Raw genomic sequence first — 57,671 nt, forward strand, 5'->3', positions numbered from 1 at the left:
AAGGGGAAACGCCGATAATAGGTAAAGCATTATTCACCACGCCAATAAATAAGGCTCCAATGACGCAACCAACAACCGTCCCTACACCACCCACAATGCTGATCCCACCGATAACACAAGCGGCAACAACTTGAAGTTCAAAACCATTGGCGACATCCACATAAGCCACAGCAAACCGTGAAACCCATAAATAGCCACATAAACCAGCTAGTGTACCGGACACTAAAAAAGCGTAGAACTGTACTTTTCCGACGTTTACACCAGAATAAAATGCTGCCATCGGATTACCACCAGCGGAATAAAAGTTACGTCCCCAGACACTGAATTTCATCGCCCAAAAGACAATAATGATAGCGGCAATCGCCATCCAACCAAGCACAGGCATAGACAGTATTTCAAACCGAGGAAGCGCAATAAAAGAGGCACTCATTTGATGAGAATTCACCCAAGCACCGTCAGACAGTAAAAATGTCGAACCGCGATAAATACTCATAGTGCCAAGCGTAATGACAATGGAAGGTACTTTTAACAACCAAACAAACAAGCCATTGATTGCACCTAAAAACGCGCCAATCAATAACGACAGTAGAATCAAAAATGCCATATTAATATCAGGAAAATATCGATTCACCATCGCTACCACCATGCCGGTGAAAGCTACGTTGGCAGCAACTGAAAGGTCAATACAACGGGTTAAAATAACCATCATCTGACCCAACGCCAGCATAATCAAGATAGAGGTATCATTGAAAATACTGATGCTGTTAGACAAGCTAATAAAATCAGGGTTAATCGCTCCTACACCAAAAAACATTACTAACACAATCAGGCTTAACACACCTTCACGGGAATAAATAAAATGTCTTAGCATACAACTATTCCTCCAGTAGCCAGAGAAACAACCTTTTCTGGTGTCGCGTCAGCACGTGACAACTCTCCAACAATTAAACCTTCATTCATTACTAAAATACGATCAGACATACCAAGAATCTCTGGTAATTCAGAAGACACCATAATCACCGACAAACCAGAGTCCACCAATTCAGACATAAATGCATGCACCGCAGATTTAGAACCAATATCGATACCTTTTGTTGGTTCATCCAAAATAATAACTTTAGGATTGGTCGCCAACCATTTTGCAATAACCACTTTTTGTTGATTACCACCTGATAGGTTCATTACTTTTTCATTCCAACTAGAGGCTTTCACTTGCAAACGTTCGCAATATTGACGTGCTAGTGTCATTTCACCTTCTTGGTCAACTTGTCCATTTTTCGTCAAACGCTCTATTTGTGGCAAACTGACATTTTGGTAAATCGGTAACTCCAATACGATACCTTGTTTTTGTCGCTCTTCTGGCACATACACAATACCGTTATCAATCGCCTCTTTAGGAGAGTGAATAGTGACTTCTTTACCCTCCATTTTTACAGTTCCAGTGACCTGCTCTGAAGTACCAAACAAGGCTTGCATGACTTCGGTTCTTCCCGAACCGACCAAACCATAGATGCCTAAAATTTCGCCTTTCTTCAAACTAAAACTGATATTGGCAAATTCAGTGGTATGACATAAGTTCACCACTTCCAATAAAGTCTCACCAATATTAACGTCCTTCTTCGGATAGGTTTCATCAATGCTACGCGCCACCATCATTTCCACCAGTTGCGCTTCATTTACATCTTTAACAAAACCTTCACCAACATAACGACCATCACGGAACACGGTATAACGATCTGCCAAAGCGAAAATCTCATCAAATTTATGAGTAATAAACAGAATGGCTTTGCCTTGTTTTTTTAATGTATTGACCAGTTCATATAATTCATGAATTTCATGATGGGATAAGGCGGCCGTTGGTTCATCCAAAATAACTACTTTTGCGTCAACCGATAAAGCACGAGCAATACCAACCATGTGTTTTTGGCCAATGCTTAACTCGCGCAAAATTTGATTTGGGTTCATAGGTGCATTAATTGACGACAATATTTCTTGTGACCGCGTCACCATTGTCGACCAATCAATTGAAAAATATTTAGTCATAGGGTAATTACCCAAAAAAATATTCTCAGCGACTGTCAGATCATCAAATAAAACCGTTTCCTGATGAATTGCGGTAATACCTAAGGCATGAGAATCATGCGGGGAATGAAACTGTACAGGTTTACCATTAAAAATAATTTCCCCACCATCCGGCTGATAAATGCCAGTCATGGTTTTTACCAAAGTCGATTTACCTGCGCCATTCTCTCCAATCAAAGCCGTCACTTGTCCGGGATACAAATGCAAATCGACAGCATCAAGAGCCTTCACGCCAGGAAAGACCTTACTTACTTTTTTTAAGCTAAAAATCGCATTATTTTTCATAACGTTGCTCTTATTTTTATTCATTATGAGTCTTTTTTACACTCTAAAAAGGGCGTAGATGGGCCCAAGCTAAATAACTTGAGCCCTTTTATCACTAGATTTACAAGATTTTTTTAGAAAATAGAAGAAAATTCATCTACGTTAGACGCATCATAGATAAACGGTTTTGCCATAGCGCCGTCACCGTCTTTATCTAGCTGAAGTGTGCCCATACGACCCATTGGAACCTCAGTTTTCGTACCTTTTCCTTTAACAAGATTGTACGCCAACATAGTTGCAGAGTAACCAAGGTCTATCGGATTCCAAATTGCAAAGCTGTGAATAGCACCGCTGTGTACATGGCCAGCTAATTCAGAAGGCAAACCCAAGCCAGTCACATAAACTTTCCCTGTTAAACCAAGGTCACTCACCGCTTGTGCCGCCGCTAAAATACCGACTGTAGTTGGCGCTACGATAACATCCAAATCTGGATGATTTTTAATTAATGCCATAGCCTCACGGAAGCTCTTATCAGCTAAGTCATCACCGTAAACGGTATCAACCAGTTTCAAATTTGAAAATTTACTAAGGGATTTTTTCATTTCACCAATCCAAATATTTTGGTTGGTCGAGGTTGGTGTGGCGCTTAAAATCGCAAAAGTACCGGATTTTTTGCCTTTAGCTTTAATCGCATCAGCAGCAAGCTGAACGTTCATCTCACCAATTAAGCTATTACTAGACGGGTTTAAATGGATTTGACGACCTGCTTTACCTACGCCGGAATCCCAAGAAATAACTTTAATACCACGCTGCTGCGCTTTTTTCAAAGATGGTACAAGTGCGTCTGCATCATTAGCAGATACAGCAATCGCATCGACACGCTGAGCGATTAGGGAATTGATTATTTCAATCTGACCTTCCGCTGTGGTTGATGTCGGCCCTGTATAAATAATTTCTACATCACCCAACTCTTTCCTAGCCTCTTCTGCACCACGATATGCCGCTTCAAAAAAACCAATACCTAACGCTTTAACCAGTAAAGCAACTCTAACTTCATCCGCTGCGTAAGCACCAGAAGCAAATAAAGTCGTAGAAGCCAACACACATGCTGTGATGAATTTATTCTTCATAATTATCTCCAAGAGCGCGCTCATCATCACACAACAAAGAGTTGTCATATCAGAGACGCGGTTTATTGTTTTTGTTTTTCTACAATGATTAAACGACACCCTGCCGACTCAATCACTTCTTTACTCTTGTTATCTATTCCGTCATCAGTGATGACAATATCTATCTGTGATAAAGGACAGATGATCATACTTTATCGGTTTTGAAACTTTGTACTATCAACCAAAAGCACCCGCTGATCGGCTCGATTTATTAATTTCATTACCGCTTGTACAATCTGTGGATCTGTCTCCATCACACCATGAGAACTCACACCATAAGCACCAATAAAAAGAATATCAGCATAAGTATGATTGGATATATCATTCGGAAACGGACTCAAAATAATATTCTGCTCCCGATGAATTTTCCCACTCGGTACTGTTACACTGCATTTACTCTTTTTAATCAATTGATCCGCAATAGAGAAGGAGTTAGTTAATACTTGTAGCTTTAAACTACGCATATATTCCGACATAGCCGATGTTGTTGTGCCGCCGCTGATCATAATCGACATATTGTCTAATAATAGATCCACCGCCGCTTTCGCAATATTCCGCTTCACGTCCGTATTAATCGTTTGATTAACCGAATAAGGTCGTCCCAACAAACTCACGTCTGACGGAGGATTGATCGCTTCTGCGCCCCCTCTTACTCGACGAAGTTTCTCCTGCTTATCTAAAAAGCTAATATCTCGTCGTACTGTTGCTTCTGAAGCACCTAACACATCTGCTAGATGCGCTACAGTAGCAATAGGGCGAGCATCCACTTCCGATAAGATCACTCTATGCCGTTCAATTTCGTGCATATGATTCATCCTCGATAATCAATATAAGTACTTTTCAATCATTATCAAGCACTATCGATCAAAATATACCAAAAAAGATAAATAATGCTTGAATATGATTGATTTTGTTTTAACATGAAATCTATCGATCATTCTAACCCGCTGATTGCGCATAACAAAAATAAAATTGAAGTCTTTAATTCTCGGCTTACGCTTTGTTAAAGACGGACCTTGAGGTTAAACAATGTCTAAGAACAACTCACTACCCAATCTTTGGAACGACACAGAAGCGTCGCGTCTAAGTGCTCCAGAATTATTACAATACCGATCAAACCTACTAGGTTCTGATATGCGTGTTACCAATTACGGTGGTGGGAACACCTCTGCAAAACTCGAAATGGACGACCCTCTTACAGGCAAAAAAACATCCGTTCTGTGGGTAAAAGGTTCCGGTGGCGATATTGGTTCAATGGGGCTAGATGGTTTTTCGACTCTTTACATGGATAAGCTTAATCAACTCCCTGATTTATATCGTGGCTTAGAACACGAAGATGAAATGGTCGCTTACCTTCCTCACTGTACGTTCAATTTAAACTCTCGCGCAGCCAGTATTGATACGCCATTACACTCCTACCTTCCTTACATGCATGTTGATCACTTACACCCTGATGCTGTTATTGCCATTGCTGCTAGTAAAAATAGTCAGCAACTTACTCAAGATATCTTCGGTGGCGATATAGGCTGGTTAGCTTGGCGTCGACCAGGCTTTCAACTTGGTATGGATCTACATAAAATCGCCACTGAAAACCCACATTTAAAAGGTGTCATATTAGAAAGTCATGGTTTGTTTACCTGGGCTAATGACAACAAAGAATGCTATTTGAATTCGATAAACATCATCAATAAAGCTCAAACATGGTTAGAAGAAAAGAGTAAAAACAAAGCTATTTTCGGTGGCGAACGTTTTAACTCATTACCTGGAGACAAACGCCAATCAGTAGCTTCTCGCCTTATGCCTTTAGTACGAGGTAAATCCAGCGAAAAACAACGCCAAATTGGCCATTTCAATCAATCTAATGAAGTATTGCAGTTCGTTAACTCGAATGATCTTGATCGTCTTGCCAAACTCGGCACGTCTTGCCCAGACCATTTCTTACGCACTAAAATTCGTCCGTTTGTGGTTGCTTATAACCCTGAAAAAGATAATCTAGATGAAGTTATTACTTCTTTAGACAAAGACATCGCTGATTATCGCGAAGACTATGCTGGTTATTATAACCGCTGTAAGCGCCATAACAGCCCCGCGTTGAGAGACCCTAACCCTGTTATTTATTTGATTCCTGGTGTTGGTATGTTGTCATTTGCCAAAGATAAAGCAACAGCACGTATCGCTGGCGAATTCTACGTAAACGCCATCAATGTAATGCGTGGTGCAGACAGCGTCAGCGAATACGTTGGGTTGCCAGAACAAGAAGCGTTCGACATTGAATACTGGCTTCTAGAGGAAGCTAAACTGCAACGTATGCCAAAACCTAAGTCCTTAGCCGGTCATATCGCTTTGGTCACTGGTGCAGCGGGCGGTATTGGACTTGCCACCGCAAAGCGTCTTGCGAAAGAAGGCGCAAACATTGTACTGATGGATATAGATGAAGAAGCTTTGGCGACTGCTCAAACAAATCTAACGAATGAGTTTGGTAAAGATGCTGTGTCCAGCATTAAAATGGATGTCACCAATGAAGACGATGTTATTCGTGCCGTTAACCATTGCTCAGTAGCTTTTGGTGGTTTGGATATTGTCGTCTCTAATGCTGGTATTGCTTCTTCCGCCCCACTTGAAGAGACCACTCTTGCTTTGTGGAATAAGAACCAAAGCATTTTATCAACTGGCTACTTCCTTGTTGCGCGCGAAGCGTTCGCCTTGCTCAAACAGCAAAACATGGGTGGCAACATGGTATTTATCGCCAGTAAAAATGGTCTCGTAGCATCAGCTAATGCTAGCGCTTATTGCGTTGCCAAAGCCGCTGAAATTCAGCTTGCTCGATGTGTGGCATTAGAAGGAGCGCCGCTTGGAATTCGTTCTAACGTAGTCAACCCAGATGCCGTTCTTCGCGGTTCTAAAATCTGGACAGGTAAATGGAAAGAAGAAAGAGCCAGTGCCTACAAACTTTCAACTGATGATTTGGAAGAACATTATCGTCAACGTAGCATGCTGAAATTAAATGTTTTTCCTGAAGATATCGCTGAAGCAATTTACTTCTTTGCTTCAGATGCGTCATCTAAATCAACAGGCAACATTTTAAATGTTGATGCTGGACATGCTCCATCATTTACCCGTTAATGAGATGATAAAGATCATATACAAAAATAATAAAGGATTCGGTCATGACACAATTAATTGATCAAAATTTTCTGCAAGAACACAATACAAAACAAGAATCAGCACTGACTAGTGATTACAATGCCCTAGCCGAGAAACTTGATCGTTCCGGTTTTAACATTGACTCTATTTTAGCGCAGGCGAAACAATTTGCAGTAGCTGTCCCTTCTTGGGGTGTTGGTACAGGCGGGACTCGCTTTGCTCGTTTTCCGGGAAAAGGCGAACCTCGCAACATTTTCGAGAAACTCGATGATTGCTCTGTGATTCAGCAATTATCCCAAGCAACACCTACCGTGTCACTTCACATTCCTTGGGACAAACCAAAAGATCCAAACGAGTTACGTCAATATGCAGAACAATACGATCTTCGTTTTGATGCAATGAACTCAAATACCTTTCAAGACCAAATAGGTCAGGAAGAATCGTATAAATTTGGTAGCCTTGCTCACAGCTCAAAAGCAGCACGTGATCAAGCTATTGCTCACAATATTGAAGTTGTAGAACTGGGTGAAAAACTTGGATCTAAAGCACTTACGGTTTGGGTTGGTGATGGTTCAAATTTCCCCGGCCAACAACATTTTAAAAACAGCTTTACCCATTACTTAGAAAGCATCAAAGAGATATACAACAGTCTACCAGACGACTGGAATATGCTGCTAGAACACAAAATCTTTGAACCAGCCTTCTATTCTACTGTGATTCAAGATTGGGGCAGCAGCTACCTTGCAGCAAAAGAAACGGGCGAGCGTTGTTTATCCCTTGTGGATTTAGGACACCATGCACCGAACGTCAATATTGAGATGATAGTCAGTCGTCTTGCGCAATTTGGCAAACTCGGTGGATTCCATTTCAACGATAGTAAATACGGTGATGACGATCTCGACAGCGGCTCTATTAATCCTTATCAATTATTCTTAATCTTTAATGAATTAACGGATATTCGTAGCCAAGATACGACGTACAACCCATTCTACATGTTGGATCAATCCCATAATGTTACCGATCCAATTGAGAGTTTGATGTACAGCGCAGCAGAAGTACAAAGGGCCTTCGTAAAGAGTTTATTAGTGGATCGTGAAGCCTTGACAAATCATCAAAATACAAACGATGCAATGATGGCTCAAGCGACGTTAAAACAGGCTTATAACTTAGATATAGAACCTATTTTGCAAATGGCTCGTTTACAAGAAGGTGGCGCAATTTCACCAGTCGCTTGTTACCGTGCCAGTCAATATCGTCAAACATGTGACAAAAACAGACCAGCCGATCCTAACAAGACTGGCTCAGGTATTGTTTAACGCTATAATTTTCAACTATTTTTGAGATTTATAGCACTTGACTCTTTCATGAAGGAATTAGCCTTATAATAGGCTAATTCCTTCTTTTTGATAAAAAGGTAATAAACTAAAAGTGCAAAGTTAACCTCGCACTTTGAAAAGTTATTTATCAAAAATGATTGTCTAAATTGTATCAAACCATAGCATTGCTGTTGCAAGGTCTTCAATGGATGAGCCAACCGCTTTAAAGACTGAAATATCATTTTCAGGATCGTTGAATTGCTGGCGCCCTGCATGATGACCACGACTCAAACTAAAAAAGTCGCCGATGATATGATCTTCTGTTATTGCGCCACTTTTGATTGGCGAAATAAAATCACCCGTTTCCGTTAATGCCGCTTCTTTGAAGTCAGAAAATACTTGGGCTTTTTGCATTAATGCATCATCGGCTTCACGCATATTAGGAGTGAAACTGCCAATCAAATCCACATGAGTACCCGGTGTCACCCATTCGCCAAGCACCAAAGGCTCTTCGCTCAACGTCGCACAACTGACAATATCAGCCCAAGCTACAGTGCTAGGCAAATCATCTTTACTCACAACGCTGGCTTTAATGTTCATTTCTGTTTGGATTTTCTCAACTAAACGAGCCGCTGACGCTTCATAAATATCATAGACTTTGATTTCTTCTATATCTCGTACCGCAGACATTGCTTCCACGACTTGACTTGCTACTTTACCAGCGCCAATCATTAATAAGCTTTTAGAATCTGGTCGAGATAAATACCTTGCTCCTAACGCTGCGGCTGACGCTGTTCGTCTTGCTGTAATGATGTTTCCATCAAATTGCGCAAGAGGCTGGCCAGTTTTGGCGCAACTAAGAATGTAAATGCTATTTAAGCCGGGTAAACCAACTTCACTGTTACTAGGGAAAACACTCACTTGCTTTACCCCCAAATACTGGCCTTCTAACCAAGCAGGCATTAAAAGCAATGTGGCATCTTTTTTACCCGGCACACTCAAATGATGGTGATGTCTAATTGGGCAATGAATATCTAATTTAAAAGCATCATCAAGTGCTGATATGACTTTTCCGTAAGGTAGGCAACCTTCTTTGTATTGTACGAAAATATTTTTCACTTTAATTTCCTAGAATTGTTTTTCACTCGTCAATTTTTCTTTAAGACATTCTTAGCTCTCAATAACAATCGACACGCTTGGTATAGATAAGGGAATCAGCTACCGATAGGCTTCAAGTTATTACGATCCTCACCAACCTTCCCTCAGTCCCTACAAAGTAAACAAAAATAGAAAAGTTTCTTACACTTTTTTTGCAAAAACCGTGTTTCTCACAAAAAGATCAAGCTTTTCGACAAGTTGATTCACTAGAACTCCCCTACAATCGATATGGTTCGAGTTGAGAAGAAGATTCATTTGTGATGATGACAACACACTCGATGTAATTAGAAGCCTAGATTTAATGTCGTTAGCGAGTGCAAAACCCTAACCTAGGTTCCTGAAAGTATTAGGGCAATATCGACAGAAACAGACTCATTAAGATTTTACAGCCACAATTAAATGTTAAAGATATTAATCATCATGGCTTAAATAATGCAGACTTGAATTAACAAAACACGCTATAGAAAGACAAGAAGAATTCGGCACATAAGCCAATGTATTAAAACAATAATATGCTCAAGGACGATATCAATTATTAGCACGGACTTTTCTCTAACTTCAGTGATCCACTGAAATAACAAGAAACAAAGGAACGAACATGAACTCACTTAAAAAAATATTATCCACTACTCTAATAGCTACTGCAGTTATCACTGCTAGTGCAAATATCACTGCAGCTGAACAAGAATGGCGTATGGCAACGCCATGGTCAGGCGGCCCTTGGCTAGAGCGTGATGCCCAAAACTTTGCTGATCACGTTAAAACAATGAGCAACGGTGATTTTGATATCAAAGTATTTCCAGGTGGAACCCTAGGCAGTGCGTTAAAAGTTACTGAAACGGTCAAATCTGGCGTAGCGCAAATAAGCCACAACTATATCAACTACGACTATGGCGTAGACCCTACTGCAGCATTGCTTGCTGGACACTCAAGCGGATTAACTCCAGAAGAGTTTATGCTGTGGATATACCAAGGCGGTGGTCTTGAACTATACGAACAATTCCGTCTAGAAAAATCCAAAGTTGTTGCCCTACCGTGTTCTGTTTTAGGCACTGAAATTTTCCTTCACTCAAGCAAAAAAGTACAAACCTTTGAAGACTTCCAAGGCTTACGTCTTAGAACATCAGGCGCATGGGCTGAAATCGCTTCTCGTCTAGGTGCATCAACGGTTGTTATGGCTGGCAGTGAAATCTACAGTGCTCTTGAGCGTGGCGTAATTGACGCAGCAGAATGGGGTAGCCCTGAAATGAACAAGCCAACTGGTTTCCATGAAGTAGCCAAGTACGTAATGGTTCCTGGTGTACATCAATCTGGTGGTGTTCTTGAATGTCAGGTGAATAAGCGTGTATGGGATAAATTAACCGACCAAGAACAAAATATGTTGCGTACTGCTGCTAAACTGTCTGTGTTCGATTCATGGCTTGCCTCTTCCTATGCCGATCTAGCGGCTTATGAAGAATTAAAAAGTGGTAAAAACGAAATCGTTAATTTAGATCCGAGCTTTATCACGAAAGTTCTTGAAGAAACGACAGCATGGGAAGATGAAAACGCAACGAAAAATCCTTGGTTTTCAAAAGTACTGACTTCTCAACGTCAATTCAAAGCAGAAATGACAAACTGGTCAGAATACCGCCTAACAATTGGTGAATCTGAACTTTAATAAATGAGAAAAGAGGCGAGAAAATCGCCTCTTTTTCTTCCGTTTTCCTCCTATTCAGATCTGTCTTATCAGGAACACAATGATTCTTATTAAATTATTAGAAATGCCAACACGTTTCTTCGGTGGCATTGCCGCACTATTGATAATACCGCTTATCGGGGCATTGATTGTCGAAGTATTTAGCCGTCATATTTTAGGTACGCCAACCGTTTGGGCATTTGAAATCAGCTATATGGTTATGGGAACACTTTTCGTGCTTGGAATGGCAAATGCTTTGCGCCTTAAGCAGCATGTGAGCGTAGATTTGCTCACTATGAAAATGTCGCCTAGAGTAGCCTCAAGCATCCGAGTCGTTTTTTACATCATGTTATTACCAATCATTATTTGGCTAACGTGGGAGCTGGCTCATTATTTTTATGAAGCCTATGAAAGTGGTGAACGCTCTGGACGCTCCGCATGGAACCCTATTGTTTGGCCTATTTACTTTACTTGGTTCTTAGGTTTTCTATTGCTCGTGATGCAACTTGTTGCTGAGCTCCTTAAAGCCATCCTTACGATGATCAGTGGAAAAGAGGATGACTTTGCATGAGTGATTTCCTGTCTATTTTTATGTTTCCTGTACTCATCCTATTTATTTTCCTAGGAGTGCAGATTGCCTTTGCCATGATACTGACAGCCACGATCTTTGGCTTAATGATGTTCGGTGACGTAACGGCGTATCAACTGTTAACAAAAATTGAAGAAACGGCCTCTAATTCCATATTAGCGGCGGTTCCCCTGTTTATCTTTATGGGGGCTATGTTGGAGAAATCTGGTATAGCAGAACGACTCTTCCATGCCATTCACCTATGGACAAAGCGCCTTCCAGGCGGAATCGGTGTCGGTACTATTTTGCTTGGCGCGATATTCGCAGCATCAAGTGGTGTTGTTGGCGCAACCGAAGCCGTTATTGGCTTGCTTACTATTCCTATCATGCTCAAACACCAGTATGACAAACGCTTACTGTCAGGTGTTATTTGCGCAAGTGGCTCACTGGGTACGGCGATTCCGCCTTCTATTACCGTTATTGTATTAGGACCCGTTGCAGGGATATCGGTTGGCCAACTATTTAATGGCTTGCTTATCCCAGGTCTATTAATGGCTGCTTTGTTTATTATTTATGTGATTGCTTTGGCGTATTTTAAACCAAGCATGGCACCACGCGAGGAAGGTGAAGTCGGCGTACCGCTGGCTGAAAGATTAAAAATTACAGCGACGGCTATTTTACCAGCGGCGGCTCTGATCTTTACCGTATTAGGTACCATTTTATTAGGTCTGGCGACACCAACAGAAGCTTCTGCTTGCGGTGCCTTAGGCGCGGTTATTTTGTCTATCTGCTACAAAAGCTGCAAATTGACAGTATTGTGGGAATCCATGTTACGTACCGTCAACATCACTGCAATGATTTTGTTGATCGTGATGGCGGGTAATATGTTCGCGGGAATATTCTTTGCGACTGGTGGCATGCAAACAGTTCAATCATTACTTACTGGGTCTGGTTTCAGTCCGCATACAGTACTTGGTTTGATCTTGTTTATCGCTTTCATCGCAGGCTTCTTATTAGATATGATGTCGGTTGTGTTGATCATTATTCCAGTTGCCATTCCTATTGTGCGCTTACTGGGTTTTGATGACATTTGGTTCTGTGTGGCGTTCTTGGTTGTCTTGCAAACCAGTTACCTAACACCACCATTGGCACCGTCAATCTTTTATTTAAGAGCAATTTCACCACCAAGTATCACCTTAAAACATATGTACGCCGGTGTAATACCTTTCATCGCCATACAATTACTTGTTTTGTTTGTCATACTTATTTACCCAGAAACAGCGACCTGGCTACCAGAAGTACTGGGCGCTCCAAACTGGTAATTTATTGAGCGAAGCAAAATCCCTCGTACCTTCCCAAGACATAACCCAGTAGAATCCTTTCTCTGGGTTATGCAGTGAAGACAAGAAATGGTCTCAAAAGAGGTTAATTCCAATCCAGTAAGTGGTAAATTTTATTGACTTACCTAAAGAAAATGTAACACTGTTATTATATTGACGAAATATTAGGTATGAAATGCATATTCGAAACATTATTTTGCCGAACGCATGCGATCAACATAATCACAATCACCATCAACTCATTCTCGCTGTAAAAGGGCATGCATTATTTGAAATTGACGGAAAAGGAGGTGTCGTAAATAGTCACACTGGATGTCTAGCTCCAGCCAGCGAAACTCATTTTTTTGAAGGTATTGGTGACAATAGCCACATCATTATCGACATTCCGAACATACAATTAAACAGCCGCTTAGAAAACCTATTTGAACAACCTCGTTACTTCTCTATTGATGACAACCTAAAGCTGCTTATTTCTTATTTAGATAAAGAATCCAACAATTTCGACTTTTTCCCTGAAGCTCTAGACGGCTGCACACTTGGTTTTATGGCTTCATTGCACCATCGAATTCTTGGAGACAAACCTGAGAACAAGATCCGTTCAAAACTTAATATTAACTCAATCACACGTTTTATTGATGAGAACCTTGATCAAAAACTGTCCGTAACACAACTAGCAGAAATGCATCATGTCAGCTCTGGTCATTTCAGTGAACTTTTCACCAACGAAACCGCTATCACCCCTTATCAATTTATTTTGAAAAAACGCTTAGAAAAAGCTTATGACTTAATTATCACAACCAATAAACCACTCTCTATTATTGCTGAAGAAACAGGATTTAGTAACCAAAGTGCGATGACACACTCATTCCAGCGCAATTATGGCCACTCTCCTAAACACCTTCGAAAATATTAGAATATTCACTTCTATAATGATCATAAAACAGCTCTTTCTCTCCTTCTTTCCAAAGTAACGACCACCCCCTATTAGAATTTATGTAATTTTATGACATAATCACGCCATCAGATAAACAAATGCACTAACACTCAAGTGCTGAAAAAAATAATGCAGCCTTTCTTTTAGCGCTAAGCCACCAGAAACATCTAATTTCGATTATAAAAGACTAAATTAATGACAGACGAAAAAGTCATAGAAAACAGTTCAAAGCCTTTAAACACAAGCAACACACTTGATCGACGCTTTTCTATCGCACCCATGATGGAATGGACTACATCCGATTATAGAGTCTTTGCGAGAACATTAACCAAGCAAACCCTGCTTTACACTGAGATGGTAACGTCCAGTGCCTTGTTACTCGGCAATCACCCAGAACGTTTTTTACGCTACGATGAATGTGAGCACCCTCTTGCTTTGCAGCTTGGTGGTTCTGATGCAAAAGATTTAGGTAAGTGTGCGAAGATGGCGGAACAAAATGATTTCGATGAAGTTAATCTAAACGTCGGCTGCCCAAGTGATCGCGTTCAAAACAGTTTGATTGGTGCCTGCTTGATGGCGCACCCTGAAAAAGTCAAAGATGCGATGAAAGCCATGCAGGATTCATGTGCTCTTCCTGTCACCATTAAGCATCGCATTGGTTTGGACGATGAAGAATCTTATGACTTTGTCCGCGATTTTGTTGGCGAAATAGCAACCACTGGTGTAACAACTTTTATCGTTCATGCGCGTAATGCGATTTTACAAGGCCTAAGTCCGAAGGAAAACCGTGAGGTGCCTCCGCTTAAATACCATTATGTGCATCAATTAAAACAAGACTTTCCTGACCTTGAAATCATTATTAATGGTGGCATTAAAACCATAGCAGAGAGTCAAGAGCAGTTAACCAAAGTAGACGGTGTCATGATGGGCCGCGAGGCGTATCACAACCCTTGGTTATTGAGTCAAGTAGACGAACAAATATTTGGGGGGCAAACCCTTGTTACCGATCGCTATGCGGCGTTGGAAGCGTTCGTTCCTTATGTGGAACGTAAATTAGAGGAAGGTGAGCGACTTATGCATCTAACTCGACATATTTTGGGTATTTTCCAAGGAGAAGCCGGCGGAAAACAGTTTCGTCGTTACCTTTCTGAAAATGGTCATAAAGCCGACGCAAAAATACATGTATTATTAGAGGCCATTGATTTGGTCAAACATCATCAACACAAAGGATAAGAGCAATGAGCAATAAGTTATCTCAATTAAAAGAGTTCACAACCATTGTGGCCGATACCGGTGATATCACGGCGATTAAAGACTTTTTACCAGAAGATGCAACAACGAACCCGTCTTTGATGCTAAAAGCAGCACAAATCCCTGAATACGCTCCTTTCCTAGAACAAGCGGTTGCTTGGGCGAAAACCCAAAGCAATGACAAGGAACAACAAATCCTAGACGCTGGTGACAAGCTAGCGGTGATTGTTGGCACTGAAATTCTTAAATACGTTCCAGGCCGTATTTCTACAGAAGTGGATGCGCGTTTGTCTTTTGATAAAGAAGCAACCCTAGCGAAAGCTCGTAAACTGATTGCACTTTATGAAGAAGCTGGCGTCACTCGTGATCGTGTATTGATCAAGGCAGCTTCTACTTGGGAAGGCATCAAAGCAGCAGAAGAGCTAGAGAAAGAAGGCATCAACTGCAACCTAACTTTGTTGTTCTCTTTTGCTCAAGCGCAAGCCTGTGCTGAAGCCGGTGTTTACCTGATCTCACCTTTTGTTGGTCGTATCCTTGATTGGTACAAAAAATCCACTGGCCAAGAATACACAGCAGAAACAGACCCAGGTGTGGTTTCTGTGACTGAAATCTACAACTACTATAAAGAGCACGGTTACAAAACAGTGGTTATGGGCGCGAGTTTCCGTAACCTTGGCGAAATCGAGCAGCTTGCTGGTTGTGATCGTCTAACGATTAGCCCGAACTTGCTTGAAGAATTGAAGAAAGACGAAGGCAAACTTGAGCGTAAATTGATTCCAACAACGAACGTAAAAGCCGCACCAGCTTCAATTACTGAAGCTGGTTTCCGTTGGGCAATGAATGAAGACGCTATGGCGACTGAGAAATTGTCTGAAGGCATCCGTAACTTTGCTGTTGATCAGCGTAAGTTAGAAGTGACTTTGGCTTCTATGCTGTAAGCTTAGCTTTCATTAAGAAGTGCTATTGATATAAAAACGCGGCTCACCTGTAGAAATATAGGAAAGATGCCGCGTTTTTTATTTGAGCTTTTTATTTGAGCCTCTTATTAAAATAATAGGAACTGACATGACTGAATTCGAAAAGATGATCCGTGGTGAATCTTTTAATGGCATCGACACCGACCTACGCTTACGTAGAGAAGCGGCTCGCCTTGCTTGTGCGAAGTTTAATGCGCATCCGAGTAAGGGAAACTTGCGCCATATTACTCGACTTTTTGCCGAATTTGGTAGTCTGGTGATTGAACCGGGTTTTCAGTGCGATTATGGATCACAAATCCACATTGGCGAAAACGTATACATTAATTTCCATTGCGTTTTTTTAGACAGCGCTACGATTCATATTGGTGACAATGTTCTGATTGGCCCAGGGGCTCATTTGTATACGGTAGATCACCCAAGAGAAGCCAACTTACGCGCCGCTGGTGAATGCTTCTCTCGTCCCATCACAGTTGGCAATAATGTTTGGATCGGAGGTGGCGCTAAAATTTTACCCGGCATCACAATTGACGATAACGCCATTATTGCAGCTAACACAGTTGTGACCCGAAATGTACAAGAAAACGAGCGTTATTTCGGATAACTTTGATCGTATTTATTGTCCTCTTTTCATCCGTTTTCCATTTCATCTCATTTGTTATTTCCCTGTCATTTCTCTTATAGTTTTTTTTGCAAGATAGAGGTAGAACCACGTCTTTTTATTCCTTAATGAACATTTATTTGAATACTTCATTCAACTAGGTAAGTAATCAGTAATTGCAAAGGAAGTCCTGCTCCACACCCTATTTTCTCTGTGTTTTTCGCTATACTAGATGCATAAACATTCGCGGGAGAGGTCGCCTTATGAAAAATTGGATACTATTTTTAGCCAGTCTCATGGTGCTAAACGCTAACGCCTCAAATGCTGTCATTGTTGACGATTCACTGAATATTAAACAAGTAACGCAATTTGATGGCACGCCATGGGGTATTGCGTTACTTAATGATCAAGAAGCCATTGTCACCATTCAAAAAGGTGACGCTTATCGGGTTAATTTAACCAGTGGAGAAAAACAGCCTCTTACTGGATTACCAAATATCGACAGTAAAGGCCAAGGTGGTTTATTGGATGTGGCAAAATCACCAGAATTTGATAAACAGGCTTGGTTGTATTTCACCTATGTAAAACCATCTGCTGAAGGTTCACGTACAACATTAGCAAGAGCTCTTTTAGTCAATAACGATTTGACCCAATGGGAAGACTTGTTAGTGACAGAATCAGCATCGCCCTACACAAAGCATTATGGTGGTCGTATTGTTTTTGATGATAAAGGGCATGTGTTTTTCTCTATCGGTGATAGAGGTGTTCGGGAAAATGCTCAGGACTTAACCAATCATGCTGGTTCTATTATTCGTTTAAGTTTAAACGGCCAAGTGCCTGCTGATAACCCGTTTGTTTCTCATGCCAATATCAAAAATGAAATATGGAGTTATGGACACAGAAACCCTCAAGGCTTGTTTTATGATCAAAATACTCAAACACTTTGGTCAAATGAGCATGGCCCAAAAGGCGGTGATGAGATAAACCTAATACGCCCTGCTGCTAACTATGGCTGGCCGATCGTTTCTTACGGTAAAGAATATTCAGGCGCAGCGAGCATTGGTGAAGGTACAACAAAAGACGGCATAGACAACCCAGCTAAGGTGTTTATTCCTTCTATCGCACCAAGCAGCCTACTACGTTACCAAGGCATGTTGTTTTCCAATTGGAATGGCGATTTTCTATCAACCGCATTGGCGTTAAGACATTTGAACAAGGTGAAAATTGCCACAGACGGTAAAACCACTGAAACTCGTTATTTAGAGAATCTGGCTGAACGTCTTCGTTCTATTGCACAAGACTCTAAAGGCGCGCTTTATATTGGCACAGATTCTGGAAAGCTTCTCAAAATAACATTAGCTGTACAAACATCTCTTCAATAAATAATTAGACGAAATACAGATTGAGAAAAACAATAAAGGCTCATTTCAGCTATAAAATGAGTCTTTTTTTCGATCAATTTTGATATCCAATTTTATGCTCGTTTTAGTGATGAATTAAGAAAAAACTTATTCCTCCCAACTATCGGTGGAATCATCGCCCCAAGAATCCTCAAACTCTGATTCGTCACCCCAAGAATCCTCTTCTTCACCCCAGCTGTCATCACCAAAACTGTCATCCTCAAAGCCTTCACCCTCTGATTGATTTTGGTTGTCAGGAACATTGCCGTCGTACACTTCAAAAGCTCGGGTCTGTAAATACACATCTCGAATAAAAGTGTATCGATCACCAAAAATTAACGACTCAGCGCTCAATAGTCGAGCACGAGTTTCCACAACGTCTAATGCAAGTGTGGCAAGGTATTCTTCATATGTTAAGTCCAACAGCAAGTCTTCGCCACTATCATAGGCGGTATAATCCACCACCAATCCAGCACCGTCACGTAAAGTAGAAGGACCAAAGAAAGGCAACATCAAATAAGGCCCAGATGATACACCCCAATATCCTAAGGTTTGTCCAAAGTCTTCGTCGTATTCTTTTAAACCAAGTTCACTTGCCACATCAAAAATACCCAACCAGCCAGCGGTACTATTAATAATAAAGCGCCAAGTTGAAGACGCAGTGCCATCCCACTTGCCCTGCAACAGATTATTAGTGATATTGCCAATTTCACCAAGGTTAGAGAAAAAATTACTCACGCCTTTTTGCACGGGTGTTGGTGTTACCGCTTTATAGCCTTTTGCGACCGGTTTCAAAATAGCGCCATCTAACGTGTCATTAAACGTCAACATGGAACGGTTAAATCCTTCCCATGGATCTTCTTTGGTTTCTACCGGCACATGCGCACAAGATTGCACAAGCAATAACATAGAGCCAAAAAGTAAAGTGCCTATTACTTTAAACATTTTCACTACCCTTAACTTGTAAAACTTCACACACAGAGTTTGGCTAGAAAGCCAAACCCTTATCTATAAATTAAACCAATTTTTTAACGTCTTGCCACTGCTTAGAAAGACGTTTATCCGAAATAGGCTCTAATGTACCAACGGATTGAGCAAACAAAGAAATACGATATTCTTCTAACATCCAACGGTACTTCACTAGCTCTGGGTCGTATAGTGTTTTCTCGTCGTGGGCTTTCTTCTGTCTGGTATAGGTTTGCCACAAACCTTCCAATTCAGACACATAAGCATTTTCTTTGTTCAAATGATTTTGAAAACGCTCTAAACGCACTTCAATGCCTTTGAAATAACGAGGCAATTGCCCCAGCCAATACAGTGGCGTATTGCCTATAAAACCGGGGTAAATAAGCTGCCCAAGTTGAACCTTGATGTCGCCATAAATTCTGGTCCAAGGCAATGGAATGCTTCCCTTCATCTTTTTAGCAACACCCTGATAAGAAGAAAGCACTCGGTAAAGTTGTTCTGCCATTTCATTTGCCACCGTGATTAAATGCGGCTTATGGGTCAATACAGTCTGCTCGAATTCCGCCTTGGTACGAGGCAAAGCACGCCCATCTAAAAACACCTTATCTAATACCGCATTGAGCAAATCATTCAACAAGGTTTCTTTATGGCCCAAAGGTGAAAAGATCAACATCGACTCTTTTAGATGAGGTAAGTTCTTTTGTAAATAACGCACTTCTTTACTGAGCGTTAATTTCAATAAGGTAATCACACCTTTTCGGTGTGTTTCGATGGCGGTATTTCGGTCATCAAACATCTTCAACGAGACTTTGTCACCGTCTGCGACTAAGGCAGGAAACGCCGTCACTTTAATGCCTGCTTGTTTGATCTCTTGGCGCTCAGGAATGTCTTGGTCTGGCCAACCCGTTAAGCCTTCTTGTTCATGTTGCTTGGTTCCAAACTTGGCAAAGCTTTCTTGCACAAGATCACTAAACTGAGTTTGTAATTGTGCAAGGTCTTTACCAACACCAAGAATTTTCCCACGCTCATCAACCACTTCTAAATTCAAAGTAAGGTGAGAGTCCAATTTCTCTGCATTCCACTCGTTTAATGGAATATCGATCAGCGTTTCTCGCTTGATTTGCAAACTAAGCTGCTCAAGCAAGTCACCTTTGTCTTTTGAAAGGTTAGGATAAACACGATCAACAAATTGAGGAATCGGCACAAAACGCCGACGCAAGACTTTAGGCAAACTTCGTAACAGCGCCTCGCAACGTTCTTTAATAAAGCCCGGAACTGCCCATCCAAGATCGTCCAAACTCAACTGACGCAACAAACCAACAGGCACTTTTAGTGTCGCACCATCAGTTGTTTTTCCCGGATCAAATGTATAATCAATGGGTAAGGCGACACCATTTAAACCAAAGGAATCAGGAAACGCTATGTCATCCACATTGACATCTTGATTGATTAGATCTTCCCGTGACATCAACAAAACATCAGGCGATTGCTTAACAAAATACTCTAGGCTCTTTAAGTTACGAACATCCGCTGGCAGACGCTTGTCATAAAAATTAAATACGGTTTCATCGTCGACTAAAATATCGCGTTTTCGCAATTTCGCTTCTTGGGTTTCTAACGATTCAATCAGAGCTTTATTCTTACGAAAAAATGCCTGTTTGGTACGTAATTCGCCTTCCACTAGCCCAGAACGAATGAAGATTTCACGAGCTTCTTCTGGATTAACATGACCATAATCAATGCGGCGTTTAGCGACGATCACCAAGCCATAAAGCGAGACCTGTTCGCTCGCCATAATGCGGCCTTGGTTACGCTCAAAATGCGGATCAAAGTATTGGCGTTTGACAAACGGTGCAGCGTACTCTTCAATCCAAGCAGGGTCAATTTTAGCCGTTACTCGGGCATAAAGTTTACTGGTTTCAACTAACTCAGCCGCCATAATCCATTGCGGCGGTTTTTTGAATAACATAGACGCAGGAAAAATAGACAACTTGCGTGACCGACAACCCAGCATGTCTTTGCTGTCTTCCATTTTGTTGGCAACTTGGGTAAACAAGCCTGCCAATAAAGACCGATGAATGGCTTCGTAATGACGCTCTTCATGGTCGACTTCTTTGAAGCCAAGTTGCTTACAAGCAATCGTGATCTGGCGATGAATGTCACGCCATTCTCGCATTCGCATGAAATTCAAAAATTGCTTACGACAATATTGACGTAAATGATTTTGCGATAATTCTTGGCGTTGGACTTCGTAGCGTTCCCATAAATTCAAAAAAACGGCAAAATCAGAGTCTTCGTCTTTGTCGACCGCATGCGCTTGGTCAGATTGGGTTTTCTTATCTTGAGGACGTTCACGAGGATCAGGAACCGATAAGGCACTGACAATAATCGCCACTTCTTTTAAAACACTGTGCTGCTGAGCGGCAATCAAAATCCGACCTAATTTAGGATCAATCGGTAATTTAGCAAGTTGACGACCAATTGGTGTTAAACGCTCTTTATGCAAAGCACCTAATTCTGTCAAAGCGCGATAACCATCGTTGATCATGCGTTTTTCAGGCATTTCAACAAACGGGAATTTCTCAACCGCACCCAAACGTAAGTTTGCCATCTGCAAAATAACAGAGGCCAAATTAGTACGGAAAATTTCTGGATCGGTAAATTCCGCCCTCGTATCAAAATCCGCTTCATCGTATAAACGAATACAAATACCATCGGCCACACGACCACATCGCCCTGCTCTTTGATTGGCACTGGCTTGGCTGATCTTTTCAATTGGTAATTGTTGGACTTTAGAACGAACACTGTAACGACTAATACGAGCCAACCCCGGATCAATCACATAACGAATACCTGGAACCGTTAACGAGGTCTCCGCGACGTTGGTCGATAACACAATACGACGACCTGAATGCGATTTGAAAATTCGTTTCTGCTCGCTAGCGCTCAATCTGGCATACAAAGGCAAGACCTCAAGGGATCTTAATTCTGCTCGGCGTAAAATTTCAGCGGTTTCTCGAATCTCACGTTCACCAGGTAAAAACACCAAAATGTCGCCAGCACCGCGATAGCCAGATTGTCGCTCTTCCGCAATCAATAATTCAACCGCATCAAGCACGCCTTTTTCCATACTTTGGTCTTCGTCTAACTCTTCGGAATCTGATTTGCTCAATAAAGGCTGATAACGTACTTCTACAGGATAGGTTCGACCAGACACTTCAATCACAGGCGCGTTGTCAAAATGAGCTGAAAAACGTTCTACGTCTATGGTTGCCGATGTGACAATGACTTTTAAATCAGGACGAGCGGCCAGTACTTGCTTCAAATACCCCAACAAAAAGTCGATATTTAAGCTGCGTTCATGCGCTTCATCTATGATGATGGTGTCGTATTTATACAGCAGATTATCCTGTTGAATTTCTGCTAACAAAATACCGTCTGTCATCAACTTAATCAGGGTTTCTTCGGTACTTTCGTCACTAAAACGAACCTGAAAGCCTACTTGCTCACCAAGGCTAACTTGCAACTCATCACTGATACGTTCTGCTACGCTTCGAGCCGCAAGTCGTCTTGGTTGAGTATGACCAATAATACCGGCGATACCGCGACCAGCTTGCAGACACATTTTGGGCAATTGTGTGGTTTTACCTGAACCCGTTTCACCCGCAATAATAATGACTTGGTTATCTTCTATCGCCTTGATAATCTCATCCGCACGCGCGGCAACCGGAAGGCTTTCGTCGTAGGTGATTTTTGGCATACGAGCCATCCGCGCTTGATACAAAGCACTGGATTTTTCGACCATAGCGTCCACTTCGTTCACCATACGATCACTGGGTAAGCCGTCTTTTTGACGTTTCGCGAGTTGTGCTTTTTTACGGACAATAAGATGACGGTCTCGTGTCATCACAGCATGATTTTCCATGGTATCTAAAAAGGTATCCTGTCTAATGGGCGCTTACGCCGCTGATGCGTATTTTTTCAAATAACAAAAGCGGTGCGCGTATCTTCTATCTATATAGTTGGAAATTCTAACATTAATCCCCATCAAGAGGTTATAGTGAAACGTATACAGTAATGATAATCAGCAACCAATTGACCTAAAAAGGAAATGGCATGACTAACCACGTATTTGAAGATAACTCCCTTACCATTGGCAACACGCCACTTGTCCGTCTAAATCGCATTGGTAATGGTAATATCTGGGCAAAACTTGAATCTCGTAACCCTGCATTTTCTGTAAAATGTCGTATCGGCGCTAACATGGTTTGGGACGCAGAGAAAAAAGGCATTCTAACCAAAGGCAAATCACTGGTAGAAGCGTCAAGCGGTAACACAGGCATCGCCTTATGTTTCGTTGCCGCGTCTCGTGGTTACCCTATTACCATCACTATGCCATCTAGCATGAGCGTTGAACGCCGCCAAGTAATGAAAGCTCTCGGTGCGACCATCGTATTGACCGAACCAGCTAAAGGCATGAAAGGCGCCATTGCCAAAGCAGAAGAAATTGCACAAGACGACAACTTCGTACACCTTCAACAGTTTGAAAACGCAGCCAATCCAGAAATCCATGAACAAACTACAGGCCCAGAAATCTGGAAAGACACAAACGGCGAGATTGACGTTTTGGTTGCTGGCGTAGGCACTGGCGGCACAATCACAGGCGTGAGTCGTTATATTAAAAATACGCAAGGCAAAGCCATCACCAGTGTTGCTGTAGAACCAACAACGTCTCCTGTCATTACACAAACAATGAATGGCGAAACACCAACACCAGCACCTCACAAAATCCAAGGCATCGGTGCGGGATTCATCCCGAAAAACCTCGACCTTTCTATTATTGATCGCGTTGAACAAGTCTCCAATGAAGACGCCATCGCTATGGCAAAACGCTTAATGCGCGAAGAAGGTATTCTATGTGGTATTTCTTGTGGTGCCGCCGTGGTTGCCGCAGAAAAAATGAGCAAAGAAGCCGAATTCGCGGATAAGAAAATCGTCGTGATCTTGCCAGACTCAGGCGAACGCTACTTGTCTACTGCTTTGTTTGAAGGTGAATTCTCAGACAACGAATTGGTTCAGTAATAAATAACCATAATGTAAATAAATCTAATAAAAATCCCGCTTAAGCGGGATTTTTTTGTTTTTTATAAACGAATGTATTTCTGGTATCGGTTAATGTACTTTCTTCGTACCGTGACGAACCATGTCTTTACCATTTTCATAAACGTCTTGGCTTACCCAACGGCCTAAAATCAACTGCTGCTTATCATCCAATACCGCAATAAACGGACGACCATCCGTATTATTTGTCGCCAATGCCACCCCTTCTACATTCGCCAAACCAAGGCCACCCGTTTCAATCGCATACAAAAAGGCTTCAAGTTCGTCTAAGGTTTCAATTACATCATTGTTATTAATCATTTTACTTTCTCTGTAAGGTCTTAAATACGGCAAGGATAGCAGGAGTATTCGTGGAGTTGAAAGTGACGATTAAATCGAGACCCTTAATCTAAGCAGTGTAAATTTATTTTTACTATTTTCTCTCGAATGGCATCACACACAAAAGTACTTAAACTTTGCCCTTCAGTCGCCAGCGCAGTTTACTCAACACAACGCCTCATTAGTTTTAATATTGAATGAACCTTTGCAAGATTTTTGAAACGTGCAATTCGGCTCTTTATAAGACAAAAGATACTCATCAACCGAACGGCGACATTCAATATTAGGCTATTTCAGTGGCATGGTGTCATAGATCACAGCATCACGAATAAAAGCAAGTTTGCCCTTGTACTAAAAATGTACTTGCGATTCTGTTATTTCTTTCTTCTCATAACCAAACTACGTTAATAACCTGACTAAGCCTCTCCAAGAAAATTTTTTTAGCAGATCCATGCCTCTCTTACTTGCACTCTATGTCTCTTTCATACTGAAAACAGTATGAAAGTATTGGTGTTATTTTGAGGAGCGTCTACAGCCCAAGACCCAGAACCGAAAATGGTTTTTAAACCGTATTTAAGACTGCTGGATCGTCTAGTCGACGATCGAGCAGCCTTGACAATTTAAGTGGTTCGACTCATCAGCTTTGTTCAAAAATTAGGCTCCTGCCCAAAATGCATCAAAAAACAAGCAGAACCGTTGACATCGCATGGTTGACATCGCATGTATAAGTCGTATAGATTGTTTTTACACTAACAAACTGCTGGCTATAGATGAAGACAATGTTGAGGACGCGAAACCACATCAGCTTCTTATCATATTGGTTGCAAAGACGAAGCCCCGCACATCTGACCAAGAATGATTAAAACAAGCACTTCGCACTATGTGGGGTGCCTACGATCGGAGGATTGTTGATGACAATCGTGAATATAGGCTCGATAAATAGAGACTTGACTTTCAAAGTACCGCACTTCCCTGTTGCGGGAGAAACAATCACGGTTGAGAGCTGCGCGTCTGGTTTAGGCGGCAAGGGGCTCAATCAATCCGTTGCAATCGCACGTGCTGGGGGGAACGTCATTCATGCAGGCGCTGTCGGCGAGGATGGAACGCAACTGCTGGAGCAGATCGAGAAGCTCGGCGTAAACGTTGATGCGGTTTCAGTTTCGGCTGAACTCGATACAGGCCTAGCGAATGTCTTTGTTGATCATAGCGGTGACAATGCGATCGTGATCAGTGCAGGTGCGAATGCGGGCATTCCTTACGCCCCACTCATGGAAATCTTGAAGCAAGTGGGCCACGGAAACTGGCTCTTGTTTCAAAACGAGGTCACCTTGTCAGAAGAGGTTCTTGTTGAGGCTAAGAAGAACGGCTTAAAGATCGCATATTGCGCGGCCCCCTTCGACAGCGAGACCGTCTCCCCTTTACTTAAACATATCGACATATTGTCAGTGAACGAGATAGAACTCGAGCAACTTAAACAACATTGCCCTGAAGAATTGGCAAACTGCCAGTTTGATTTGCTGGTTACGCTAGGTGAACGTGGTGCATACTTCCGCTCTGGAGAGATTACGACAAAGGTTGTCTCTCATCGCGTGAGTGTTGTTGACACAACTGGCGCTGGAGACACTTTTTTCGGGTATTTTTTGGCACATTATACGAATGGCGTTGACGTGGGTTCATGTCTGGAAATCGCCAATCGTGCGGCGGCTATTCAGGTCACACGATTGGGTGCTGCCGATAGTATTCCGACCGCTGCGGAAGTGGACGCATTTTCCCCAAAATCCCCTACGAATGAGAGTATTCTTTGATGAAATATATTATCGACACAGATCCTGGGCACGACGATTTTTTTGCAATCTTATACGCGATACGGCGGCTCGACGTAGTTGGGCTAACAACTGTTTTCGGTAACTCAACAGTCGATAACACGACGCAAAATGCTCTTCGCATTTGTGATTTGGCTCAGTCGGATGTGCCCGTTGCAATCGGCGCAGGTAAGCCAATTGTTGGAGATTTTGTTGTTTCCGCGATCCACGGCAATGACGGACTGCAAGGCGGAAAATCTATTCCCCAGACAGAGCGAAAAGCAGATCCACGCAGTGCCGTTGAGTTTCTCATTGAAATGGGACGCGCACATGCCGGGTCGCTTTCGTTGATCGTTCTGGGCCCGATGACAAACATCGCCCTTGCGCTGCGCATTGAGCCCAAACTGGCGGACTGGATTTCTGAGATTTCCTTTATGGGCGGCGCGACTGCGACCGGCAATGTTGCGGCATTTGCAGAGGCAAATGTCTGGAAAGATCCAGAAGCGGCACAGATGGTTTTGAGCTCTGGAATTCCTTTGCGGATGGCAGGGTTGAATTTGACCAATCAGGCCCGCCTGTCGCAAACTCAGGTCGATCAGCTGGCAAATGCTGGGACGAAAATTGGCCAACATGCGTCCGAAATTTTGGCGTTTTACCTCAAACAACATTCCGCACGCTATACGCACCCTGACGGCCCAATGCATGATCCTTGCGCTGTTATATCATTGGTGCACCCTGAACTATTCAAATTTCGCGATACCGCAGTCTCTGTCGAGCTTGCCAGCCCCCAGCTTCGTGGGATGACAATATGTGACATGCGTGAAATCGCACCGTTTCCAGGCGAAGTCTTGCCCGAGCCGAATGTAAAAGTCGGCGTGCAACTTGATGGCCCCGCCTGTGTGGACGCAATGATCGAGGCTATTCTCGAATATCGCTAACCACATACCTACGTTAAAAAATGCCCCACAGAAGGGCCTGTATCCGTGCAGATCGCGGCTTATCTAAAAAGGAATGAAAATATGAAACATATCAAACACATTACGTTAGCAATGGCGGCTTCGATGTTTGTCGCTGGTGCCGCAACTGCCGATGATATTGAACTTAGCACTATCGGTCTGTCCTTTTCGGACGGCGCCTTGGCTGGCCTCTTGAGCGATGCTGCAGCCACAACGGACGGCATTACGGTTACAAGCGAACAACTTCCGTTTGGACAATTGTTCTCAGCGATCGAAGTTCGCCTGCAGGCGCGCAACGAAAACCCAGATTTGTTCTTTGTCGACGGCCCAATGACCGCATCATACACGATGCGCGGGCACCTTACCGCACTTGACGACATCTTGCCGGATGCGTCCGAGATTTATACTTCGGCGGCGCTACAACAAGGTATGGTAGCTGGAAAACTGATGTCTGTACCGATTGAAAGCAGCACGGTTGTCATGCTGGTGAACAACTCTTTGTTCGAAGCAGCAGGCATCGAGGCACCAACCAACGATCCAGCAGACCGTTGGACTTGGGAAGAGGTCCTTGCGGCAGGGAAAACAATTTCCGAATTGGACGAAAGCACTTGGGGGTTCAACTTCCATTACAGTGACAGCCCTTACATGGCGTTGGTCATGCCGCAGTCCAATGGTGCGACGTTGATCGGTGAAGACGGGGTTACAGCAACAGGTTACGTTGACAGCCCTAAATTTGTCGAAGCTATGTCTACTTATGCCGAACTCTACAACACTGGGATTGCTCCTGCTGGCATGTATGACTACAGCTTGGCATTGGAACTTTTCCTAAATGGTAAAGTGGGCATGTTTGCTGGTGTTGTGTCTGACGCAATCGCAGCTGAAGGCCGCGACGGTTTGGATTTCACAGTCGCGCCTATGCCTTACTTTGAAGGCGGCACACCTGTAACACCAACTGGCAGCTGGCATGTTGGCATCAACCCGCGCACAGAGCACCCAGAAGAAGCTGCAAAATTGGTGCAGGCACTTGCGAGCCCTGAGTTCATCTCGGCTTACTTTGACAAGCGCGCAAACCCACCTGTTCTCACTGAAGCTTGGGATAGCATGAGCGAAAAGTTGGACACGCCTCTTTGGACATTGGCTCGATATGAGATTCAGAACACAGCAATGGCACGTCCATCTATCGGCGGCTGGCTTGAGTATGACTCAATTTTGCGCAATGCGCTTCGCGAAATCCAAAGTGGTTCTGACGTTGCAGAGCGTCTGAGTGCCGCTGCGGTTGAAATGAACCGTGAACTGAAGAAGTACGCAAAATGATGACTAAAAAGCCCGACACACCAGTAGCAATCCCTGCTGCCAATCGTTTTTCGAGGGCAGCACGAAAAAAACCAATTCTTGATCCACAAAGGCCAAGCTGGGCGACACTCTTGATGTTTCTGCTGCCGGCAGTTGCGCTTCTCATTGTATTCCGATTGACCCCGATCGGAATTTCGATCGGGGGCAGTTTCACCAGTCAATCCCTTCTGGGGGAGACTGCATTCGATGGTTTGGGTAACTATAAAGAGCTCTTTTCGGACCCAAGTTTTTGGAACTCTGTTTACGTAACGTTGTTGTTCAACGTCATCATTAACCCGCTTCAGATTTTCGTAGCATTCATCATGGCACTTCTGGTCTTTGCGCCAGGTAGGTTCCTAACGTTCTTCCGAGTTTCCTTCTTCTTGCCGATGACGATGTCGACGGCCCTTGTGGCTGTTATGTGGAACTTGTTGTTCGACCCGAACCTTGGGCTCGTAAACTCAATTCTTGCGCACACATCGATGGGGCGTCAGGGGTTCTTCTTTGATGAGGATCAGGCGCTTGGTTCGATGATCTGGATTTCAACGTGGAAAGGCGCCGGCTACTACATGATCTTCCTTCTTGCGGGCCTGTTCCGTATTTCCGAGGAGTTGTACGAAGCTGCGCACGTCGATGGAGCGAGCTCTTGGCAGCAACTCCGGTTTATCACATTGCCGCAAATGAAGCGCACGTTCCTCTTTGTGTTTGTGGCCGATACCACCGTGAACCTTCTCTTCTTTGCGCCTGTTTTCATTATCACACGCGGCGGTCCGAATGGCGCCACCGATACGCTGATGTACAGAGCATACGAAAGTTCTTTCACGTTTGTGGATTGGGGCCGCGCCCTTTCATTATCTTGCATTCTTTTGGCTCTCGTCGCGATCGTGGCCTGTGCTCAGATGCTGTTTTTTAAACCAGGAGAAGGCGAATGAGCGATACAACCCGCCCTGGCTCAAATAGACCTATCTTACATTTCGGACGCTACACTCTTATGTGGGCTTTGGCCGTCCTCGCACTGGCCCCGCTCCTTTGGATGTTCTTGTCCTCCCTACGCCCGACACAAGAAATGTTCGCGCATGCGAGCAGTTTTTCATGGCATACAATCTGGCCTGAAACGTTCACGTTCCAGAACTACACTGCTCTTCTTGAAACAGGTTTTCCGCGTGCCATTGGGAACTCGCTCTTCATTGCTGTCGTGACCATGGTGGTTGGCGTCTTCGTCAATGCGGCTGCTGCATTCGCCTTTGCGACCTTTGATTTCCGGTTTCGCGGACCGTTGTTTTTGTTGGTCCTACTGACAGCCATGATGCCTTTCGAGGCCATCGTATTGCCGCTCTACATGTTGGTAAACGCACTTGGTATGATCGACAGCTACTCGGCCTTGATCGTTCCGGAATTGGCAAACGGTTTTGTGATTTTGATGTTCAGACAGTTCTTCGCGGCGATTCCGCGTGAATTGTACGAAGCAGGTCGCATCGACGGTGCGTCGTGGCTCCGGATTTTCCTGACCATTGCATTGCCAGTCTCATGGCCTGTTATTCTCACTGGTTCCATTATGATTTTCATCACCCAATTCGAAGCGTTCTTCTGGCCGCTTGTTGCTGCCCCGTCAGCAGAATTGACCGTGGCACAAGTGGAAATTGCAAAGAACATCAGCCTTGAAGGCGCAAACTGGGGACAGCTGTTCTCCTCCATGAGTATCGTTTGTGTAGTTGCAGCACTTCCGTTCCTTGTGTTCCAGCGCTTCTACATCCGCAACGTCGCTTCCAGCGGCATCAAATAAAAGAAGGCATACCCAAAATGGCTCAAGTAAAAATAGCACAGGTCCGTAAGGCGTATGGTGACAATGAAGTCCTTCACGGGGTCGATATTGATATCCCCGATGGCAGCTTTACGATCCTCGTAGGACCTTCGGGTTGTGGCAAATCTACACTGTTGCGCATGATCGCAGGTCTCGAAGCAATCAGCGACGGTGAAGTTATCATTGGCGACAAAGTTGTTAATGACATCTCGTCCCCGGAGCGCGACATCGCAATGGTATTCCAAAACTACGCGCTCTACCCACACCTGACTGTGGCTCAAAATATGGGTTTCTCGCTCAAAGTCGCTAAGGTTCCTAAGGCTGAGATCGAGACGAAAGTAAAAGACGCAGCGAAGATGCTCGGATTGACGGAATACCTAAATCGTCGCCCACAAAAGCTCTCCGGTGGGCAACGTCAACGTGTTGCGATGGGCCGCGCCATTGTGCGAGATCCGTCTGTGTTCCTTTTCGATGAACCGCTCTCCAACCTCGATGCCAAAATGCGCGGCCAAATGCGGACAGAGCTACGATCCATGCACCGCCGTTTGGGCTCGACTATGATCTATGTTACGCATGATCAAATCGAGGCTATGACGATGGCCGATCAGATCGTTGTCATGAACGGTGGTTACGCCCAACAAATTGGTGCACCGTTAGACATTTATGACCGCCCTCAAAATTTATTTGTCGCAAGCTTTATTGGCGCACCGGCGATGAACTTTTTGAAAGCAAAAGCTGAAGGTGGTCAGGTGCATCTGACCGACGGAACGCTTGTAGATATGAAGGTCTCCGACACTGTGACTGGCGATGTTATCGTCGGCGTTCGTCCTGAACACTTGACCCTAGATCCCAATGGCGCCCTGCAAATCACAGTTGATGAAGTCGAGCCGACTGGTTCTGAAACTCATATCTCGGCGACAACGGCTGCTGGGATCGCTGTCAAACTGGTGACGGCTGAGCGCGTAAGTGCGGAGTCGGGTGCAGCGCTAAAGGCCGCCTATCAGGCTGACAAGCTACACTTGTTTGACGCAGAAACGACTAATCGCATTGAAACGCTGTAATGCCGCTCTGATAGCGCCGTTCAGGCGTTGATCACGAGGGGGGCAGATGGTTCCGACGAAAAGAAATTCAATGATTGTTTTGGAAGTTCGTCGAGCTAGCCCCCCTTCCCTACGCGGGCCCAAACGTAAATTTCGCTTTGGGTTCTGCGTGCCATCTTTTCTTACAGACTAGGAATAGCGGAGCACGGCACCCGTAGTGCTAAATGGTAGGCTCAGATATTTTTTTCAGGAGGGACTGCAACATGTCCGCCTCATCCGCGCTAAGCGGCGCAAGGGTCGCATTCGTAATATCCCGTCCAACAGGGATCATGTCATGCATCGCCGCAAGCGCGTCTTCCGTTGGTTCCAACAGCACCATTCGCTTGTCGGTCGGGCTTGGGCTTTTTTTGATATATCCACGTTTGCTCAATCGTTGCACGACGCCATTGATCGTCGCTTGGTCCATCCCAGCTTGGCGTCCCAATTCGTTTTGAGATATCTTACCCATCTGTTTCAGTCGCACCAAAACCGTAAACTGTTGTGGCGTTAAGCCTTCAAGCATGCGTTCCGCGAAGATACTGACATGGCGTTGCTGCGCGCGTCGCAAAAGGTAGCCAATCTGGCTGTCCAAGTTATAGTCGTCAGATCGATCTTCGGTGGAGCTCATGCGATATCTCTCAAAATTACGGGCCGGCCCACGTATCCTAATCGATATCTTAGCTATTAGCCAGCGAGTGGCACTGTCAAAGGATTATACCCGTAGACCCATGCTGGATCTTCAGGGTTCTTCAACCAAGTGTTCTTATTTGATTCTGTTGAGATCTTAACAGGACACACACATTAAAAATCACATAAATCATAAAAAAAATCGAAGCGTAATCTTTTCAATAATTTGGTTACATTGGATTTTTTCTTCACTTATCGCGTAAGAAAACATATTTAAGACATTAAAAAGCCCAAAATCTGGTTTAGTGGAAATTCAAGGGAAGGAGATTAAATAGTGTTATTAGCTGAGAAACTGACGTCTTTTTTGACTTGGCTTTCGCTGCCTGTGATTTGACTCGCAGTAATGAACGATTGAATATTCTTTTCCAACTACGCCGCCAGTTCTTTTTCCAAACTCTGTCGTAATACACCCGAATTTAAGTCTCTTCTACTTGTTTTATAAGCACTAAACCCCTTTCACTCCTTGATTACTTCATTCCGTTATTCTTTTAGGAACCTCTTTTCATTTAGTGCCTGACTCCTAAAATGACCAGCGTGTTTTTGCATGGTGTTTTAATAGTCAACCAAGCCAAGATGTTCATTCTAATAAGATTTTGACGCCCAAAAGAGTGACCTACATGACCCAGAGATCACGCCAGTCTAGTGGTTTAAAGAAAATCAAAGGGAAATAACGACAGAATCTCGTTGTGTAATACAAAAGTCAGGATCAAAACTTTTGACGCCGTCTTTTATGTTTCGAAACCTGGGGGCGGAAAGGATTCAAGCCTTTTACCGTTTACCTTACAAAATGACTTATTTACTTAGTTCAAAACGATCTTCATATCATCTTTAATATTCTTTAAATTTATATATAATTCACGCTTAAATTTTAATTTACTGGAGTGCTCTAATGCGCCAATTCGTAACTCTCATGGTTTTGTTTTTATCTGGCTGGAGTAGTTTAGTCGCCGCTACCGACAAATCCCTTGAAATTGGCTACATGCCCATTATTCCGATTTCCCAAGCCTTTATTATTTTGGAAGATAATACTTTGGAAAGCGCGGGAGTTAGCGACCCTGAGTTGTTTCAATTTCAAAATGGCCCAGCCATTGTACAAGCGCTTTTGGCCGGTCAGTTAGACGTTGCTTATCTTGGTATTGGGCCCGCAATGGTTGCCCGCGCTAAAGGTGCAGATATTAAAGTAGTCGCCTCTAACATTGTTGAGCAGATCAGTATGGTGGCGTTAGGTAGCTTGTCACCTTACTTTGATAACGGTGATGCAAAAACAGCGTTCGCTCGTTTCAAAGCAGACAAAGGTCGTAAAGCGGTCATTTCCACTTTCCCTAGAGGCTCTGTGCCAGAAACGGTGTTGCAGTATTGGTTGCAAAAACAGTTAGGCATGAGTCGTGATGAAATCAAACAAAATATCGACATTATTTACCAAGGCGCGGCTCAGGTTCAACAAGCCCTAATGACCGAGGCGGTAGATGGCGCGGCAATTTTAGAGCCTGTCGTTAGCATCATTCGCGACAAAAAATCCGATGCAAAAGTTGTCGCGTCTGGTTCTGGTATGTTTCCTCATCAACCTGGTGCTGTCATGGTTGTACGTGAATCACTAATTAATGAACATCCTGAGCTAGTAAAAGCGTTAGTGAAAGCACACATCGCGGCAACCGACCAATTACGTAATGATCCAGAAAAAGCAGTGAAGGCCGTTGGTAAATACGTCGGTGGTGGTCGTTTACCGAAGAAGATTGTCTTGAATGCATTAAAAAATTCACGTAATCAATTCGAAGCTAACCCGAATGCCATTATTGACGGCACTCGTACCATGCATGATTTTCAAGCTAATCAGGGCACACTGAAAGTAAGTGTTGATCTTAATGCCTTGTTTGATGTTCGTTTTTATAACGATTTAGTTAAGGAGTAATAGCCCATCATGGCATCACAGGCTCACCCTTTAACACGATCCCGATTAGGGCGTGCTTTATTGGGAATCATCGGTGTGGCGGCGTTTGTCATGCTCTGGAAATATGCCCAGTCAGCAGGTTGGGCAGCAGCAGGAACCATACCAGACCCCTTTAAATTACCACAAGCACTGGTTGATGAATGGACATCTGAACGTTTATTACCAGCGGTTCTTTCTAGTTTGGTTCACTATGCTTGGGGCTTGGCGATTGGTACGTTTCTTGGTTTTTTGGTCGGTACCTTAGCCGCCTCGTCGTCTTTGCTAGACGCATTACACGCTTGGTTGGCGCGGATTCTTCGCCCTATTCCACCTTTGGCTTGGGTTGTCTTTGCCATTGCTTGGTTCAAAGTTAGCCATGCAGGAGCTGCCTTTGTTATTGCGATAGGCGTGTTCTGGGTAAATTACTTTGCGACTTATTCTGCAGTGCGTAATGTGGATTCCCGTTTTTATGAATTGGCTCGTGCTTTTGGTCAAAACGGACATTTTCGTCAAGCGCTTCAAGTGACCTTGCCGGGAGCCGCAACGGGGATTTTTTCAGGCATACGTACCGGTATTGGCCAAGCTTGGATGACATTAATCGCTGCTGAATTGTTGGGCGTTCCAGGAATGGGACAAGAAATGAATTCAGCCGCAGGCGTTGGTGCTTACGAAGTGGTTGTGGTTTACATGCTAATTATTTCTCTGGTTTACACCTTGAGCGATACCCTGTTTGGTTTTATTGAAAAGCGAGTACTGACATGGCGTCCATCCTAAATATTGAAGACTTAAGCTACCATTATCGTAACAGTCCAGATCCCGTTTTTGCTGATTTGAATCTTCGGATGGAAGATGGTGAGTTCATCGCTGTCGTTGGTGGCTCTGGCGTTGGCAAATCGACTCTATTACGTTGTGTTGCCGGCCTTACTACAGCGAGTCATGGCAGCATTACTCTTGATGTTGAGGAAGATGATACCCGACGTTCTCGCAGTGTTGTGTTTCAAGATGGTCGTCTAATGCCTTGGCGTCGATTGCGTAGCAATGTAGCTTATGGACTAACAGGACTCAAACTCACAGCAGAAGAAAAACGCAACCGAGTAGATGAAGTACTAAAACTGACTCGTCTTGACGAGTTGGCTGAGCGTTGGCCACATCAATTATCTGGCGGACAAGTGCAGCGCGGAGGCATTGCCAGAGCCTTAGCGGTGCAACCTCACTTGTTATTGATGGATGAGCCTTTCAGTGCGGTAGACGCGATTACTCGTCAACATTTACAAGATCAGTTGCTAGCAATCTGGGAACAAACTCGTAAAGCAGTGATGTTTATCACCCATGATATTGAAGAAGCGGTATATTTAGCGGACCGTGTGGTGGTACTGTCTGGTTCACCTGCGAACATAGTGTTAGATAAGCGAATTGATCTATCTCGCCCACGTCATCGTGGTACAGATGGATTACAAAAAATCGCTCAAGAGATTGCAAACGCACTTTAATTTTTAAGAGGATATCGCTATGGCAGTTACTCAATTGTTGATCCATGCACCAACAGTAGATGCTCTAAAACGAGCTCAGAATAACGCACGTAATTTACTAAAACTAGAACCCGATGCTCAAATAGAAATCGTCGTCAATGGCCCAGCGGCAGCATTGGCCGTTACCTTTAGTGACGAGGATATTTTAAATAGATTAGTGATTTGTCGTAACAGCCTACAAGCGCAAACACTTTCCGTCCAAGCTAACGTGAAACAAGTCGATGCAGCGGTTCAGTACATTGCTCATCAGCAAATGAAAGGTTGGTCTTACATGCGAGCGTAAGACCTTTGGTCTGTGAATAGTGATGCGGGTAAGAGAGAAGAAAGAAGAGATAATATATAAAAGCTAGGGAAGGCTTTAATTATCTAAACGATGTAAACCCGCCATTTCTTTCTTTTCATAGCCAAGTTGAGTTAACAAACTGAGTTTACGACGCTTAAGGGTCTGTTTTGATTTGGCAGACAACTTCACCACCATCAAACACACACAACTCCCCTTCTTCCATTTGTTCCCATTTCTCATCTTGGGTTAGAGGTTGTGTCGCGATGACGGTGACGACGTCTTTGTCTGTGGTGACTTCTTTGAAGTCGATGATGACGTCTTCGTCCGATAAGGTCGCTTTTTTAAAGGGTGCTCGGCGGGTGATCCAATGAAGTTTGGTGGTGCAAAAGCAATATAATTTGTCGCCATCTGACAGCATCATATTGAAGACACCACGAGCTTTTAGTTGCAACGCCAGTTCAGATAAAGCGCCAGAGAGCATTTCTAGAGAAGGTTCATTTTCACCAAATCGCGATTGCAGCTGCTCAATGATCCAGCAAAAAGCACGTTCTGAATCTGTGCTACCAAGCGGGTGATGAACAGAGACTGGCAACAAAGCCATTGCGTCTTCAAGTTGTCCATTGTGAGCGTATGACCAAGTTTTCCCCCAAAGCAAACGGCTAAAAGGATGCGTATTTAATAAACAAACTCCTCCAACATTGGCTTGGCGAATATGGCTGATAACAATGTCGCACTTTAATGAGGTGCTGCTGATGATTTCTGCCATGTCGGAGTCGGCGCTGGGTCTTGGGTCATGAATCGACCAAACATCGCCATCGCGGTACATGGCCATTCCCCAGCCGTCTTTGTGTGGCCCTGTTCGACCGCCACGAGCGCGTAATCCTGAAAAACTAAAACATATATCCGTTGGCACATTCGCGCTCATGCCTAATAACTCACACATCGTTTACGTCATCACCTTTTGCAGATTTATTTTTCTTCGACAATCGGTACAAGAATATACCTCCGCCTATTATTAAAAGACCACCTAAATTCAGCGCAGCATACATTATCCATTCTGTGGAGGATATGCTCACTTCTTGCTGTTGGTTAGCCGCTTTTTCTGGATTAAGCGGTAAAGTTCTATCTGGAATGGCCTCTTCACTTTCTCCCACTTCATTAACGATAGAAATAGCAGGCGGAACCAAGACTGGCATCAGATCATTATTAGACGATGTGGTAGGCGTCAATAAAATATTCACTGGTACCTCTTCACCTAGCATTACTTTTACATCTCCGTCGCCTTCGCGCGAGTAGCTCCAGTAAGGAGTCCAATAATCAAAACGCAACCCTGTTTGTGTGACGCCAACTAATTTTGCTCGTACTTTAACGCTGTCATTAGAGGAAACTGGAATTATTTTTTCCCAATGTCCTTGACCAACAAGAGGCATTTCTTCAACTTCAACCGCACCGCTGTTATAAGTAAATTCAAGCCTCATGTTTGAACGTAAAATATTTAGTTTCAAGTTTACGGGCTTTGCTGAAAAAGCGACTAGATTACCTTCGGGATTGCTTCCAGAAAATTCAACCGCTGGATGAACGGTAAAATATTGGCTCAGTTGGCGTGAAAAGGTTTTCCCATCAATCAAGCTAATAAGTTCATAGTTACCCGGCTCTGTGATACCTGCTACACGCTGTTTAAATTGGCTGTTCGATTTGGTCATTTCATAGGAAAAAATAGTTTCTTTTTTCTCTCCGTTAAGGCGTACTAAAGTTTGACTAACGGTCAGTAAATTTAGAACCTTATCGTCTTTGATTTGCACATCTCTTTCAAACAATCCAACGGTGGAATAAATCATTTCATTTACAAAAACTATTGGCGATATTGGTGTGGCTTGGGCGCTTAAGTTCGTAATAATACGAATACTACTACGTTCAAGGTCAACATTATCGACTTGCCATTCGCCAGAATCCGGCTTGCTGATGGTTATTAGAGTGTAATGATCAGACGCCGATACGGTCGCACTGGTTTTATTCACCAAGGACAAGACGTTACCATTCGGTTTTATAATATGTGGCTGTATGCCATTTTCGTGAAATACGACCAACGTAAGTTCATCAATCGCATCATCAACAACAAAGCGGTTGCCGTCAAAAGGCAATTCATCCGATGGCGATGCTTGAGAAAAAATACGATCAAATGTCGCGAGTAAATCTTCTGGAATGGCAACTTCTGTATGAGTGGCGCTGGTTCTAAGGGAAAGAGATTCAAGCAGTTCTTTGTCGGTATAGCCTGTCATTGAAATGGTATGCAGATGAATACCGTTTTCTTCTAGCTTTTTCGTTAAATCATTCAGGATACGATCTCGCGATGCTTTATTGATTTCCTCATCCAAACTGATATCAACCATGCCATCGGTCACTAAAATCCAATGACGATCAAAACCTTGGTCTAAATCACCCGCATCTGGCGTTTCTAGAAGCAGTTTCATAATAGCTTCTAAATCGGTTTTTACATCTTGTGTTACGTAGCTATTAACATAATTAGCGAGCTTGGCTTTGGTGTCTTTATTAACTGGTGCTTCAGGCAATAAAACACGAGGTGCTTCACCAAATAACCAAATACCAAGTGTGGCTTTTTCTTCTGGCGCAAGATTTGAGATAAGACGCAGAGCCTCAGCGGTGAGTTTATCAGGGTCACTGATCAACATACTGCCGGAAGCATCCACAATAACGCGGAATTGAGTATCCGCTTGACTCAGTGGAGCCAAGAAGAATAAAACGGCAGATAACAACACAGTATTTACTTTCAACCACTTCACGTTTGCGAACTCCTTGAATTACTTTGCTGACATTAGCCACTGCTTTCGATCAAGTTACATCATACGGCTCTGGCATACCATGCACCCACTTTATGATGTGAATGTCCCAATCTTCTTCGTCCACTGTATTCTCATTCACTGCATAATGTCGAACGGTTAATCCTTGATTCAACATTTCTTGATTGTTACCTACGATCAAAGGATGCCAATTCGGTAGGTTTTTCGTCTCGTGCAACACACGATAGCTACAGGTATCTGGCAACCAATGAAATTCATCAATCTGATCTGCTGTTAACGTAATACAACTTGGCACTTCTGTTTGTCGAGTTTTGTATACTTTGCATTGACAGGTTGCTGGATTAAGTTGATGGCAAGAAAGGTTCGTATAAAACACTTCTTCTGTTTCATCGTCCTGCAACTTCTGCAAGCAACATTTACCACAACCGTCGCAAATAGATTCCCATTCGACTGGAGACATTTGCTCCAATGGTGTGGTTTTCCAAAAAGGTTCTGTACGCTTTGCAATCATAGATCTTTAGCAACCATCGTTCGTTAGTAAACAGCTTGTGTTGGTGTTTTATAAAGATCTAATAAATATTCATCTTTAACTGGCGGCAATTGCAAATAAAAACCTTTCTCTCGAATACCTTTCGTCACGTTTTCCGGTGTTGCTCGAGCTAACTTACTTTCATTCGTTAATAACATTGTCATGGCACTAATACCTTTTCCAAAACGCGCCATAAGCTCTTCTGGAATTTTTTTAAGACCAATGCTTTTTTCTACATACAAGTACATTCCATCATGTTTTGAAGAGCGAAAAACTTCTACGATTAAGTGCTGTTTCATAATTTTCTCAAAGCGATTTTCTCGCTGTATTAAAACTTTTAAACTTTGATTTTTAGTATATTTCCCGAATTAATTTTTTTTAAACTTTTCCAATACGGGATCAATAATGGCATCACGTCGCCAGCCATTCATGGCTGGATTTTTCCAATCAATTTGGGTGCCATCGTACAAATAACGTACCAAAGGCTCTAATAACTTACGCTTCATCATGGCTTCTGGTGCAATATTCAATGCGGTGGAACGCTCACGAACAAAAGATTTAATCGACTTGCTCAAATCTCCTGTTTGAGAAGGCAAAGGAATTTCCAGTGGCAATTGATATTCATCTGCAGACAATTCGTCAACCAACGCCATTTTTTCTAGGATCACATCACCGTATAAACGATGCTGTCGACCGGTTAATTCTTCTGCTTCAGAAATGGCTTTATGATGAGTCGGTAAGATTTTAGATAAAGACCACAATGTACGATCCTTTAATATCTTTCCTTTTGGTACATCTTCTTTACGCGCTTGTTCATCACGCCAAATAAACAACAATCTCAGTAAAGTCAAACCTGCTGGAGACAAACGCCAAGCCGTTTTTACGCCAGCCCAGTTTTGCTCTGGGTCTGAGTTCATTTGATATTGCCATTTCAAAGATTCACAATCTTCTAATACCCAATCAAGCATGTTTTTTTCAGCTAGACGAGCAATTTGCAAAGGATATACTTTGGCTAAATAAACAACATCAAGAGCGGCATAACGCTTTTGTGCATCCGTTAATGGACGTTGAACCCAATCAGACTGAGTTTCATCTTTGGCCACTTCAATCTTTAAGTATTCATGAATCAGCTTAACGTAACTTAACGACCATTGGCCTGTTGCATACGCTTCACCGATTTGTGTGTCATAAAATGGTGTTGGTAAAACACCTAATAGACGATCAAAAACATCTAAATCTTCAGAGCAAGCATGGAACACCTTCATCACAGAAGGATTTACCATAAGAGCGCGCAACGGATCCCATTCATCGATATTAAGAGGATCAATCAGTACAGCTTTGTCACCTTCACTAATCTGAATCAACCCTGTAATAGGAAAATAGGTTGTGCGACGAATAAATTCAGTATCAACAGCAATCACTGGCAATTGCGTCCAGTAATCACACCAACTTATCAGTGATTCATTGTCGGCAACCCAAATAATATTCAGAGGCTCATCTTGGTCATTCATTTTAGAGTGTCTTCCGTCCCTCTAACGCTAACGCCAGAGTGTTTCCATCAACGTATTCAAGCTCGCCACCCATAGGAACGCCATGAGCAATACGGCTAACATTGATGTTCAATGTTTTTAATTTTTCAGCAATGTAGTGACAAGTCGCCTCGCCTTCTACTGTTGAATTCGTGGCAATAATCGCCTCTTCAACATCATTGTGCTGAACCAAGGCTTCCAAACGATCTAAGCCTAATTCTTCTGGGCCAATTCCATCAATCGGAGATAAATGCCCCAATAAAACAAAATAGCGACCAGTGAAAGTACCTGCTGATTCAATCGCTACAACGTCTGCTGGTGTTTCTACAATACACAAACGCTTTGGATCACGCTCCGGGTCTTGGCAAAGCTGGCACTCTGATTCTTCGGTCAGAGTGCGGCAACTTGAGCAACGCCCGACTTTGTCGAGCGCTTCACGTAATGCGTTCGCCAATCTATCAGCCCCTTGATTATCACGTTCGAGTAAGTACAAGGCCATTTTTTGAGCCGATCTTGGCCCAACACCTGGCAAACAACGCAATGATTCCATCAACTCTTTTATTAAGGGACTAAACAAAGCAAACTCCTAGAAAGGCATTTTGAAGCCTGGTGGCAAAGACATACCTGCCGTCGCCGCTTCCATTTTTGCTTTTTGATCAACTTCAATATTACGCACGGCATCGTTTACTGCCGCTGCGATTAGGTCTTCTAGCATTTCTTTATCATCAGCAAACAAAGAATCATCAATTGAAACACGCTTAACATCGTGACGACCTGTCATGACGATCTTAACAAGGCCTGCACCGGCTTGGCCTTCTACTTCCATATTGGCAACTTCTTCTTGCGCTTTCTGCATGTTTTCTTGCATCTGTTGCGCTTGGCGCATCATGTTACCCATACCACCTTTAAACATAACTTTGCTCTCCAATTAAGCTTTAACTTTAACAGTATCATAAACCAATTGTGCGCCCATCGTCGCCGATAAGGCCTGCACAACTGGGTGTGAATTTAAATGTTCAATTGCTACCTGCAAGGCGTCTGCACGCTTACTGGCGGCAAATTCTTCTGCGGTCACACCGCTAGTGTCTTCCACGGTATCTATTATGAGCGGTACTTCCATATTGAAGAAGCCACCTAATGCACCTTGAATTTGTTCGTAGCGCATTTGATTCAACATGTGACCATATTCCAAAGGCACCTCTAAACGAATGCCTTGATCGCTCGCATCAACCAAACTGGAATTCATTAAAATATTTTGCACTAAGCCAGTCAAAGACAAACGTGGCGCAACCAACCACCAATGTTTCATGGTCAGTTCATTATAATGATTGAGCTCTGGCATTGGCATGCCTAAAGCGGGCTGAGCAATTGTATCTGGAATTTTTGACAATCGTGTGTCTGGCTCTTTCTCATCTTCTATAACCGGCAACGCTTCAGCGTCGGCACTTAATGCGCTTACTAAATCTGCAGCTGGATTAAAAGGATCGATTACGTCCGCTATTGCACGTTCTTCTGCTTCATCTTCATCTTCATCTTCTTGAGCGTCGTCTGAGAATTCTGATTCAGCAACAACAAAGGGTTTGTGCTCACGAAGTGCTTCTGATGTTTCAACAACTTCTGGCGTCTCAACGACCTTTTCGGTCTCAGTGATTTCAGGGGTTTCAACGAATTCCGATGAAGCCGTTTCTGGCTCAACCTTTCTTTCTATTTCAACTGTGTCAAGAGCAGTAATGTCAGGATCAATAGAGTCAACTGGAATATCATCTTCACCAGACAACTCAACGTCAGTATCGGTTGAGTCATTCGCTGTTATTTCAGGTTCAATACTAACGTCAGGATCAGCATTATTTATTGACGGATCATCTTCCCAGGGCGGACGCTCTTGAGAAGACAAATATTTGGACTCTGCCTCTTGTGTTTTTTCAGGCGTTTTTTCAGGCGTTTTTTTAGGTGTTTCTTCTGAATTAGCTTCTTTCTTTTCTTCTACCTGATCAGAGATTGGTGTTTTTTTTTCCGTTACTTCCTGTGGAGCAGTGACAACAGGTGGAACATCATGACTCACAACCATTGGCGGAGTAGGACGAAATGCAATCAGTCTTAACATCAGCATTTCAAAACCAGCACGAGCAGAATGCGCAAGGTGAAGGTCTCGACGCCCTATCAACAAATTCTGATACATGACTTGAATTTCTTCTGAACTCACACTCGCAGCAATACCTTGTATACGAGCCAAATCACCAAGCTGATCAAGTAATGCACCTGACACTTGCTGCTCGATAGCAACACGATGCAGGCATTCTAGTAAGCTGCCGCAGATAGCGGTGAAATCCGGCTGATAATCAGCAAGTCCTGAGATGCGAGACAATACATCGGCGGCATTTTTGGACACGACACTTTCTAATAAATCCAAAACTTGGGCTTGATTAACCAAACCCAACATGGCGGTCACACCAGATTCAGAAATCGTACCATTACCAAACGCAATCGCCTGATCCGTTAAACTCAAGGCATCACGCATACTGCCATTGGCAGCTTGGCCAATTTGCCAAAGGGCTGGTTGATCAAAATTAATTTGTTCAGATTTCAATACAGTTTGTAGATAATCCACTACGCGCTGCGGGGACATATTTTTCAAATTGAACTGCAAACAACGAGACAGAATAGTCACTGGGAGTTTTTGAGGATCAGTTGTTGCCAATAAGAATTTAACGTGTGCTGGCGGCTCTTCAAGGGTTTTCAATAACGCGTTGAAAGAGTGTGTCGACAACATGTGCACTTCATCTATCAAGTAGACTTTAAAGCGACCACGAGTCGGTGCGTATTGAACGTTTTCCAGCAGCTCACGAGTGTCTTCAACTTTGGTTCGTGACGCGGCATCGACTTCAATCAAGTCAACAAAGCGACCTTCAACAATTTCTCGACAGCTATCGCACGTTCCACAAGGTTCAGGAGAAATACCATTCGTTTCACAGTTTAGACATTTCGCAAAAATACGCGCTATGGTGGTTTTACCCACACCGCGAGTTCCGGTAAATAGATAGGCATGATGTAAACGCTGTTGGCGCAGAGCATTAACCAACGCTTGAAGTACATGATCTTGCCCAGCCATTTCAAGGAAAGTCTGCGGGCGCCATTTACGTGCTAAAACTTGATAACTCATGATGGATACTGGCTGATAAAAAGCGATTTTTTATTGTACGGTAGTCGGAGCAATTTCGAAACCACTCTTCGCGTACTGGATGGTAGGTATTCAGATAAATAACAAAAAACTTCGCCATAAAGATCAATAGCTTGGATTTACAGAAGCATTTCGCTCGACAAAGCCGAACGAAATACTTTTTAAACAGAGAAAGTACTAGTTTGTTTTTGCTTTATTTAGTTACTTTCACTTACGTTACTTTCACGAACTTGCCGTTGGCGTTCTTTTTCTAGTGCTTTTTCTACACGGTGTTTTTCAACTGCATCAGAGACTTCCGCACCGATATGCTCTTCACCACGAGAACGAGCCAATTGAACTTGACGTTCACGCTCTACAAAGCGCTTGCGTTGTTCATCGGTGAACTTGTCTGCACAATGCACACAGCTTACACCTTGGATGTAACGCTCGTCTTGCTTCTCTTCTTCTGTAATAGGCATACGACAAGCATGACATTGGTCGTATTCGCCTTTTTCTAAGTCATGATTCACAGACACACGATTATCAAAAACAAAACACTCACCTTCCCACATGGTTTCTTCTTTTGGTACTTCTTCTAAGTACTTCAAGATGCCGCCTTCAAGGTGATAAACTTCCTCAAAGCCTTGTTCTAGCATATAAGCGGTGGATTTTTCGCAACGAATACCGCCAGTACAAAACATGGCCACTTTCTTTTGCTTTTCTGGGTTCATGTTTTCTTTTACATACGCTGGGAATTCACGGAAGGTATCGGTCTTTGGATTGACTGCATTTTTGAACGTACCAATTTGCACTTCATAATCATTACGAGTATCAACCAATACAACGTCTGGATCAGAGATCAAATCATTCCAATCTTGTGGTTTGACGTAAGTTCCAACCACACGTTTTGGGTCGATGCCTTCAATCCCCATAGTGACAATTTCTTTTTTCAATTTTACTTTTGTGCGGTAGAAAGGCATGTCTTCGTCGTATGACTCTTTGGTCACAATATTGTCCAAACCTGGCAGCTTTGAGAGCCAAGCCAACATTACATCAATCCCTTCACGGGAACCTGCAACGGTTCCGTTAATCCCTTCACTTGCTAATAACAAGGTGCCACGAATTCCATTATCTTCTAATGTTTTCTGAAGTGGTTCACGGATGGATTCAAAATGAGGAAGTTCAACAAATTTATAAAGGGCACAAACAACAACTTTAGACACACGTAATCTCCTATGCGATCTGGAACGTAAAACCAGAGCAATTAAACAAGGCGCGCATTATAGAGATTTATCAGACATTTTTCGAGTTTGTTTTAGTAGAAAAAACCACCTAAATCACAGTATCAAAAACAAATACCTCTAAACTATTGATCTGGATCAAGCGTTTTTCCTGTGGTGTTATTTACTCGAAACCAACCCGCCACACTGTGTCGAGTCTTTTTTGCCACAAGTACTTCATGATAAAAACACTCGCTCAAGAAAATAGCCAATCGCCCTTTAATCGGCGAATAACGCCCCACTTCTATTTCGGGGTTATGTTCATCATAAATAACCAACTCACCACCATCTCCGTATTCCCAGCTCTCATTTAAATATAAAACGGTGGAGAGGATACGGTTACTTTCTCCTTTAAAAGCGTCAATGTGCTTTTCATAAAATGCGCCTTTTTCGTAACGTGCGAAATGCGCTTCATAATCAAACAAACCTAAAAATAAACGACGATTCAATGCCACTCGTAGCGTTTCCATCATTTTTAAAAAGTCTTTTTTAATTGGTTTGTCAGGATCAATCCATTGAATGTAATCGCGACGCGCGTCAAGCACCACTTGGTGATCTTGCTTTCTTCCGACACCGGCTTGTAGCATGTAGGCGTTTTGAATATTTTCTACCTCATCCATTAACGCTTGAGTAAAATCAGCTGAGAAAAAATCATCCTGAACGCTCCAACCTTTAGTTTGTAAATCCATCAATAGGTTCGAAAAAGGCTCTTCTCGGGTAAAGGTGGGAATGGAATTTTCAATATAAGGATTTTTTGTTAACCAAGCGTCGAAAGACATAGATAGATTAATCACTTTTAAAAGGGCAAAATCACCAAGGTCGTTATAGTACTGTAGCCACTCACCTAACACACCAAGAATTCAATACTTATGATCCAGCCTTTTATATTACGAGACTATCAAAGCCAAGCCGTTGAGGCGTCGCTTACTCATTTTCGTAACAGCGATGACCCTGCTGTGATTGTTTTGCCGACTGGCGCAGGTAAAAGCCTTGTTATTGCTGAGTTAAGCCGGTTAGCAAAAGGTCGTGTCATTTGCCTTGCTCATGTAAAAGAACTCGTCGAACAAAACCATGCTAAGTTTCTTGCGACTGGGTCATCTGCTGGTATTTTTTCTGCGGGTTTAAGTCAGAAAGACAGCTCAGAAAAAACCACTTTCGCCAGCATTCAATCCATTGCGGCAAACCTAGATGTTTTCCAAGAAGCCGTAAGCTTAATCATCATTGATGAATGCCATCGTGTCGGTATGGAAGACAGCGGGCAATACAATAAAACATTGGCGCATTTTCGAGCTCTGAACCCTAAAGTAAAAATCCTCGGCCTAACAGCCACGCCTTATCGCTTAGGCAGTGGCTGGATCTATCAAAACCATTATCATGGTTACACACGTCAATGCACCAACAACCTTTTCAAAAAGTGTATTTTTGAATTACCACTTCAACACATGGTAAAAAACGGCTATTTGACGCCTCCTATTCATTACGATGCTGCGATTGCCCATTATGATTTCAGTCTATTAACCGAGAGCTTAGACGGTGAACAAAACACAGACGACATCGCTTTAAATGAGCTCATTCATAAATATCCGCGCGCCACGAAAGCCGTCACCGAGCAAATCATGCAGCTCAGCCAAGCACGTCAAGGCGTAATGATCTTTGCCGCAACGATAGATCACGCCAAGGAAATCGCCAGTTATTTGCCCGTTAATGAAACAGCTCTTATTACGGGAAAAACAAAACTCAAACAACGAGACGCTTTAATCGATGCATTCAAAGCCAAAGAAATTAAATACCTTGTTAACGTTTCCGTTTTAACCACAGGGTTTGATGCCCCTCATGTGGATGTGATTGCGATTTTACGACCGACTCAATCTATTAGTTTGTTTCAACAAATTGTAGGTCGAGGTTTAAGGCTAAGCCCAGAAAAGAAAGACTGCTTGGTATTGGATTACACAAATAACGGTTACAACATATTCCAACCAGAAATAGGCGAAAAAAAACCAACACAAGACTCTGTTGCCGTTCAGGTTCATTGTCCTGAGTGTGATTTTGCCAATACGTTTTGGGGAAGAAAAGACGCTGAAGGAAACATTCTTGAACATTTTGGCCGTCGTTGCCACGGTTTAGTCGACTCTCACGAAGGCGAAGTTCAATGTTCTTATCGCTTTCGCTTCAAACGTTGCCCTGTTTGTAACGAGGAAAACGACATCGCCGCCCGACAATGCCAACATTGCGCAGAAAAACTTATCGACCCTGATGACTTGTTAAGAAGCGCCTTAAACCTAAAAAACAACAAGGTATTACGCTGCTCCGACATCACACCAGAAATAATTTGGAAAGACAAAAGCCTGAAAATTACTTATCACGATGAAGATGGCTTAACGCTATCTGAAACCTTTCGATTCAATTACAAAAAATCACGACAGTCTTTTAATGATTTGTTTGGTAGAAGAGTGGTAAATGGCAGTCAATCCATTCAATTTGACACATTAGAAGAAGTGGAGAAGTTTCTACCTTATCTCCCCACACCAGACTTCGTTATCGCTAAAAAGCAAAAACAACACTGGCAAGTTACAGAAAGATTATTTGATTACCAAGGACCTTACAGAAAGGCAAACGAGCTTCAATAAAAGCTACTTTATTGCATTTTTATAAGACGCTTCAAAAGGTAGATTTAGACGTTTTAAGTGGTTTATAGATTCGTCGCCCAAAACACCTTTAGGGACGCCATTCAGCAATACAAACCAGTAATTAGCAATCATGTTATCAGTAAAGATACCGGCTGCTTTTTCGTCTATACCAACTTGCCTAAAACGTTTCTTAATGCCTTCTGAAATCACCGCCATTTGCTTAGTATGAAAGCCACCGTTAGCCAAGCTATCCAATAAAACCTGTCGTGTAAATTCAGCGTAAGCGTCATAAAATTCGAACAGCATTTGAGCCGTTTGCAGTAAATAATCAATGGGAGAGGTACAAGCCTTTTGCGCTAAGGCTGCCGCACGTAAAGACACATCCATTTCATCAAAAAAGATGTCTTTTACTAAAGAGAGTTTATCTGGAAAATGAACGAACAATGTCCCAACAGCAATACCAGCCTGATCACTTAAATAACGGGTGCTAGTTGCTTCTATGCCTTGTGACAAAAAAGCTTGCTTAGCAATCGTTTTAATTTTTGACCGTGTATTGGCTTTTTGTTGCTGACGAAGACTCACCTTAACACTCCCTTAAATAATATATTTACAGAGTCTAGCCTGTCTTTTTTCGAAAGACGAGCGTTTTCAATGGCGAGCATTTTTAAATACTAAAGAGAATATTAACGAGCAGAATTAACCTTAGGCATGGTAGAGCGAACCAACGACTTAGATAAATCTGTCATAAAAGCTTCAACGCGTTCAGCATTCAAACCATAATCGCCACTGCCAATCCTTGAACAAGAGCGCATATCTATTCGAACAGTATCCTCATCCACCTTCATGACTCGAATAATAACATCGTCACGGAAGCCAAAAATAGGCGTTCTAGCGGTAGCTTCTAAAAGACCCGCTTGAGAGTATTTAGCAACAACCTCCCATCCGCGCTGCTCAACCAATGCGCTAACAGTTTTATATACATCGTCTTTCTTCAACTTAGTGAAAATAGGCTTAATATCTTGATAATGCTCATGCTGAATAGGAGCATTATCATAATCATAAGCAAGGTCATTTTCATTATACATACGAATAAAGTTTACATTTAAAAACGCTGGCGGCATTTCTGTGTCGGTTGTCACATCATTAATTCTAGGCAATCCTGCTTTTTGAATATAAAAAGCAATCCACATCGAACTGTAAACAACAGAAACAGTTAAAACCAAAATAAAGAAACGCTGACTCGCAATATTTCGCTCTTTACGACAAATACCTAAAGATAAAATAGCAAGAACAGACAAAATCAAAGAAGCAAAGACACTTTTTCGTAATATAGAGAAACCTGTTAAAGGCTCAAAAATACCAACTCGAACACCAGCAATAGAGATAAAAGCTACGCACCCTACTAACATAAGGAGAACGTATAACACTGGAGAGATATAACGACTCATAGACAACTCATAGTACAAAAAAGAATAAAAGACACAATATCGTGACTAGATGGCAACGAACAGAAACAATAAGCCGATTTCAACTCATTCCTTTATATTTGCATATTTACCCCAAATCAATCCGCAATACATTCAAGATAGAACGCATAAAGAGTTAATGATTCTAAATATTTAGCCATTATTAAGATGTTATTTCATAACGCAAAGCAGGATAATAATTACATTCAAAAAATAGAACACAGAAGCTATGAAACTGACATCGAGAAAACATTGCGTAGATACTCTCCGCGAGCAATGCAAATTGCAATCTATGAGGCCGTTTATCGCAAGAGGTTCCAATGCCATTCGATGCTCACATTGTTTGATGGCGGAGTTTGCGTGTTTTTGTCATCTAAGGGAAAGCAATGATTCTCCGATTAATTTCATTTTGCTTTTCCATCGAAATGAAATACACAAGCCAACCAATAGCGGCCGACTCATTGCGGATCTCTTTCCTGACGATACTCAAGCTTATCTTTGGAGCAGAACAGAGCCACAACAAGACCTGCTCGATCATCTCAAAAGCCAGCAGGGAACTTGCACCCTATTATTTCCTCATACAGAAACCGCCCAAGCACAAAATAGGCAACCACGAACAGAGTTTGCTGACGTCTACGGCAATAATAAAAAACATACCTTTATTATTTTGGACGGAACATGGAAACAGGCAAGCAAGATGTTTCATCAAAGTGAATGGCTGAAAGACATACCTCATTTTGAAATAAACAGTGAGGCACAGCGTTCATTTTTGGTTCGCCATTCTCATCATAAAATGCAGTTTGCAACTGCAGAAGTGACTGCAATGCTACTTGATTCATTAGGTCATAACATCGCAAGCCAAAAGCTATTCAATTATTATCAGGCTTTTAATGAGCACTGCCTCGCGAGTCGAAAACGAGGCAGCAAAACCGATTAAATTTGTAAAATAAGACAGACTAAAATTCGTGATTAAGTTTTTTCTACGAAGGCTTTTGCTGAATGGATAAAGGCTTCAACGCCTTCTTTTGGCGTTCTAAATGATGTCACTAAACGCACCACACCTTCTCCCCAGCGACCACCGTAAAAGGTAAAATCTTGCTCCGTTAAATGTTCTGTCATGCCTTTTGGAAAGGTGCAAAATACCATATTCGCTTGAGCCGGTGTATTAATTTTTACACCAGGAATGGTAGCCAAACCATCTTGCAACAACGCCATCATGCTGTTTGCTTGCTCGGCATTTTTACGCCATAAGTCATCCGTCAGGTACGCTTTCATTTGAGAAGACAACAAACGCATTTTTGAATGCAAATGACCGCCACGCTTACGACGAAACGCCAAATCCTTCGACAAACTCTTATTGAATACAACAATGGCTTCCGCCGCCATCGTACCGTTTTTCGTTGCCCCAAATGACAAAATATCGATACCTGCTTTCCAGGTCATTTCTGCAGGAGTACAACCTAAGGCAACCAAAGCATTAGCGAAACGAGCACCATCCATATGAACCGGTAAACCCGCTTCTTTTGCGATATCGGTAATAGCGCGTAGCTCTTCTAAACTATAAACACTACCGACTTCTGTCACTTGAGAAAGACTCACCGCAGAAGGTTGGCAAGAATGCACATCACCTATTTTGTGATAAGTCAGTGCTTTCAATTTAATTGGGTCGATTTTTGCGTCTTGGCCATCGATTCCAATCAATCGCGCCCCACCTGTATAAAACTCAGGCGCAGAACATTCGTCATTTAAAATATGACTTTCTGAATGACACAACACACTGCCCCAACTTGGCGTCATAGCACCAAGGCTCAACACATTTGCAGCGGTTCCTGTCGACACCATAAAAACATCAAGATCACACTCAAACAAAGCAGACAACATTTCTGTAACTTCCGCAGTTACCTCATCGTTTCCATAAGGCATTGCGTCGCCTTGCGCCGCGTCCATCATTGCTTGAAAAACAGACTCTGACGCGCCCGCTGTATTATCACTGGCAAAAGTAACCTTCATTCATTTGTCTCCGTCTATTTGTTATTCATCATTGTCTAAAACTATTTATTAGTAGTAACAAAAAAACGCCAAACAGGACAGCTCCCACTTGGCGTTTTTTCAATCATAACTTTGTATTTCAATAAGAAAGACTAAGATTCGACAGTTTTTACATGAAAGGCACCGACTTCGGCATCAATCACTTCAACACGAGTGCCCGCTTCAATTGGCGCAGTACAAATCAACTTCCAGTTCACACCAGAATAATGATAAGTCACTGGTGCTGTAGGCGAAACAGACTCTTGTAACATAAATTGATGGCCGACCAAATCACCTTGTGCTTTTTTAGGACTCACATCCGATTGCATGCGCTTCAATGGCTGCCAAAGCAACCCAGCAGCAACAAGCGTAAACACACCGGTACACAAAGACGCACCCAGTACACTGTCTGGTAACAGCCCGGCATACAACAAGATACTTGTTGTAATCGCGGCGACACCAACAAAAAACAGTACAAAGGTCGCAAAGCCCAACACAACGACTTCGACAACCAGCAAGATCAAACCAATAATAAACAAACTTTCCGCTAGGTTATTGGTTAATAAATCCATGGCTAGCTCCCTTTTGACATTTTCTGAATAATTGTCATTGCCTGAGCAACAACAGAAGCGGCATCTGTACCACCATCAGGTAACAAGACAACAGAAGATTCTTTCGCAATCGCATGTTTCGCTTCAATGGCTTTCGTCGCCAAATCCAGCTGAATGGCTTTTTGGCCTTCCTCTGTCGCTGCTGCTTCACCGACTTGACGCAATGACTCTGCTTGAGCGGTAGCAACGGCAACAATCGCCTTCGCTTCACCTTCGGCTCTCAATACTTGTTCTTCTTTGTCAGCTTCCGCTGCCAAAACAACAGAGGCTTTTTGACCTTCAGCACGGTTAATCGCTGCTTGGCGATCACCTTCTGATTCCAAAATCTGCGCACGTTTCACACGTTCCGCTTTCATTTGAGCTTCCATCGCCTCCATAACAGATTGCGGTGGAATGATGTCTTTAATTTCGTAACGTAAAACCTGAATACCCCAAGGACCAGCCGCCTCATTGATCGCTGCAACGATATTGGTATTCAAAAGATCACGTTCTTCGAATGTTTTATCCAACTCCATTTTACCCAATTCAGAACGCATTGTTGTTTGGGCTAACTGAGTCACAGCAAAAACATAATTATCTACGCCATATGTCGCTTTGTATGGATCAAGTACGCGAAAATACAATACGCCATCAACATGCAAAGAAATATTATCTTTGGTGATAGCACTTTGTTCAGGCACATCAACAGCCTGTTCTTTTAGAGAACGATTTGCAGAAATACGGTCGATAAAAGGGAAGATGAAATTCAGTCCCGCTTCTTTCGTTGATTGGTACTTACCAAAACGCTCAACCACATACGCCTGATTTTGCGGCACAAACTTGATCGAATTTTTTAGTGCTAACACAACCAACACTAAAACTAATGTTTGGATGCTTAACAAATAGTGAAGTATTTCTTCCATAAACCTAACCTTTATTCATTGTAAGACAATATCAAACTTGTATCTTGTGAAAAAAACATCCAAGAACACAAGAAAAAACGATTCATAAATCGCTCCCCAGTAGGCACTTTTTAACATCAAAAGTCACCCATAAAAAAAGATAATTTAGCGATTATCAATAGCATTTAATACAAGAGTCGCCTGTAAACGACTTTGACCAAAACGAGACATTTTCTCAAACTCATCCCGGGCGATTGGAACATACTGACAATCCAAAGGGTTTTGCGTGTTATCTTTAGCTTCATAGTCTGGATCATGTACCAAAATACAATGCTCATCGTAGCCTGACATCACTACCCAGTGAGGCGCTTTTTTATCATCCATACGAAACGTACTGATCAAAATAATCGCCAACGATCCAGAATAAAAAGCGCCAATCAATTGCTCTAATGGCATTACAGAATAATGAACAGGAACCTTTGATGTTTCGCATTGCTCAGTAAAACTGTCATGCACTCGTGTGATTACTTCTTTTTTCAAATCATCGCGCACACTATTCACAAACAAAGGCCCTTCTTCACTTAACCAGACTTGTGCGGATAAACCACGTTTTTGTGCCGCCAAAGCCAATCCCATTGGATGACAACCACCATGGCCTGATGTCATAAAAATCGTTGTGGCTTCGCGCCAAATCTCCAACTCATCATTGGGTGTGGCTTGATACTCCGGATGCAGCGCCGACAACACCATTTGCAGTGACGCAGGCCCACAGGTAAAAGGCGTCCCTTGTGCCAACCAAGGCAAAGGTCGAGCCGTTTGCTCGCTACTCACATGGCGCAACGGCTTTTGCATACGGATCGCGTCTGTTTGGTCTTCGTAATACGCGTCATAATGACCAAACTCGCGGTATCCCATTGTGCGATACAGAGTGATGGCGTTTTTGTTTACGTCACTGACTTCTAAACGTAGTAAGTTTTTACCTTTTTTAATGGCTTTTTGTTCGCACGCTTGAATCAAGGCTTTACCAATCCCTAAACCACGCGCCTGAGGCGATACAGCAAGAGAATACAAACGCGCCAACCTTGTACCTTGCCTAAGATGCAGTAAAGCGTAACCAAGCAAACTCTGGCCTTCTCCAGCCGCCACCAACAAAGACGACCCTGCGCTGCTAATCGCCCGACGAAAACTACGACGACTCAAACGGTCACCAGAAAATGCACTTTCTTCCAACGCCAACAGAGCGTTTACATCCTCTATTGTCGCAGAGCGAATCTCTAAGTTCGAAGTCATGGAATTAGAAACTGAATTGCCAGTTATTGTATTGCTTACGGCCGTGTTGCTTGTTGTCATTAGATCGCCTCAGAAAAGGGCAAAGAGTCGCTAGAATCGTTCCGTTAAAACATGGAATAAGTCGGAAAAGAACGATAGAAATTTTCGCGCATTTTAGGACCAAACTTCATAAAAAGATAGCTTAATATTTAATCAAAAAAATATTTATTTTTACGATAAAAACGATTGTTAAAAGAGAGAAACAAGCGCAATATCCGCTCAAATTAAAAGCACATAAAAACGGCTGAAACGCCCTTCAACAAGGCAACACAAGCAAATCAAATAGATTCTATTGAGAAGGAAAAGCAAAGCCAATGTCACAGACGTACATTGTTGTTGATCAGGCCAAAGATTGGTCAGCGTTTTTACCCAGTGATCGAGTGATCACCTTTACCCAATACTTAAACTTGGCGACCAAAAGCCAAGGACGAACACGCATTATCAACCTATGTAAAAGCAGCAAATATCTGTCTGATGGATATTACTGCTCTCTGTTGGCAGAAAGCCGTGGTCATCACGTTATGCCTTCTGTTCGTGCCTTAAACGACATCAGCAAAAAAACACTGTACGAAATGCAAGTCGCGCAATTATTGCCTGCGCTTGCGCAAAAATTGGGCACACCAGAAACGCCAACCGAACTGAGCTTCCACTGTGTATTTGGCAAAAGTACGCAACCAGAGATGAAAGAATTCGCACGTAAAATGTTCGAAGCCTTCGCCTGTCCAGTGTTAGAAGTGAAATTAAAATTCCGTAAAACCTGGCAAGTGAGTGATTTGCAAATCACTTCTCACAAGAATTTAAACGACGAAGAAGAAACCTTATTCGCAGAATCATTAGAAGCCTTCAGCACTAAGGTATGGAACAAAAGCCGTGCCTTGCGTACCGCGAAATTTGACTTGGCGATGCTGGTAAACCCAGACGAAGCAATGCCGCCAAGTGACGCACAAGCGTTGAAAAAATTCGTACAGGCAGGCAAACAACTTGGCATCCAAGTCGACATGATTGGACCAAAAGACATCATGCGCTTGCCAGAATACGATGGCCTTTTCATTCGTGAAACCACCAACATAGACCACCACACTTACCGCTTCGCGAAAAAAGCCGAAGCCGCAGGTTTGGTCGTCATGGACGACCCGCAATCTATCATGCGCTGTACCAATAAGGTGTACTTGGCGGATCTATTTAATACCCATAAAGTACCATGTCCAAAAACACGCATCGTACACAAGGGTGAAAAAGACGTAGAAAAAGCATTAGAAGCCGTCATCAACTACCCAATGGTAGTAAAAATACCTGACGGCGCGTTTTCAAAAGGTGTGATCAAAGCGGAAAACCGCGCGGCGCTGACAGAGAGTCTAAACACGCTATTCAAAAAATCGTCTTTGTTATTGGTACAAGAATACCTTTACACCGAATTCGACTGGCGTATTGGCGTGTTAAACAACAAACCCATCTTTGCTTGTCGTTATTACATGGTGAAAAATCACTGGCAGATTTACCAACACAGTGAAACCAAAAGCCAAAGTGGTGGTTTTGATACATTACCCACCTTTGAAGTGCCAAGGCGCGTCTTACAAGCCGCGATTGCTGCAACCAAACCGATTGGCGATGGTTTATATGGCGTTGATGTAAAAGAAATTAATGGCCGTGGTTACGTTATCGAAGTAAACGACAACCCAAGTATTGACCGAGGCGTAGAAGACAAATACCTAGGCGACGAGCTCTACATGCACATCATGTCGGAATTCTTACGTCGCATGCAGCTGAAACGCAGCGACACACTAAGCTAACGTCTTAGTCTTTTGAAAGAAACAAAATCAAAAACAAAAAAGGCGGATCATCAAAAATGAGCCGCCTTTTTTACTGTAATTAAGGTTCCTATGAACCGATCGAATCATCAATTACAGGTTCGAATTACTTCTCTAATTTAGTGAAGTAATCGAAAACAACTGGTACATCGTGCTGACCTAAACCTGCATCAACTGCAGCTTGTAGACCTTTAGAAGTACCTTCAGCGATTAAAGATTCAGTGCCTAAGTCTTTAACCATTTCTAGGAAGTAACCTAAATCTTTGTTTGCATTCGCAATAGAGAAACCTAATTTCTCTTCGCCATCTACAGCGTAAGCTTTAGTGAACTGCATGAATGGTGAGTTAGATGGACCAGCAGACATGATGTCGAACAATTGTTGGCCATCAACACCAGCAGCTTTAGCAACAGCAAATGCTTGTGACATTGCAGTAACCGTCGTCATCCCCATGAAGTTGTTGATCAATTTAGTCGTGTGACCTGCACCCAACGCGCCAAGGTGGAAAACGTTCTCGCCTTGCTCGTCTAGTACTGGCTTAACTTTGTTAAACGTCTCAAGATCACCAGCCGCCATAATGTTTAACAAACCATCTTTAGCATGAGCAGGAGTACGACCCAAAGGCGCGTCGATCATGCCAACACCTTTAGCAGCAAGATCAGCACCAATTTTGCGAGTAGAAGCTGGGATAGAAGTACCGAAGTCGATTAAAACAGAACCTTCTTTCATACCAGCCATAACACCGTTGTCACCGTAAACAACAGCTTCAACAACATTTGAAGTAGTAAGAGCAAGCATTACGATGTCGCTTTTTTCAGCTAGCTCTTTACCTGTAGCGGCTTCAGTAGCATTACCACGAGCAAGAACTGCCGCAACAGCATCTTTATTAAGATCCATTACATTTACTTGAAAACCACGCGTCTGTAGGTTTTCAACCATGTTGCCGCCCATAAGGCCTAGACCGATAAAACCGATAACTGGCTTTGTCATAACTAACTCCTAGCTAAATTTATTGTGTGTGTAAGTTAATGGTGCGATAAATTAACCTAAATCTTATTGTATTACAATTTAAAAATATAAAGCCCACATATTACTTACTAAAAGATAATTTTTAAAAAAGCACAAAAATAGCAAGAAATAAGGATTGAAAACAATAAATTGTCAGTACAAAGCAATATGATAGGTGTATCTAGGAAATGATGCTTTATTTAGAGCAATGGAATGGTGTTAAAACAAGGAATATAAAAAGGTTTTGTATGATAAAAAAGCAATGAATCTACAAGGAGTTAGAGACTTAAACGGGTACTTTATTAAAAGATAAAAGATAAAAGATAAAAGATAAAAGATAAAAGATAAAAGATAAAAGATAAAAGATAAAACACAATAAATAGTAAAAACTATAGAATTGTTATTTTTAATCGATTTAACATTTTATATTTGTTGCTCTAATGTAAACCCATCACACAATAAACAGGTATAACACCATGAAGAAAATAATTCAAAAACTACAAAAAAAGTATGCACTAAAAAAAGTCCATAGAGAAAAAATTACTGCAGAGACAGTCTGTAATTACAGTAATAACTACTATGGCGATAGAAATTGTACAAAATAGACTACAGCCTTAGACCACACCTGATAAGAACAAATGTGAAAACACTGTCATTGAAGGGATGACGTTTTTTGAAATGTCATGGGGTAAATCAAAAAATCCTCGTTAACTTTTATTAACGAGGATGAGTTTTAATAGTCACAAGCTAGTTAGCTTAACATTTAGTCATTACGACTGAATGTAGACGACATGCGTACTGGTGTATTCATACAGACCATGCTTACCATCTGCACCACCAATACCTGATTTTTTAACACCAGCGTGGAAACCTTGCATCGCCTCAAAATTCTCGCGGTTTATATAAGTCTCACCAAAGTTT

The 57,671-nt window shown here is 42.6% G+C and carries 51 protein-coding genes (2 of these 51 only partly in view); 24 read left to right on the top strand and 27 right to left on the bottom strand.

Annotated elements, in window-relative coordinates; all coding sequences use genetic code 11:
* The 4 genes from MUS1_RS04275 to MUS1_RS04290 all read right to left on the bottom strand — a co-directional run.
* Positions 1-871, bottom strand: the 5' portion of a protein-coding gene (locus MUS1_RS04275) for an ABC transporter permease (protein WP_036159521.1). It extends 131 nt beyond the left edge of the window; 871 of the gene's 1,002 nt are visible here — the first part of the coding sequence; it begins with the start codon at positions 869-871; its stop codon lies off the left edge, out of view.
* Positions 865-2,367 carry a sugar ABC transporter ATP-binding protein gene (locus MUS1_RS04280; RefSeq protein WP_036159523.1) on the bottom strand — a complete coding sequence of 501 codons (1,503 nt, stop codon included), beginning with the start codon at positions 2,365-2,367 and terminating at the stop codon, positions 865-867. The genes MUS1_RS04275 and MUS1_RS04280 overlap by 7 nt, the downstream gene beginning before the upstream one ends.
* A gap of 113 nt (positions 2,368-2,480) precedes the next feature.
* A complete protein-coding gene (gene rhaS / locus MUS1_RS04285) occupies positions 2,481-3,476 on the bottom strand; it encodes a rhamnose ABC transporter substrate-binding protein (RefSeq protein ID WP_036159525.1) in 996 nt (331 codons plus the stop codon).
* A gap of 191 nt (positions 3,477-3,667) precedes the next feature.
* Positions 3,668-4,321 carry a DeoR/GlpR family DNA-binding transcription regulator gene (locus MUS1_RS04290; protein WP_245595741.1) on the bottom strand — a complete coding sequence of 218 codons (654 nt, stop codon included), beginning with the start codon at positions 4,319-4,321 and terminating at the stop codon, positions 3,668-3,670.
* 223 nt (positions 4,322-4,544) lie between these two features.
* Between MUS1_RS04290 and MUS1_RS04295 the strand changes: the two genes are divergently transcribed.
* Together MUS1_RS04295 and rhaI are read left to right on the top strand one after the other, a co-directional pair.
* Entirely contained in the window at positions 4,545-6,638 is a 2,094-nt protein-coding gene (locus tag MUS1_RS04295) for a bifunctional rhamnulose-1-phosphate aldolase/short-chain dehydrogenase (RefSeq protein WP_036159528.1), read from the top strand.
* A gap of 44 nt (positions 6,639-6,682) precedes the next feature.
* Positions 6,683-7,975, top strand: a complete 1,293-nt coding sequence (rhaI, locus tag MUS1_RS04300) for an L-rhamnose catabolism isomerase (protein WP_036159530.1) — start codon at positions 6,683-6,685, stop codon at positions 7,973-7,975.
* A 162-nt stretch (positions 7,976-8,137) separates the two neighbouring features.
* Here rhaI and lhpI read toward each other — a convergent pair whose 3' ends face one another.
* On the bottom strand, positions 8,138-9,094 hold the full coding sequence (lhpI, locus tag MUS1_RS04305; RefSeq protein WP_156924860.1) for a bifunctional Delta(1)-pyrroline-2-carboxylate/Delta(1)-piperideine-2-carboxylate reductase: 957 nt from the start codon (positions 9,092-9,094) through the stop codon (positions 8,138-8,140).
* A gap of 637 nt (positions 9,095-9,731) precedes the next feature.
* Between lhpI and dctP the strand changes: the two genes are divergently transcribed.
* The 8 genes from dctP (at position 9,732) to MUS1_RS04345 (ending at position 17,861) form a co-directional block, all read left to right on the top strand.
* The gene (gene dctP, locus MUS1_RS04310) at positions 9,732-10,793 is read left to right on the top strand and encodes a TRAP transporter substrate-binding protein DctP (RefSeq protein ID WP_036159533.1); all 1,062 of its coding nucleotides are present in this window, start codon (positions 9,732-9,734) and stop codon (positions 10,791-10,793) included.
* Between the two features lie 79 nt (positions 10,794-10,872).
* A complete protein-coding gene (locus MUS1_RS04315) occupies positions 10,873-11,382 on the top strand; it encodes a TRAP transporter small permease subunit (protein ID WP_036159534.1) in 510 nt (169 codons plus the stop codon).
* A complete protein-coding gene (locus MUS1_RS04320) occupies positions 11,379-12,701 on the top strand; it encodes a TRAP transporter large permease (protein ID WP_036159536.1) in 1,323 nt (440 codons plus the stop codon). Before MUS1_RS04315 ends, MUS1_RS04320 begins: the two co-directional genes overlap by 4 nt.
* A gap of 193 nt (positions 12,702-12,894) precedes the next feature.
* Positions 12,895-13,632 carry an AraC family transcriptional regulator gene (locus tag MUS1_RS04325; RefSeq protein ID WP_051436099.1) on the top strand — a complete coding sequence of 246 codons (738 nt, stop codon included), beginning with the start codon at positions 12,895-12,897 and terminating at the stop codon, positions 13,630-13,632.
* 216 nt (positions 13,633-13,848) lie between these two features.
* Positions 13,849-14,886: a tRNA dihydrouridine(20/20a) synthase DusA gene (gene dusA, locus MUS1_RS04330; RefSeq protein ID WP_036159538.1), complete on the top strand. Its 1,038-nt coding sequence runs from the start codon at positions 13,849-13,851 to the stop codon at positions 14,884-14,886.
* A 5-nt stretch (positions 14,887-14,891) separates the two neighbouring features.
* Positions 14,892-15,842, top strand: a complete 951-nt coding sequence (tal, locus tag MUS1_RS04335; RefSeq protein WP_036159539.1) for a transaldolase — start codon at positions 14,892-14,894, stop codon at positions 15,840-15,842.
* Between the two features lie 127 nt (positions 15,843-15,969).
* A complete protein-coding gene (locus MUS1_RS04340) occupies positions 15,970-16,482 on the top strand; it encodes a sugar O-acetyltransferase (RefSeq protein WP_036159541.1) in 513 nt (170 codons plus the stop codon).
* Positions 16,483-16,742: 260 nt separating this feature from the next.
* Positions 16,743-17,861, top strand: coding sequence for a PQQ-dependent sugar dehydrogenase (locus MUS1_RS04345; protein ID WP_036159543.1), 1,119 nt, complete (start codon positions 16,743-16,745; stop codon positions 17,859-17,861).
* Positions 17,862-17,987: 126 nt separating this feature from the next.
* Here the strand turns inward: MUS1_RS04345 and MUS1_RS04350 are convergent, their stop codons facing one another.
* Positions 17,988-18,824: an MlaA family lipoprotein gene (locus MUS1_RS04350; RefSeq protein ID WP_036159545.1), complete on the bottom strand. Its 837-nt coding sequence runs from the start codon at positions 18,822-18,824 to the stop codon at positions 17,988-17,990.
* A 70-nt stretch (positions 18,825-18,894) separates the two neighbouring features.
* A complete protein-coding gene (gene hrpA, locus MUS1_RS04355; protein WP_245595749.1) occupies positions 18,895-22,752 on the bottom strand; it encodes an ATP-dependent RNA helicase HrpA in 3,858 nt (1,285 codons plus the stop codon).
* A gap of 209 nt (positions 22,753-22,961) precedes the next feature.
* Here hrpA and cysK point away from each other — a divergent pair, with 209 nt between their 5' ends.
* Positions 22,962-23,927: a cysteine synthase A gene (gene cysK / locus MUS1_RS04360; RefSeq protein WP_036159549.1), complete on the top strand. Its 966-nt coding sequence runs from the start codon at positions 22,962-22,964 to the stop codon at positions 23,925-23,927.
* Positions 23,928-24,017: 90 nt separating this feature from the next.
* On the opposite strand, the gene MUS1_RS04365 is transcribed toward cysK, so the two are convergent.
* Positions 24,018-24,266, bottom strand: coding sequence for a hypothetical protein (locus MUS1_RS04365; protein WP_036159551.1), 249 nt, complete (start codon positions 24,264-24,266; stop codon positions 24,018-24,020).
* 929 nt (positions 24,267-25,195) lie between these two features.
* Between MUS1_RS04365 and MUS1_RS04370 the strand changes: the two genes are divergently transcribed.
* From MUS1_RS04370 to MUS1_RS04395, 6 genes are all read left to right on the top strand, one after another.
* Positions 25,196-26,089, top strand: a complete 894-nt coding sequence (locus tag MUS1_RS04370) for a ribokinase (RefSeq protein WP_036159553.1) — start codon at positions 25,196-25,198, stop codon at positions 26,087-26,089.
* Positions 26,089-27,024, top strand: a complete 936-nt coding sequence (locus MUS1_RS04375; protein WP_051436100.1) for a nucleoside hydrolase — start codon at positions 26,089-26,091, stop codon at positions 27,022-27,024. The genes MUS1_RS04370 and MUS1_RS04375 overlap by 1 nt, the downstream gene beginning before the upstream one ends.
* 198 nt (positions 27,025-27,222) lie before the next feature.
* Positions 27,223-28,356, top strand: a complete 1,134-nt coding sequence (locus MUS1_RS04380) for an ABC transporter substrate-binding protein (RefSeq protein WP_169731109.1) — start codon at positions 27,223-27,225, stop codon at positions 28,354-28,356.
* On the top strand, positions 28,353-29,306 hold the full coding sequence (locus MUS1_RS04385; protein WP_051436101.1) for a carbohydrate ABC transporter permease: 954 nt from the start codon (positions 28,353-28,355) through the stop codon (positions 29,304-29,306). The genes MUS1_RS04380 and MUS1_RS04385 overlap by 4 nt, the downstream gene beginning before the upstream one ends.
* Complete coding sequence (locus tag MUS1_RS04390; protein ID WP_051436102.1) at positions 29,303-30,157, top strand: carbohydrate ABC transporter permease; 855 nt, start codon at positions 29,303-29,305, stop codon at positions 30,155-30,157. Before MUS1_RS04385 ends, MUS1_RS04390 begins: the two co-directional genes overlap by 4 nt.
* A gap of 17 nt (positions 30,158-30,174) precedes the next feature.
* Entirely contained in the window at positions 30,175-31,236 is a 1,062-nt protein-coding gene (locus MUS1_RS04395; RefSeq protein ID WP_036159557.1) for an ABC transporter ATP-binding protein, read from the top strand.
* Positions 31,237-31,435: 199 nt separating this feature from the next.
* Here the strand turns inward: MUS1_RS04395 and MUS1_RS04400 are convergent, their stop codons facing one another.
* Positions 31,436-31,882 carry a MarR family winged helix-turn-helix transcriptional regulator gene (locus MUS1_RS04400; RefSeq protein ID WP_036159559.1) on the bottom strand — a complete coding sequence of 149 codons (447 nt, stop codon included), beginning with the start codon at positions 31,880-31,882 and terminating at the stop codon, positions 31,436-31,438.
* 948 nt (positions 31,883-32,830) lie between these two features.
* Between MUS1_RS04400 and MUS1_RS04405 the strand changes: the two genes are divergently transcribed.
* The 4 genes from MUS1_RS04405 to MUS1_RS04420 are packed head-to-tail and all read left to right on the top strand — an operon-like array spanning position 32,831 to position 35,680.
* On the top strand, positions 32,831-33,850 hold the full coding sequence (locus MUS1_RS04405) for an ABC transporter substrate-binding protein (RefSeq protein ID WP_036159561.1): 1,020 nt from the start codon (positions 32,831-32,833) through the stop codon (positions 33,848-33,850).
* Positions 33,851-33,859: 9 nt separating this feature from the next.
* Entirely contained in the window at positions 33,860-34,642 is a 783-nt protein-coding gene (locus tag MUS1_RS04410) for an ABC transporter permease (protein WP_084035554.1), read from the top strand.
* Positions 34,627-35,358, top strand: a complete 732-nt coding sequence (locus MUS1_RS04415) for an ABC transporter ATP-binding protein (protein WP_036159563.1) — start codon at positions 34,627-34,629, stop codon at positions 35,356-35,358. The genes MUS1_RS04410 and MUS1_RS04415 overlap by 16 nt, the downstream gene beginning before the upstream one ends.
* 19 nt (positions 35,359-35,377) lie before the next feature.
* A complete protein-coding gene (locus tag MUS1_RS04420; protein WP_036159565.1) occupies positions 35,378-35,680 on the top strand; it encodes a DsrE family protein in 303 nt (100 codons plus the stop codon).
* 154 nt (positions 35,681-35,834) lie between these two features.
* Here MUS1_RS04420 and MUS1_RS04425 read toward each other — a convergent pair whose 3' ends face one another.
* The 10 genes from MUS1_RS04425 to MUS1_RS04470 all read right to left on the bottom strand — a co-directional run bounded on the left by MUS1_RS04425 (position 35,835) and on the right by MUS1_RS04470 (position 45,845).
* A complete protein-coding gene (locus MUS1_RS04425; RefSeq protein ID WP_036159567.1) occupies positions 35,835-36,623 on the bottom strand; it encodes a class II glutamine amidotransferase in 789 nt (262 codons plus the stop codon).
* Positions 36,616-38,481: a VWA domain-containing protein gene (locus tag MUS1_RS04430; RefSeq protein WP_036159568.1), complete on the bottom strand. Its 1,866-nt coding sequence runs from the start codon at positions 38,479-38,481 to the stop codon at positions 36,616-36,618. Before MUS1_RS04430 ends, MUS1_RS04425 begins: the two co-directional genes overlap by 8 nt.
* A 49-nt stretch (positions 38,482-38,530) precedes the next feature.
* Positions 38,531-39,010 carry a YcgN family cysteine cluster protein gene (locus MUS1_RS04435; protein ID WP_036159571.1) on the bottom strand — a complete coding sequence of 160 codons (480 nt, stop codon included), beginning with the start codon at positions 39,008-39,010 and terminating at the stop codon, positions 38,531-38,533.
* A gap of 23 nt (positions 39,011-39,033) precedes the next feature.
* Entirely contained in the window at positions 39,034-39,327 is a 294-nt protein-coding gene (locus MUS1_RS04440; RefSeq protein WP_036159572.1) for a YcgL domain-containing protein, read from the bottom strand.
* 69 nt (positions 39,328-39,396) lie between these two features.
* Positions 39,397-40,539 carry a ribonuclease D gene (rnd, locus tag MUS1_RS04445; protein ID WP_036159574.1) on the bottom strand — a complete coding sequence of 381 codons (1,143 nt, stop codon included), beginning with the start codon at positions 40,537-40,539 and terminating at the stop codon, positions 39,397-39,399.
* Position 40,540: 1 nt separating this feature from the next.
* Complete coding sequence (gene recR, locus MUS1_RS04450) at positions 40,541-41,134, bottom strand: recombination mediator RecR (protein WP_036159576.1); 594 nt, start codon at positions 41,132-41,134, stop codon at positions 40,541-40,543.
* Positions 41,135-41,143: 9 nt separating this feature from the next.
* Entirely contained in the window at positions 41,144-41,470 is a 327-nt protein-coding gene (locus MUS1_RS04455) for a YbaB/EbfC family nucleoid-associated protein (protein ID WP_036159578.1), read from the bottom strand.
* A gap of 15 nt (positions 41,471-41,485) precedes the next feature.
* Positions 41,486-43,717, bottom strand: coding sequence for a DNA polymerase III subunit gamma/tau (gene dnaX, locus MUS1_RS04460; RefSeq protein WP_036159580.1), 2,232 nt, complete (start codon positions 43,715-43,717; stop codon positions 41,486-41,488).
* A gap of 215 nt (positions 43,718-43,932) precedes the next feature.
* Positions 43,933-44,937, bottom strand: a complete 1,005-nt coding sequence (trhO, locus tag MUS1_RS04465; protein WP_036159583.1) for an oxygen-dependent tRNA uridine(34) hydroxylase TrhO — start codon at positions 44,935-44,937, stop codon at positions 43,933-43,935.
* A gap of 143 nt (positions 44,938-45,080) precedes the next feature.
* Positions 45,081-45,845: a 2OG-Fe(II) oxygenase gene (locus MUS1_RS04470; protein WP_245595742.1), complete on the bottom strand. Its 765-nt coding sequence runs from the start codon at positions 45,843-45,845 to the stop codon at positions 45,081-45,083.
* 18 nt (positions 45,846-45,863) lie between these two features.
* On the opposite strand from MUS1_RS04470, the gene radD reads away from it, so the two are divergent.
* A complete protein-coding gene (radD, locus tag MUS1_RS04475; protein WP_036159585.1) occupies positions 45,864-47,621 on the top strand; it encodes a DNA repair helicase RadD in 1,758 nt (585 codons plus the stop codon).
* Between the two features lie 3 nt (positions 47,622-47,624).
* Here the strand turns inward: radD and MUS1_RS04480 are convergent, their stop codons facing one another.
* A complete protein-coding gene (locus MUS1_RS04480; RefSeq protein ID WP_036159587.1) occupies positions 47,625-48,203 on the bottom strand; it encodes a TetR/AcrR family transcriptional regulator in 579 nt (192 codons plus the stop codon).
* 101 nt (positions 48,204-48,304) lie between these two features.
* A complete protein-coding gene (locus MUS1_RS04485; protein ID WP_036159590.1) occupies positions 48,305-49,069 on the bottom strand; it encodes a DUF1499 domain-containing protein in 765 nt (254 codons plus the stop codon).
* Between the two features lie 310 nt (positions 49,070-49,379).
* Between MUS1_RS04485 and MUS1_RS04490 the strand changes: the two genes are divergently transcribed.
* Complete coding sequence (locus MUS1_RS04490) at positions 49,380-50,024, top strand: tRNA-uridine aminocarboxypropyltransferase (protein WP_245595743.1); 645 nt, start codon at positions 49,380-49,382, stop codon at positions 50,022-50,024.
* Between the two features lie 32 nt (positions 50,025-50,056).
* Here the strand turns inward: MUS1_RS04490 and MUS1_RS04495 are convergent, their stop codons facing one another.
* From MUS1_RS04495 to MUS1_RS04510, 4 genes are all read right to left on the bottom strand, one after another.
* Positions 50,057-51,097, bottom strand: coding sequence for a threonine aldolase family protein (locus tag MUS1_RS04495; RefSeq protein WP_036159595.1), 1,041 nt, complete (start codon positions 51,095-51,097; stop codon positions 50,057-50,059).
* A 131-nt stretch (positions 51,098-51,228) separates the two neighbouring features.
* Positions 51,229-51,687, bottom strand: coding sequence for an NfeD family protein (locus MUS1_RS04500; RefSeq protein ID WP_036159599.1), 459 nt, complete (start codon positions 51,685-51,687; stop codon positions 51,229-51,231).
* 2 nt (positions 51,688-51,689) lie between these two features.
* Positions 51,690-52,628, bottom strand: a complete 939-nt coding sequence (locus tag MUS1_RS04505; protein WP_036159602.1) for an SPFH domain-containing protein — start codon at positions 52,626-52,628, stop codon at positions 51,690-51,692.
* A gap of 144 nt (positions 52,629-52,772) precedes the next feature.
* The gene (locus MUS1_RS04510) at positions 52,773-53,957 is read right to left on the bottom strand and encodes a GNAT family N-acetyltransferase/peptidase C39 family protein (RefSeq protein WP_211236427.1); all 1,185 of its coding nucleotides are present in this window, start codon (positions 53,955-53,957) and stop codon (positions 52,773-52,775) included.
* A gap of 293 nt (positions 53,958-54,250) precedes the next feature.
* On the opposite strand from MUS1_RS04510, the gene MUS1_RS04515 reads away from it, so the two are divergent.
* Positions 54,251-55,726: a RimK family protein gene (locus tag MUS1_RS04515; RefSeq protein ID WP_036159604.1), complete on the top strand. Its 1,476-nt coding sequence runs from the start codon at positions 54,251-54,253 to the stop codon at positions 55,724-55,726.
* A 124-nt stretch (positions 55,727-55,850) separates the two neighbouring features.
* Here MUS1_RS04515 and MUS1_RS04520 read toward each other — a convergent pair whose 3' ends face one another.
* Together MUS1_RS04520 and aldA are read right to left on the bottom strand one after the other, a co-directional pair.
* Positions 55,851-56,732: an NAD(P)-dependent oxidoreductase gene (locus MUS1_RS04520; RefSeq protein WP_036159606.1), complete on the bottom strand. Its 882-nt coding sequence runs from the start codon at positions 56,730-56,732 to the stop codon at positions 55,851-55,853.
* 788 nt (positions 56,733-57,520) lie between these two features.
* On the bottom strand, positions 57,521-57,671 hold the final stretch of the coding sequence (gene aldA, locus MUS1_RS04525; protein WP_036159608.1) for an aldehyde dehydrogenase. The gene runs 1,289 nt beyond the window's last position; the window shows 151 of its 1,440 coding nt (coding positions 1,290-1,440); the start codon falls outside the window, past its right edge — the gene reads right to left on this strand; the stop codon is at positions 57,521-57,523.

Origin of the sequence: Marinomonas ushuaiensis DSM 15871 (assembly GCF_000521805.1) — a bacterium.
Classification (GTDB): domain Bacteria; phylum Pseudomonadota; class Gammaproteobacteria; order Pseudomonadales; family Marinomonadaceae; genus Marinomonas; species Marinomonas ushuaiensis.

What these genes read in the sequence shown, in the direction of transcription:
- MUS1_RS04280 (WP_036159523.1), bottom strand. Translation starts at nt 2,367, where the DNA reads ATGAAAAATAATGCGATTTTTAGCTTAAAAAAAGTAAGTAAGGTCTTT.
- rhaS (WP_036159525.1), bottom strand. Translation starts at nt 3,476, where the DNA reads ATGAAGAATAAATTCATCACAGCATGTGTGTTGGCTTCTACGACTTTA.
- MUS1_RS04290 (WP_245595741.1), bottom strand. Translation starts at nt 4,321, where the DNA reads ATGCACGAAATTGAACGGCATAGAGTGATCTTATCGGAAGTGGATGCT.
- MUS1_RS04295 (WP_036159528.1), top strand. Translation starts at nt 4,545, where the DNA reads ATGTCTAAGAACAACTCACTACCCAATCTTTGGAACGACACAGAAGCG.
- rhaI (WP_036159530.1), top strand. Translation starts at nt 6,683, where the DNA reads ATGACACAATTAATTGATCAAAATTTTCTGCAAGAACACAATACAAAA.
- dctP (WP_036159533.1), top strand. Translation starts at nt 9,732, where the DNA reads ATGAACTCACTTAAAAAAATATTATCCACTACTCTAATAGCTACTGCA.
- MUS1_RS04315 (WP_036159534.1), top strand. Translation starts at nt 10,873, where the DNA reads ATGATTCTTATTAAATTATTAGAAATGCCAACACGTTTCTTCGGTGGC.
- MUS1_RS04320 (WP_036159536.1), top strand. Translation starts at nt 11,379, where the DNA reads ATGAGTGATTTCCTGTCTATTTTTATGTTTCCTGTACTCATCCTATTT.
- MUS1_RS04325 (WP_051436099.1), top strand. Translation starts at nt 12,895, where the DNA reads ATGCATATTCGAAACATTATTTTGCCGAACGCATGCGATCAACATAAT.
- dusA (WP_036159538.1), top strand. Translation starts at nt 13,849, where the DNA reads ATGACAGACGAAAAAGTCATAGAAAACAGTTCAAAGCCTTTAAACACA.
- tal (WP_036159539.1), top strand. Translation starts at nt 14,892, where the DNA reads ATGAGCAATAAGTTATCTCAATTAAAAGAGTTCACAACCATTGTGGCC.
- MUS1_RS04340 (WP_036159541.1), top strand. Translation starts at nt 15,970, where the DNA reads ATGACTGAATTCGAAAAGATGATCCGTGGTGAATCTTTTAATGGCATC.
- MUS1_RS04345 (WP_036159543.1), top strand. Translation starts at nt 16,743, where the DNA reads ATGAAAAATTGGATACTATTTTTAGCCAGTCTCATGGTGCTAAACGCT.
- MUS1_RS04350 (WP_036159545.1), bottom strand. Translation starts at nt 18,824, where the DNA reads ATGTTTAAAGTAATAGGCACTTTACTTTTTGGCTCTATGTTATTGCTT.
- hrpA (WP_245595749.1), bottom strand. Translation starts at nt 22,752, where the DNA reads ATGACACGAGACCGTCATCTTATTGTCCGTAAAAAAGCACAACTCGCG.
- cysK (WP_036159549.1), top strand. Translation starts at nt 22,962, where the DNA reads ATGACTAACCACGTATTTGAAGATAACTCCCTTACCATTGGCAACACG.
- MUS1_RS04365 (WP_036159551.1), bottom strand. Translation starts at nt 24,266, where the DNA reads ATGATTAATAACAATGATGTAATTGAAACCTTAGACGAACTTGAAGCC.
- MUS1_RS04370 (WP_036159553.1), top strand. Translation starts at nt 25,196, where the DNA reads ATGACAATCGTGAATATAGGCTCGATAAATAGAGACTTGACTTTCAAA.
- MUS1_RS04375 (WP_051436100.1), top strand. Translation starts at nt 26,089, where the DNA reads ATGAAATATATTATCGACACAGATCCTGGGCACGACGATTTTTTTGCA.
- MUS1_RS04385 (WP_051436101.1), top strand. Translation starts at nt 28,353, where the DNA reads ATGATGACTAAAAAGCCCGACACACCAGTAGCAATCCCTGCTGCCAAT.
- MUS1_RS04390 (WP_051436102.1), top strand. Translation starts at nt 29,303, where the DNA reads ATGAGCGATACAACCCGCCCTGGCTCAAATAGACCTATCTTACATTTC.
- MUS1_RS04395 (WP_036159557.1), top strand. Translation starts at nt 30,175, where the DNA reads ATGGCTCAAGTAAAAATAGCACAGGTCCGTAAGGCGTATGGTGACAAT.
- MUS1_RS04400 (WP_036159559.1), bottom strand. Translation starts at nt 31,882, where the DNA reads ATGAGCTCCACCGAAGATCGATCTGACGACTATAACTTGGACAGCCAG.
- MUS1_RS04405 (WP_036159561.1), top strand. Translation starts at nt 32,831, where the DNA reads ATGCGCCAATTCGTAACTCTCATGGTTTTGTTTTTATCTGGCTGGAGT.
- MUS1_RS04410 (WP_084035554.1), top strand. Translation starts at nt 33,860, where the DNA reads ATGGCATCACAGGCTCACCCTTTAACACGATCCCGATTAGGGCGTGCT.
- MUS1_RS04415 (WP_036159563.1), top strand. Translation starts at nt 34,627, where the DNA reads ATGGCGTCCATCCTAAATATTGAAGACTTAAGCTACCATTATCGTAAC.
- MUS1_RS04420 (WP_036159565.1), top strand. Translation starts at nt 35,378, where the DNA reads ATGGCAGTTACTCAATTGTTGATCCATGCACCAACAGTAGATGCTCTA.
- MUS1_RS04425 (WP_036159567.1), bottom strand. Translation starts at nt 36,623, where the DNA reads ATGTGTGAGTTATTAGGCATGAGCGCGAATGTGCCAACGGATATATGT.
- MUS1_RS04435 (WP_036159571.1), bottom strand. Translation starts at nt 39,010, where the DNA reads ATGATTGCAAAGCGTACAGAACCTTTTTGGAAAACCACACCATTGGAG.
- MUS1_RS04440 (WP_036159572.1), bottom strand. Translation starts at nt 39,327, where the DNA reads ATGAAACAGCACTTAATCGTAGAAGTTTTTCGCTCTTCAAAACATGAT.
- rnd (WP_036159574.1), bottom strand. Translation starts at nt 40,539, where the DNA reads ATGAATGACCAAGATGAGCCTCTGAATATTATTTGGGTTGCCGACAAT.
- MUS1_RS04455 (WP_036159578.1), bottom strand. Translation starts at nt 41,470, where the DNA reads ATGTTTAAAGGTGGTATGGGTAACATGATGCGCCAAGCGCAACAGATG.
- dnaX (WP_036159580.1), bottom strand. Translation starts at nt 43,717, where the DNA reads ATGAGTTATCAAGTTTTAGCACGTAAATGGCGCCCGCAGACTTTCCTT.
- radD (WP_036159585.1), top strand. Translation starts at nt 45,864, where the DNA reads ATGATCCAGCCTTTTATATTACGAGACTATCAAAGCCAAGCCGTTGAG.
- MUS1_RS04485 (WP_036159590.1), bottom strand. Translation starts at nt 49,069, where the DNA reads ATGAGTCGTTATATCTCTCCAGTGTTATACGTTCTCCTTATGTTAGTA.
- MUS1_RS04490 (WP_245595743.1), top strand. Translation starts at nt 49,380, where the DNA reads ATGAGGCCGTTTATCGCAAGAGGTTCCAATGCCATTCGATGCTCACAT.
- MUS1_RS04495 (WP_036159595.1), bottom strand. Translation starts at nt 51,097, where the DNA reads ATGAAGGTTACTTTTGCCAGTGATAATACAGCGGGCGCGTCAGAGTCT.
- MUS1_RS04500 (WP_036159599.1), bottom strand. Translation starts at nt 51,687, where the DNA reads ATGGATTTATTAACCAATAACCTAGCGGAAAGTTTGTTTATTATTGGT.
- MUS1_RS04505 (WP_036159602.1), bottom strand. Translation starts at nt 52,628, where the DNA reads ATGGAAGAAATACTTCACTATTTGTTAAGCATCCAAACATTAGTTTTA.
- MUS1_RS04510 (WP_211236427.1), bottom strand. Translation starts at nt 53,957, where the DNA reads ATGACAACAAGCAACACGGCCGTAAGCAATACAATAACTGGCAATTCA.
- MUS1_RS04515 (WP_036159604.1), top strand. Translation starts at nt 54,251, where the DNA reads ATGTCACAGACGTACATTGTTGTTGATCAGGCCAAAGATTGGTCAGCG.
- MUS1_RS04520 (WP_036159606.1), bottom strand. Translation starts at nt 56,732, where the DNA reads ATGACAAAGCCAGTTATCGGTTTTATCGGTCTAGGCCTTATGGGCGGC.